At 69.7% G+C, this 57,671-nt stretch carries 47 protein-coding genes, 1 tRNA gene and 1 pseudogene (1 of these 49 running past the window's edge); 27 read left to right on the top strand and 22 right to left on the bottom strand.

Features of this window, described 5'->3' with window-relative positions:
* Positions 1-1,360, bottom strand: the 5' portion of a protein-coding gene (locus ACFQS2_RS02745; protein ID WP_377792668.1) for an alpha/beta hydrolase. The gene continues 320 nt to the left of window position 1, outside the view; 1,360 of the gene's 1,680 nt are visible here — the first part of the coding sequence; its start codon is at positions 1,358-1,360; the stop codon falls past the left edge of the window.
* A 185-nt stretch (positions 1,361-1,545) separates the two neighbouring features.
* Between ACFQS2_RS02745 and ACFQS2_RS02740 the strand changes: the two genes are divergently transcribed.
* Positions 1,546-2,487, top strand: a complete 942-nt coding sequence (locus ACFQS2_RS02740) for an NAD(P)-dependent oxidoreductase (RefSeq protein ID WP_377792667.1) — start codon at positions 1,546-1,548, stop codon at positions 2,485-2,487.
* Positions 2,488-2,499: 12 nt separating this feature from the next.
* Here the strand turns inward: ACFQS2_RS02740 and mtnN are convergent, their stop codons facing one another.
* Complete coding sequence (mtnN, locus tag ACFQS2_RS02735) at positions 2,500-3,231, bottom strand: 5'-methylthioadenosine/S-adenosylhomocysteine nucleosidase (protein WP_377792666.1); 732 nt, start codon at positions 3,229-3,231, stop codon at positions 2,500-2,502.
* Between the two features lie 124 nt (positions 3,232-3,355).
* Between mtnN and ACFQS2_RS02730 the strand changes: the two genes are divergently transcribed.
* Positions 3,356-4,255, top strand: coding sequence for an alpha/beta hydrolase fold domain-containing protein (locus ACFQS2_RS02730; RefSeq protein WP_377792665.1), 900 nt, complete (start codon positions 3,356-3,358; stop codon positions 4,253-4,255).
* Between the two features lie 150 nt (positions 4,256-4,405).
* Here the strand turns inward: ACFQS2_RS02730 and ACFQS2_RS02725 are convergent, their stop codons facing one another.
* Together ACFQS2_RS02725 and argS are read right to left on the bottom strand one after the other, a co-directional pair.
* Entirely contained in the window at positions 4,406-5,113 is a 708-nt protein-coding gene (locus ACFQS2_RS02725; RefSeq protein ID WP_377015927.1) for a lysoplasmalogenase family protein, read from the bottom strand.
* Positions 5,114-5,393: 280 nt separating this feature from the next.
* The gene (gene argS, locus ACFQS2_RS02720) at positions 5,394-7,178 is read right to left on the bottom strand and encodes an arginine--tRNA ligase (protein WP_377792664.1); all 1,785 of its coding nucleotides are present in this window, start codon (positions 7,176-7,178) and stop codon (positions 5,394-5,396) included.
* A 68-nt stretch (positions 7,179-7,246) separates the two neighbouring features.
* Between argS and ACFQS2_RS02715 the strand changes: the two genes are divergently transcribed.
* From ACFQS2_RS02715 to ACFQS2_RS02690, 6 genes are all read left to right on the top strand, one after another.
* Positions 7,247-7,666 carry a YccF domain-containing protein gene (locus tag ACFQS2_RS02715; protein WP_377015931.1) on the top strand — a complete coding sequence of 140 codons (420 nt, stop codon included), beginning with the start codon at positions 7,247-7,249 and terminating at the stop codon, positions 7,664-7,666.
* Between the two features lie 8 nt (positions 7,667-7,674).
* Positions 7,675-8,760, top strand: coding sequence for an alpha/beta hydrolase (locus ACFQS2_RS02710; RefSeq protein WP_377792663.1), 1,086 nt, complete (start codon positions 7,675-7,677; stop codon positions 8,758-8,760).
* Positions 8,757-10,337, top strand: a complete 1,581-nt coding sequence (locus tag ACFQS2_RS02705) for an alcohol acetyltransferase (RefSeq protein WP_377792662.1) — start codon at positions 8,757-8,759, stop codon at positions 10,335-10,337. Before ACFQS2_RS02710 ends, ACFQS2_RS02705 begins: the two co-directional genes overlap by 4 nt.
* A complete protein-coding gene (locus ACFQS2_RS02700) occupies positions 10,334-11,107 on the top strand; it encodes a DUF6320 domain-containing protein (RefSeq protein ID WP_377792661.1) in 774 nt (257 codons plus the stop codon). The genes ACFQS2_RS02705 and ACFQS2_RS02700 overlap by 4 nt, the downstream gene beginning before the upstream one ends.
* 164 nt (positions 11,108-11,271) lie before the next feature.
* Positions 11,272-13,128, top strand: a complete 1,857-nt coding sequence (locus tag ACFQS2_RS02695; protein ID WP_377015939.1) for a hypothetical protein — start codon at positions 11,272-11,274, stop codon at positions 13,126-13,128.
* 94 nt (positions 13,129-13,222) lie between these two features.
* Entirely contained in the window at positions 13,223-14,521 is a 1,299-nt protein-coding gene (locus tag ACFQS2_RS02690) for a uracil-xanthine permease family protein (RefSeq protein WP_377792660.1), read from the top strand.
* 52 nt (positions 14,522-14,573) lie between these two features.
* Here ACFQS2_RS02690 and ACFQS2_RS02685 read toward each other — a convergent pair whose 3' ends face one another.
* The 7 genes from ACFQS2_RS02685 to ACFQS2_RS02655 all read right to left on the bottom strand — a co-directional run bounded on the left by ACFQS2_RS02685 (position 14,574) and on the right by ACFQS2_RS02655 (position 21,621).
* Positions 14,574-14,963 (bottom strand): GNAT family N-acetyltransferase, encoded by a 390-nt coding sequence (locus ACFQS2_RS02685; RefSeq protein WP_377792817.1) that lies wholly within the window; start codon positions 14,961-14,963, stop codon positions 14,574-14,576.
* A 38-nt stretch (positions 14,964-15,001) separates the two neighbouring features.
* Positions 15,002-16,290, bottom strand: a protein-coding gene (locus ACFQS2_RS02680; RefSeq protein ID WP_377792659.1) for an IS3 family transposase whose coding sequence is annotated in 2 segments (ribosomal slippage) — positions 15,002-16,017 and positions 16,017-16,290 — 1,290 coding nt in all. Because the reading frame shifts where the segments join, the coding sequence is not laid out codon by codon here.
* Between the two features lie 208 nt (positions 16,291-16,498).
* A complete protein-coding gene (locus tag ACFQS2_RS02675) occupies positions 16,499-16,774 on the bottom strand; it encodes a cation transporter dimerization domain-containing protein (RefSeq protein WP_377792816.1) in 276 nt (91 codons plus the stop codon).
* Between the two features lie 13 nt (positions 16,775-16,787).
* Positions 16,788-17,953, bottom strand: a protein-coding gene (locus ACFQS2_RS02670; protein ID WP_377792658.1) for an IS3 family transposase whose coding sequence is annotated in 2 segments (ribosomal slippage) — positions 16,788-17,666 and positions 17,669-17,953 — 1,164 coding nt in all. Because the reading frame shifts where the segments join, the coding sequence is not laid out codon by codon here.
* A gap of 172 nt (positions 17,954-18,125) precedes the next feature.
* Positions 18,126-19,430 carry an ABC transporter substrate-binding protein gene (locus ACFQS2_RS02665; protein WP_377792657.1) on the bottom strand — a complete coding sequence of 435 codons (1,305 nt, stop codon included), beginning with the start codon at positions 19,428-19,430 and terminating at the stop codon, positions 18,126-18,128.
* A 25-nt stretch (positions 19,431-19,455) separates the two neighbouring features.
* Positions 19,456-20,478, bottom strand: coding sequence for a LacI family DNA-binding transcriptional regulator (locus ACFQS2_RS02660; protein ID WP_377792656.1), 1,023 nt, complete (start codon positions 20,476-20,478; stop codon positions 19,456-19,458).
* A gap of 168 nt (positions 20,479-20,646) precedes the next feature.
* The gene (locus tag ACFQS2_RS02655; protein WP_377792655.1) at positions 20,647-21,621 is read right to left on the bottom strand and encodes a LacI family DNA-binding transcriptional regulator; all 975 of its coding nucleotides are present in this window, start codon (positions 21,619-21,621) and stop codon (positions 20,647-20,649) included.
* Between the two features lie 233 nt (positions 21,622-21,854).
* Between ACFQS2_RS02655 and ACFQS2_RS02650 the strand changes: the two genes are divergently transcribed.
* From ACFQS2_RS02650 to ACFQS2_RS02635, 4 genes are all read left to right on the top strand, one after another.
* Positions 21,855-23,123 (top strand): ABC transporter substrate-binding protein, encoded by a 1,269-nt coding sequence (locus ACFQS2_RS02650; RefSeq protein WP_377792654.1) that lies wholly within the window; start codon positions 21,855-21,857, stop codon positions 23,121-23,123.
* The gene (locus ACFQS2_RS02645) at positions 23,120-24,028 is read left to right on the top strand and encodes a carbohydrate ABC transporter permease (protein WP_377792653.1); all 909 of its coding nucleotides are present in this window, start codon (positions 23,120-23,122) and stop codon (positions 24,026-24,028) included. Before ACFQS2_RS02650 ends, ACFQS2_RS02645 begins: the two co-directional genes overlap by 4 nt.
* Positions 24,029-24,038: 10 nt before the next feature.
* Positions 24,039-24,848: a carbohydrate ABC transporter permease gene (locus ACFQS2_RS02640; RefSeq protein ID WP_377792652.1), complete on the top strand. Its 810-nt coding sequence runs from the start codon at positions 24,039-24,041 to the stop codon at positions 24,846-24,848.
* A gap of 88 nt (positions 24,849-24,936) precedes the next feature.
* Entirely contained in the window at positions 24,937-26,346 is a 1,410-nt protein-coding gene (locus ACFQS2_RS02635; RefSeq protein WP_377792651.1) for a glycosyl hydrolase family 32, read from the top strand.
* 149 nt (positions 26,347-26,495) lie between these two features.
* Here ACFQS2_RS02635 and ACFQS2_RS02630 read toward each other — a convergent pair.
* The 3 genes and pseudogenes from ACFQS2_RS02630 to ACFQS2_RS02620 form a co-directional block, all read right to left on the bottom strand.
* Positions 26,496-28,059: pseudogene (locus tag ACFQS2_RS02630) on the bottom strand (IS1634 family transposase).
* 238 nt (positions 28,060-28,297) lie between these two features.
* Positions 28,298-29,308: a Gfo/Idh/MocA family protein gene (locus ACFQS2_RS02625; protein WP_377015951.1), complete on the bottom strand. Its 1,011-nt coding sequence runs from the start codon at positions 29,306-29,308 to the stop codon at positions 28,298-28,300.
* A 70-nt stretch (positions 29,309-29,378) separates the two neighbouring features.
* On the bottom strand, positions 29,379-30,353 hold the full coding sequence (locus ACFQS2_RS02620; RefSeq protein WP_377792650.1) for a Gfo/Idh/MocA family protein: 975 nt from the start codon (positions 30,351-30,353) through the stop codon (positions 29,379-29,381).
* A gap of 379 nt (positions 30,354-30,732) precedes the next feature.
* Here ACFQS2_RS02620 and ACFQS2_RS02615 point away from each other — a divergent pair, with 379 nt between their 5' ends.
* Positions 30,733-31,122: a hypothetical protein gene (locus ACFQS2_RS02615; protein WP_377792649.1), complete on the top strand. Its 390-nt coding sequence runs from the start codon at positions 30,733-30,735 to the stop codon at positions 31,120-31,122.
* Between the two features lie 151 nt (positions 31,123-31,273).
* Positions 31,274-32,983: an NAD-dependent epimerase/dehydratase family protein gene (locus ACFQS2_RS02610; RefSeq protein WP_377792648.1), complete on the top strand. Its 1,710-nt coding sequence runs from the start codon at positions 31,274-31,276 to the stop codon at positions 32,981-32,983.
* A 13-nt stretch (positions 32,984-32,996) separates the two neighbouring features.
* On the opposite strand, the gene ACFQS2_RS02605 is transcribed toward ACFQS2_RS02610, so the two are convergent.
* Positions 32,997-35,855, bottom strand: a complete 2,859-nt coding sequence (locus ACFQS2_RS02605) for an FAD-binding and (Fe-S)-binding domain-containing protein (protein ID WP_377792647.1) — start codon at positions 35,853-35,855, stop codon at positions 32,997-32,999.
* A gap of 363 nt (positions 35,856-36,218) precedes the next feature.
* Between ACFQS2_RS02605 and ACFQS2_RS02600 the strand changes: the two genes are divergently transcribed.
* From ACFQS2_RS02600 to ACFQS2_RS02590, 3 genes are all read left to right on the top strand, one after another.
* Positions 36,219-37,049, top strand: coding sequence for a DUF5926 family protein (locus tag ACFQS2_RS02600; RefSeq protein ID WP_377792646.1), 831 nt, complete (start codon positions 36,219-36,221; stop codon positions 37,047-37,049).
* The gene (locus ACFQS2_RS02595) at positions 37,046-38,800 is read left to right on the top strand and encodes a glycosyltransferase (RefSeq protein WP_377792645.1); all 1,755 of its coding nucleotides are present in this window, start codon (positions 37,046-37,048) and stop codon (positions 38,798-38,800) included. Before ACFQS2_RS02600 ends, ACFQS2_RS02595 begins: the two co-directional genes overlap by 4 nt.
* A 162-nt stretch (positions 38,801-38,962) precedes the next feature.
* Complete coding sequence (locus ACFQS2_RS02590) at positions 38,963-39,868, top strand: phosphotransferase (protein WP_377792644.1); 906 nt, start codon at positions 38,963-38,965, stop codon at positions 39,866-39,868.
* On the opposite strand, the gene ACFQS2_RS02585 is transcribed toward ACFQS2_RS02590, so the two are convergent.
* The gene (locus tag ACFQS2_RS02585) at positions 39,846-41,900 is read right to left on the bottom strand and encodes a hypothetical protein (RefSeq protein WP_377792643.1); all 2,055 of its coding nucleotides are present in this window, start codon (positions 41,898-41,900) and stop codon (positions 39,846-39,848) included. The two genes, ACFQS2_RS02590 and ACFQS2_RS02585, sit on opposite strands and share 23 nt — an antisense overlap.
* Before the next feature lie 267 nt (positions 41,901-42,167).
* On the opposite strand from ACFQS2_RS02585, the gene ACFQS2_RS02580 reads away from it, so the two are divergent.
* The 3 genes from ACFQS2_RS02580 (at position 42,168) to pheA (ending at position 44,191) form a co-directional block, all read left to right on the top strand.
* Positions 42,168-42,611 (top strand): GntR family transcriptional regulator, encoded by a 444-nt coding sequence (locus ACFQS2_RS02580; protein WP_377792642.1) that lies wholly within the window; start codon positions 42,168-42,170, stop codon positions 42,609-42,611.
* Positions 42,608-43,129 (top strand): GNAT family N-acetyltransferase, encoded by a 522-nt coding sequence (locus ACFQS2_RS02575; protein ID WP_377792641.1) that lies wholly within the window; start codon positions 42,608-42,610, stop codon positions 43,127-43,129. The genes ACFQS2_RS02580 and ACFQS2_RS02575 overlap by 4 nt, the downstream gene beginning before the upstream one ends.
* Positions 43,130-43,222: 93 nt before the next feature.
* Positions 43,223-44,191 (top strand): prephenate dehydratase, encoded by a 969-nt coding sequence (pheA, locus tag ACFQS2_RS02570; protein WP_377792640.1) that lies wholly within the window; start codon positions 43,223-43,225, stop codon positions 44,189-44,191.
* 14 nt (positions 44,192-44,205) lie between these two features.
* On the opposite strand, the gene ACFQS2_RS02565 is transcribed toward pheA, so the two are convergent.
* Together ACFQS2_RS02565 and ACFQS2_RS02560 are read right to left on the bottom strand one after the other, a co-directional pair.
* A complete protein-coding gene (locus ACFQS2_RS02565; protein ID WP_377792639.1) occupies positions 44,206-44,880 on the bottom strand; it encodes a response regulator in 675 nt (224 codons plus the stop codon).
* Positions 44,877-45,737: a sensor histidine kinase gene (locus tag ACFQS2_RS02560; protein ID WP_377792638.1), complete on the bottom strand. Its 861-nt coding sequence runs from the start codon at positions 45,735-45,737 to the stop codon at positions 44,877-44,879. The genes ACFQS2_RS02565 and ACFQS2_RS02560 overlap by 4 nt, the downstream gene beginning before the upstream one ends.
* 630 nt (positions 45,738-46,367) lie before the next feature.
* Here ACFQS2_RS02560 and ACFQS2_RS02555 point away from each other — a divergent pair.
* Complete coding sequence (locus ACFQS2_RS02555; protein WP_377792637.1) at positions 46,368-47,414, top strand: intradiol ring-cleavage dioxygenase; 1,047 nt, start codon at positions 46,368-46,370, stop codon at positions 47,412-47,414.
* Between the two features lie 113 nt (positions 47,415-47,527).
* On the top strand, positions 47,528-48,850 hold the full coding sequence (locus tag ACFQS2_RS02550; protein ID WP_377792636.1) for a DUF3500 domain-containing protein: 1,323 nt from the start codon (positions 47,528-47,530) through the stop codon (positions 48,848-48,850).
* A gap of 66 nt (positions 48,851-48,916) precedes the next feature.
* On the opposite strand, the gene ACFQS2_RS02545 is transcribed toward ACFQS2_RS02550, so the two are convergent.
* On the bottom strand, positions 48,917-50,137 hold the full coding sequence (locus ACFQS2_RS02545; protein WP_377792635.1) for a diacylglycerol/lipid kinase family protein: 1,221 nt from the start codon (positions 50,135-50,137) through the stop codon (positions 48,917-48,919).
* A 59-nt stretch (positions 50,138-50,196) separates the two neighbouring features.
* Here ACFQS2_RS02545 and serS point away from each other — a divergent pair, with 59 nt between their 5' ends.
* The 4 genes from serS to ACFQS2_RS02525 all read left to right on the top strand — a co-directional run bounded on the left by serS (position 50,197) and on the right by ACFQS2_RS02525 (position 54,616).
* The gene (gene serS / locus ACFQS2_RS02540) at positions 50,197-51,459 is read left to right on the top strand and encodes a serine--tRNA ligase (RefSeq protein WP_377792634.1); all 1,263 of its coding nucleotides are present in this window, start codon (positions 50,197-50,199) and stop codon (positions 51,457-51,459) included.
* A gap of 141 nt (positions 51,460-51,600) precedes the next feature.
* Positions 51,601-52,467, top strand: a complete 867-nt coding sequence (locus ACFQS2_RS02535) for an HAD family hydrolase (protein WP_377792633.1) — start codon at positions 51,601-51,603, stop codon at positions 52,465-52,467.
* Positions 52,468-52,563: 96 nt separating this feature from the next.
* On the top strand, positions 52,564-53,925 hold the full coding sequence (locus ACFQS2_RS02530; RefSeq protein WP_377792632.1) for a TrkH family potassium uptake protein: 1,362 nt from the start codon (positions 52,564-52,566) through the stop codon (positions 53,923-53,925).
* The gene (locus ACFQS2_RS02525; RefSeq protein WP_377015982.1) at positions 53,918-54,616 is read left to right on the top strand and encodes a potassium channel family protein; all 699 of its coding nucleotides are present in this window, start codon (positions 53,918-53,920) and stop codon (positions 54,614-54,616) included. The genes ACFQS2_RS02530 and ACFQS2_RS02525 overlap by 8 nt, the downstream gene beginning before the upstream one ends.
* A gap of 75 nt (positions 54,617-54,691) precedes the next feature.
* Here the strand turns inward: ACFQS2_RS02525 and ACFQS2_RS02520 are convergent, their stop codons facing one another.
* The 3 genes from ACFQS2_RS02520 to ACFQS2_RS02510 all read right to left on the bottom strand — a co-directional run bounded on the left by ACFQS2_RS02520 (position 54,692) and on the right by ACFQS2_RS02510 (position 57,147).
* Positions 54,692-55,639: an NAD(P)H-quinone oxidoreductase gene (locus ACFQS2_RS02520; RefSeq protein WP_377792631.1), complete on the bottom strand. Its 948-nt coding sequence runs from the start codon at positions 55,637-55,639 to the stop codon at positions 54,692-54,694.
* A gap of 2 nt (positions 55,640-55,641) precedes the next feature.
* Positions 55,642-56,619, bottom strand: a complete 978-nt coding sequence (locus ACFQS2_RS02515; RefSeq protein ID WP_377792630.1) for an MDR family oxidoreductase — start codon at positions 56,617-56,619, stop codon at positions 55,642-55,644.
* A gap of 150 nt (positions 56,620-56,769) precedes the next feature.
* The gene (locus tag ACFQS2_RS02510; RefSeq protein WP_377792815.1) at positions 56,770-57,147 is read right to left on the bottom strand and encodes a VOC family protein; all 378 of its coding nucleotides are present in this window, start codon (positions 57,145-57,147) and stop codon (positions 56,770-56,772) included.
* Between the two features lie 309 nt (positions 57,148-57,456).
* On the opposite strand from ACFQS2_RS02510, the gene ACFQS2_RS02505 reads away from it, so the two are divergent.
* Positions 57,457-57,547: transfer RNA gene (locus tag ACFQS2_RS02505), tRNA-Ser, on the top strand.
* The last annotated feature ends 124 nt before the right edge of the window (positions 57,548-57,671 follow it).

Below are 57,671 nucleotides of genomic sequence, written 5' to 3'. Positions count from 1 at the left end.
CGTAGACCACGCGCGGGCGCTGCCACGGCTCGTACAACCCGCCCCAGTAGTTGTGCTCGAGGTCGCGCGGGCGGGTGACCACGCGGATGCGCCGGCCGTTGTCCAGGATCGGGGCGATCGCCGGGGCACCCCGTCGGCCGCGCTCGGTGATCTCGCGGTAGATCGGCGTGAAGCTGGGTGTGCCCGTCCAGACTGCGCCGTCGACCTTGGCCAGCATGTCCTGAACATCGCGGAACGCCGCGTGGCCGCCGACGGAGCCCAGGGACTCCCCGGCCACGAACAGCCGCGGCCGGGACTCCTCGGGCATCTGATCCAGACGGCGGCGCACCGCATGGAACAGCAGGTGGCCGGCGCGCTGCGGGGAGCGCCCGTCGAGCAGATAGCTCAGCGCACTGGTGTAGACCGAGTACTGCAGGGAAGCGGTCGCACAGTTCCCGCCGGTGAGGAACTCGATGGCCGACAGCGACCACTCCTGCAGCCAGCCCGTACCGGTCCCGGTGAACAACACCAGCACGTCCCGGTCCCAGGCGCCGGTGCGGTCCAGCTCGGCGAGCACGGCGTCGACGGTCTGCTCGAGGGTGCGGGTCGAGGATTTCCCGGCGTAGACCCGGATCGGCTCCATGGCCTCCTGGCCGGTGGTCCGCGCGATGTAGTCCGCGCCCGCACCGGCCGAGACGATCTTGCGGCCCGGAGCCCCCAGGGACTGCCAGGACTCCAGCGAGTCCGGGCTGCCCGAGCGCAGGGGCGAGGTGGGACGGGGCACGTCGGGGGAGATCAGACGGTTCGCCGCCTCGGCGCTCTCGATCATCTGCTCGAGCAGCCGCCCGCGGACGATCCGTTCTGCGAGCACCGTGACGGTCGCGGCCGTCAGCATCAGGGAGACCGCGCCCACGGTCCGCGCGGGCAGGTAGGGCCGCAGCAGCGCCCGGTACAGGTGGGCGGTCGCGATCACGGCGCGCACCGTCACCAGGGTCCCGAACGAGGCGGAGAGCCCCCCGATCGTGCCGACGATGTGCGTGGCGAGGTTCTTGGGCTCCTGCTGGACCAGATGGCTGATCTCCCGCTGGCGGAGCACCCCGCGCACCCATGAATAGGCGGAGATGCCGATCAGGGCCGCGGCGCCCAGACCGCGGGCCCGACGCCGACGGTCCTCTGCGATCTCCACGTGCAGGCCGATCTCGGAGGCGGCCCGCAGCACCAGCCGCTCGGTCAGCACGCCGGTCGCGTAGCCGTAGATCTGGGAGAAGCCGATGTTGGCCGTCCACATCCACCAGGTCCGCGGCAGCAGGCTCGGGGAGGTGGAGATCCACCCGGTGATCGAGGCCCCGAGGAACCCGCCGGTCGACAGCGGGCGGCTCATCGCGGCCCGCCGCATCCGTCGGCCGGTCCTCCTGGTGGCCCCCCGCACGACGTCCGCGGCGCCACCGAGGACCGCCGAGAGGGCCGACACGGACGATGCGGAGCCAGATCCCATGGGGGCAGGGTATCGAACCCGGGCCGGGACGGCAGGGGCGCGACGGCCCGGGCACGCCGTAGCCTGTGGCCATGAAGATCCTGCTGCCAGACACCATCCCGCTGGACCCCACCTTGCCGGAGGGCTGGGAGTCCGCCGTCATCGACGCCCGCGCCGAGATCCCCGCCGAGCACCACGATGCCGACGTGCTCGTGGTCTGGGGCTCCTCCCGCAGGAACCTGAGCTCCGCCGCGGAGAACCTCGGGCAGCTGAAGCTGGTCCAGTCCCTCTCCGCGGGGGTGGACGGGATCCTCGCCGCGGGCTTCCCGGAGGACGTCGTCATCGCCTCCGGAGCAGGCCTGCACTCGCTGACGGTCAGCGAGCACGCCCTCGCGCTGCTGCTGAGCCTGCTGCGCCGTCTGCCCGAGGCCGCCGAGGCCCAGGCCCGCCACGAGTGGTCCCGGGAGCTGGGCGGGCTGCAGCCGCTGCACCCCGAAGGGCGCATCACCTCCCTGATCGGTGCGCGCGTGCTGATCTGGGGCTTCGGCCAGATCGGTCAGAACCTCGCCCCGACCCTCGCGGCGCTGGGCGCCGAGGTGCGCGGCGCCGCCCGCAGCGCGGGAACCCGGGCCGGTTTCGAGGTCATCGCCGACGAGGACGTGCTGGACGCGCTCCCGGAGGTCGACGTGCTCATCGACATCCTCCCGTCCACCGAGCAGACCGCCGGCGCCATCGGCCGCGAGGTCCTCGCGGCCCTGCCCGACCACGCCGTGCTGATCAACGTCGGTCGCGGCACCACGGTCGACCAGGCCGCGCTGCGCGAGGCGCTGGAGGCCGGAACCCTGGGCAGTGCCGGTCTCGACGTGACCGACCCGGAGCCGCTGCCGGCCGATGACCCGCTGTGGGACGCCCCGCGGCTGCTGATCACCCCGCACGGAGCGGGCGGCCGCCCGGTGGGAGCGGACGAGCGGATCCGCGACAACGTGCGCGCCCTCGTGGAAGGCACCGAGATCCAGCACGTCGCCTCGCGCTGAGCGCGCCGGCGCTCACTCGGCGAGGTCGCGCGCCAGCTCCGCCACGGCCCGGGCGGAGATCTCCGCGACCAGGTCGATCTCGAGATGGAACTGCTGGCCCGCGGCTGGGCCGCACAGGTCCGAGACGGCCCGCAGGGCGACGAACGGCACCCCCAGCTGGGACGCGGTGCGGGCGCTCGCGGTGGTCTCCATGTCGGCGCTCAGCGCCGCGGGGAACCGCTGGCGCATGGGCTCCGCCAGGGGAGCGGTGACGAAGGCGTCCCCGGTCAGCATCAGCCCGCGACGGACGCCCGGGTCGCCCGGATCCTTCCGGGCCGCCTGCTCTGCCGCGTCGACCCAGCCGGGCTCGGCGAGGAAGCGCTCGGGCCCACCGGGCAGCTGCCCCGGGGCGTAGCCGAACGCGGTGGCGTCGGCGATCGAGTACGTGAAGGACTCGCCCACGATCAGCGTGCCGACCTCGACGTCGGCCGCGAGCCCGCCGCAGGACCCCGCGGCGACCACGGCCCGAGGTCGGTGGGAGAGGATCCCCCAGGTCGCGGCGGCGGTCGCGGCCGCGACGCCGATGCCCGTGGTCACCACCACGGTGTCCAGACCCTCCAGCGTGCCGCGCACCGCAGCGACGCCCCCGGTGAACGGTGTCGGCAGCTCGCGGGGCCCGGCGAGGCGGGCCGTGACGGGGCTCGCCTCCTCCGGCATGGCCGTGAGCACCAGCAGCGGCCCGGTCGGATCACAGGAGGTCGTCATGACGGCAGGTTACCCGGCTGCCGGCCGGCACCCGCACCGGGGGCGGGAGCGGGGCTGCGGCCCGTTCGTTAGGCTGGCACCATCCGCAGCGAGGCGACCTCCGGGTCGCAGGTAGGAGGCAGTCATGGGTCGCGTCCGAGATGCAGTGGTGACAGGAGTCCGCGCGGTGCGTCGCATCCCGATCCCGTCGACGGTGTCCCATCAGGCGCTGCGGGAGGCCCGCCGCCCCCAGCCCCCGGCCCCGGTGCAGAAGGCCCACGCCGTCGAGAACGAGATGATCGGGCGCACGCGCACCGTGTGGCTCGACGGGCATCGCGCCGACAAGGGCATCATCGTCTTCCTCCACGGCGGCGGCTACGTCTCCGGTCCCTTCGTCAGCGACTGGGCGTGGCTCTCCCGCCAGGTCGACGACCACGGCTGCGCCGGGCTGATGGTCGACTACCGCAACGCCCCGGACCACCAGCACCCGGTCGCCCTCGATGACGCCGAGGCTGTGCTCACCGCTCTGGTCGCCGACGGTCGGCTCGCCGGGCAGCCGTGGGTGCTGGCCGGTCAGCACGCCGGCGGGGGACTGGCCTTCGCGATCGCCCGGCGTCTGCGCGAGCGCAGCGAGATCCCGGCACCGGCCGCGCTCGTGGCGATGTCCCCGTGGCTGGACCTCGAGCTGACCAACGCCGGCATCACCGAGACCGACCAGGTCGACCCCGTCCATGAGCGTCGCCTGCTGCGCGATGCCGCGCGACGCTATGCCGGCCGCACCCGGCTGGATGACCCGGATCTCTCACCGATCAACGCGAGCCTGGAGGGTCTCCCGCCGGTCCACCTCAGCGTGGGCATGCGCGACCTGTTCCTCTCCGACGTGCGCGTGGCCCGGCTGCAGCTGGAGGAGAACGGGCTGGACCTGTCCTACCGCGAGATCAGCGGTCGCCTGGGGCTGCAGCTGATCCCGCGCCGGGGTGAGGACATCGAACGTCTTCACCGTGAGCAGTCCGACCTCATCGGCAGGGCGCTCGGCTCCGCCTGAGCCCGCGCTCCGGTTCTGGGCAAGCATCCGGCCGTCCGCCGGTGCCGGCCGGCCCAAGCGCCGACCGTGCGCCGACGCCGGCCGGCCCAAGCGCCGGCCGGCCGCTCGAGGCGCTCGTGCACCTTGACGAGCTCGGCCCCTCGGGGCTGGTCAGCTCTCGACGATGACGAGAGCCGCACCCGCCTGGCGGGGGCTCCAGCGGCGCGTCGGCACCGCCTGGATGATGCCCGCGATCAGCAGGGCGTGGCCGACCATGTAGGTCGCCATCACCCACACCGCGCTGTAGGCGATCGCCGCGCCCGGCAGGAACCAGTCCATCGCCAGCAGCGAGCTGGAGAGCATGAACAACGTGCCTCCGGTCCAGGTCAGCCCGTTGCCACCGGCGGACAGGAAAGCCATCGTCACCAGGGCCAGCCCGTAGACGGCCACCACGGGCAGCATGGGGCCGGCGCCATCCGCGCACGCGACGAACAACCCGATCATGACGCCGCCGTAGGGGATCGCCAGGGCGATGCGCAGGGTGTCCTTGGTGCGATTCCACATCGGGGCCAGCGCCACGGCGTAGCAGACCAGGGCCAGCAGGAAGCAGCCCACCGAGATCTGCTGGACCGCCTGCGGCGCCAGCTGGCTGAGGCTGTCGCCCACCCAGGCGAACACCAGCCCGATCACCATCATCGTGGTGCTGCGCGTGCGATGCGGGATCGCTGTCAGCAGCACTGCGATCAGCAGCGGCGCGAGTATCGACTGCGTGCTGCGTCGCAGGAGCTCGGAGTCCGCGAGCAGGGCGAGGAGGTGCACCCCCGCGGTCAGGGCATACGCCACCCACAGCACGAGGTGGGCGGTTCGGATCGGCGGCACTGTTCCAGGTTAGAAACCCGGGAGGCTCCGGACCAGGAATATGACGAACGGTAGGGGCACGTTTAGGTAACGTCCTGACGCATTCGGGGCACAGGTCGACCGGGACGTCGTTTTCGGGCGGGGGACCCGCCCCGACCTGCACCGGAACCGGATGGAATTGCTGTCGGGTGTCCGGAAAGTATGTGCTCGTGGACGCGGTTTTCTCGCTCCGTGGATGCCGCGGTCACCGAAGCGCCGAGCCCCGCCCCGCTGCGCTCGGGAGCGGGAGGTGCGCCGCGGTTCACATCTGCTGGGGCGCGTTGACTCCGAGCGCTTCGAGGCCCTCGACGAGGACGCGCTCGGTCAGCTGCGCGAGCGCGAGCCGGCCGGCACGGATCTCGTCGTCGGGCTCCGGGAGGATGGGCGAGGCGTCGTAGAAGGACGTGAACGCCTGGGCGAGGGAGAAGAGGTACCCGCACAGCCGGTGCGGCTCGTACTCCGCGCCGACCTGGGCCAGGGTCTGCCCGAAGTCCAGCAGCTGCAGGGCCAGGGCCCGCTCGGCGTCGTTCTCGACGTGCGGCTTCGCGCCGCCGGTCACGCCCTGGGCCTCGGCCTTGCGGCTGATCGAGCGGATCCGCGCCACCGCGTACTGCAGGTACGGCGCCGTGTTGCCGGTCAGGGCGAGCATGCGGTCGAGGTCGAAGGTGTAGTCCGAATCGTGCGCCGTCGAGAGGTCCGCGTACTTGACCCCGCCGATGCCGATGTCATGGGCGATCCGGCCCCGCTCGTCCTCGGGGAGGTCCGGGCGCAGCTCGTCGATGACGGTGCGGGCGGTGGCCACGGCCTCCTCGAGCAGTGCCATCAGGCGCAGCGAGGAGCCGGAGCGGGTGCGCAGGATCTTCCCGTCGCTGCCGAGCACGGAGCCGATCTTGACGTGAGTCGCCTCGACGCTCTCGGGCAGCCAGCCGGCCTCGCGCGCGGCGGTGAAGACCATCTGGAAGTGCAGTTCCTGGGCGGAGCCGACGACGTAGGCGATACGGTCCGCACCCAGGTCGCGCACGCGGTGGCGGACCGCGGCGAGATCCGTGGTGGCGTAGCCGTAGCCGCCGTCGGACTTGCGGATGATCAGCGGCAGCGGCTGCTCGTCGCGGCCGGTGAAGCCGGCGGGGAACACGCACAGCGCGCCGTCGGAGATCCGGGCGATCCCGTCGTTCTCGAGGTCCTGGCAGACGGTCTCGAGCTGCGGGTTGTACGTGGACTCCCCGGCGAGGTGCTCGTCGCTCAGGGTCACGTCGAGCATGTCGTAGATGCGATGGAAGTACTGCTTGGACAGCTCGACCAGGTGCGTCCAGATCCGCAGGGACTCCTCGTCACCGGACTGCAGGGTGGCCACCCGGCGGCGGGCACGGGCGGCGAAGTTCTCCCCGTCGGCCGCAGCGGCCCCGGAGGCGCCGGTCGAGGTCTCCGCCTCGGCGGCGTCGAACTTGGCGCGGGCCGCCTGGTAGAAGGCGTTGGGGTCGGTGGTCAGCAGGCCGGCCTCGGCACTGTCCTCGCCGACGTCCAGCAGGTGCTCGATGAGCATGCCGAAGGGGGTGCCCCAGTCACCGATGTGGTTCTGGCGGACGACGGTGTGGCCCTGCTTCTCCAGCGTGCGGGCGATGCTGTCACCGACCACCGTGGTGCGCAGGTGACCGACGTGCATCTCCTTGGCGACGTTCGGCGCCGAGTAGTCGACCACGACCGTCTGCGGCTGCTCGGGAGAGGGGATGCCGAGCCGGTCGTCGGTGGCGAGCTCCGCGGCCTGCGCGCCGATCCACTCCGTGCGCAGGCGGATGTTCAGGAAGCCTGGCCCGGCGATCTCCGGGGTCTCGGCGATGTCCTCGAGGTCCACGGCGGCAAGGATCTCGGTCGCGATGTCGCGCGGCTTCTTCCCCAGGCGCTTGGCCAGGCCCATCGCGGCGTTGCACTGGAAGTCCGCGAACTGGGAGGGACGGATGATCGGGTCCGCGTCGGCGTACTCGGGCCCGAAGGCGGCAGCGAAGGCGGACTGGAAACGCTCGGTCAGCGCGATCTCGGGAGCAGGCATGCGACCAGGGTAGCGGCGGTGAGGTCATCCCCCTGGTCGCGATGAGGTCCGGTGCCTAGGCTGACGCCATGCGCACCCTCATCACCCTGATCCTGAACCTCATCTGGCTCCTGACCGCCGGCTGGTCCCTCTTCCTCGGCTACGTGCTGGCCGGGGTCCTCGCCTGCATCTTCATCGTCACCATCCCCTTCGGCCTGGCCTCGTTCCGCATCGCGGGCTTCGTCATCTGGCCGTTCGGACGTGAGGTGATCGACACCCGTCGCGGCGGCGCCGCGAGCGCGATCGGCAACGTGATCTGGTTCGTCATCGCCGGCTGGTGGCTGGCGATCGGCCACGTGCTGACCGCCGTCGCCCAGGCCATCACCATCATCGGCATCCCCCTGGCGTGGGCGAACATCAAGCTGATCCCGGTGACCTGCTTCCCCTTCGGCAAGGAGATCGTCGACTCGGAGTCGGCCCGGGCCGCCATGCTGCCCACCACTCGCTGACCGCCGCCGTGAATCCTCTGTTCCGGGCGGTGCTGCGCCTGTTCGCCGCGCCCCGTCTCGACATGCGCGAGGACTACCAGCGCGTGCGACGGATCCAGCGCCGGCTGGCCTCACTGCCCGGGCCGCGGTACCGCACCGCCTGGGAGACGCTCTCGGGCAGCCCTGCTGACACCGGCGGCAGCGGCGATCAGGTGCCGGTTCGGGTCTTCCCGCCGAAGGAGAAGCTGCACGAGGACGTGCTGCTGTTCTTCCACGGCGGCGGCTGGGTCACCGGGGACATCGAGAGCTACACCCCGGCGTGCGCCACCATGGCGGACCTCACCGGCTGCGTGGTGGCCTCCGTGGACTACCGGCTCGCCCCGGAGGACCCGTTCCCGGCGGGCCTGGAGGACTGCTACCGCCTGGCCCATCAGCTGCTGGAGGACCCTGGCCGGCTCGGGCTGGAGGACGCCGACCGGATCGTGCTGGTGGGGGATTCCGCCGGCGGCAACCTCGCCGCCGCCGTCTCGCTGCTGCTGCGAGAGAGGGGCCATCGTGGCGCGAAACGGCAGATCCTGCTGTATCCGGTGACGCACTGGGATCACGACCCCGAGACCTCGCCCTTCGCCTCGGTGCGCCGTCACGGTGAGGACTACCGGCTGACGAACACCGAGGTCCAGGACTACATGGAGCTCTACGTCCCCGATCCCGACCAGCGCCGCCACCGGCTCGTCTCGCCGCTGATGGCCGAGGACCTCAGCGGCCAGCCGGCCACACTGCTGATCACCGCCGAGCGGGACCTGCTGTGCGACGAGGGCGAGGCCTACGGGCGCGCCCTGCAGGAGGCCGGGAACACCGTGCGCCTCCACCGCGTGGACGGGGCCCTGCACGGCTTCATCACCCTGCCCCGCTTCTCCCGTTCCCTGCGCGAGGCCTATGAGGTGATCAACGACTTCCTGCGCGAGCATCCGGCCGACGGGGACGCGCCGGCCGGGGACGCGCCCGCCACCGGCTCCACCGACGGGGACGCGCCCGCCACCGGTTCCACCGACGCGAGCGCGACCGCGGACGGTCCTGCCGCGGCGGACCCCGTCGGCCCGGAGGACCCGCGGTGAGCCGCAAGGCGTGGGTGCGGCTGGACAACGCCTCGAACATCTTCCTCGCCGCCCGCAGCGAGATCGATCCCAAGGTGTTCCGCATGAGCGCCGAACTCGATCACGACGTGGACCCGCAGCTGCTGCAGGACGCGCTGGATCTGACCTACGACCGCTACCGGCTGTACCACGCGGTGCTGCGGCGCGGCGTGTTCTGGTACTACCTCCAGGACAGCGACCTGCGGCCGGTGGTCTCCACGGACGACCAGCCCACCTGCGCCCCCATATACCAGGCCGACCGGCGCACCCTGCTGTTCCGGGTGGTCCACCATCACCGGCGCATCGTCCTGGAGGTCTTCCATGCGCTCTCCGACGGCACCGGCGCCCTGTGGTTCCTCTCCGACCTGGTCGCGGCGTACGTCCGCCTGCGCCACCGCGCTCAGGAGCGCTCCGCCGACGAAGCAGCTGCGGCCGGGGGAGACTCCGTGGCAGGTGAACCCGCCGAGGGCGGTGGAAGCCCGGCTCCGGCCGACGCCGCCGCTGTCGGCCGGGGCGTTCCCGAGCCGGCGCAGGAGCTGACCACCGACTCGTTCGCGCACTACTTCCGCCGACGCCGGCGCCACTACGGCAGCAGGGGCGAGAGCCCGGTCTCCGGCACCGGGAGCGCGTCCAGCTCGCGGTCCGACGCCGGTTCCGGCAGCGCGCCCGGCTCCCGGTCCGCCTTCAGCCGGGCGGCGGCGCCGGCTGCGCTGACCGTCGCCGACATGGCACGGCGAGCACCCCGCGCGGCCTGGGAGCGAGGCCGCGCACGAGAACCGCGGAAGCGGGTCCACCGGGTCCGCGGCACCCGGACGCCGGACAACCGCACCCGCGCGGTCGAGCTGACCATGCCCGCCACACAGGTGCTCGAGCTCGCCCGCGCCGAGAACGTCTCGCTGACGGTGTACCTGACGGCAGTGTTCTTCGAATCCGTGCGCCGGGCCTCGGGCGGTCTCGGCAGGGCCCGCACCCTGGCGGCGTCGGTGCCGGTGAACCTGCGCCAGTTCTTCCCCTCCACCTCGGCGCGGAACTTCTTCGCCACCATCCGGGTCGAGCACACCTACGGCGAGGGGGCCGACGATCTCGGCGCGATCTGCCGGCAGCTGGAGGGCCAGTTCGCCGCGCAGGCCACTCCCGAGGCCCTGGAGGAGAAGCTGCGAGGCTTCATCCGGTTCGAACGCACGCCCGCACTGAGAGCCGTGCCGCGGCCGCTCAAGGACGCCATCCTGCGGGCGGTGAACTGGGGCAGCAATCGCGGTCTCACCGTCGCCGTCTCGAACCTAGGGCGCGTGAGCCTGCCCGAGCCGGCGGAGTCGGAGGTGCGACGGATGCTGTTCCACGTCTCGGCCGTCCGGCCGCAGTTCTGCGCCATGTCCCACGCCGGCCTGCTCACGCTCAGCTTCACCTCGCCCTTCGTCGAGAACGGCCACATCCGCGAGTTCGCCCGGCTGCTCACGAGCGCCGGGGTCGACGTGACCGTCGCCGCGGCGCGGGTGACCGAGGGCGAGCTCTCGGAGGCGCAGCAGAGCGGAGCCGACCTCGCGGAGGCCGCATCATGACGCGGTGCCCCGAATGCCGGATCCACATCGAGGGCGCATGGGACCGGTGCCCGCTGTGTGCGGCTCCCGCCGTCGCCGATGCACCCGTCGGCACCGGAGCGTCCGTCGGTGGCGGTGGCGGTGCCGGTGCCGGTGCCGGGGCCGTTGCCGGCGCCGACGCCGGTGGCGGTGCCGACGCCGTCACGCGCGCGCCGGACAGCCCGTTTCCCGCCGTGCCCCTGCGGTTCTCCCGCCGGCGTGTGCTCCGGGCGCTGTTCCTCACCTCGATCGCCGTCATCATCGCCTCGTTCCTCGCGCAGCTGCTGTTCAGCGCGGAGCTGGGCCGCATGGGAGTGCTGCGTTCGGTGTGGCTGGGCATCAGCGCCATGTGGCTCGTGGTGCTGACGGCGGTGCGCACCCGGCGCAATCTGGCCAAGAGCACCGTGTACTTCGTGGTGCTGGTCGCCCTGGTCTGCGTGTACTGGGACTACCTCGCCGGGTGGCACGGCTGGTCGGTGACCTTCGCGGTCCCGATCGTCTGCGCCTCCTCCATCCTCGCGCTGCTGATCACCGTCCGGCTGATGCGGATCGCCGTCGGCGAGCACATCGTCTACAGCGGCCTGACGGTGCTGCTGGGTCTGGCCCCGATCGGGTTCCTCGCCTTCGGGTGGGTGACCACCCCGCTGCCCTCGGCCATCTGCGGCGCGCTGAGCGTGGTCGCCCTGGTGCTGCTCCAGCTCGCCCGCGGGCCGGAGGTGCGCCACGAGCTCGCCAAGCGGCTGCACCTGTAGCGCGGTCGCAGCGCGTGCCCCGGGGAGCGGCGCCGGATATGTGTGCTTCGTGACCCGCGGCGCGCCGCGGACGGGTTCGGCCTCCGCGTCCCTAAGATCGAAAGGTCTGTGCGGGCCGGTCAGGGGGCCGCCCCAGCGCACCGGGAACCAGGAGAGCAGGTCAGATGAGCAGGAATCGACGGGGTGAGGAGAACCAGGACGCGGATTGGATCTTCGCGTCGGACGACCCCGGAACCCTGCCCACCGACCGGCTGCCCGACCGCGCGGAGTTCGACCGCTACGCGGCTCCGCTGCTCGCCCAGCGCCACGGCCGTCAGGCCCAGCCGCCGAGCGAGCACGAGACCGTGGACCTCAGCGATCTCGACGCCGAGCAGCTGCGCCGTGCGGGCGCCGAGCCCGACGCGAAGACCGGGGCCATCCCGGCGCTCGATGAGGAGGCCGAATCGGACGGCGTGACCGCGGACGCGGCGACCGGCCCGGCCACGGCCGGCCCGGAAGCGGCCGGTTCGGAGACGACGGGACAGAACGCCGCGGGCCGGGCAGGTGGAGCCGTCCCGGCAGGCAGTGCCGGGGCAGAACCCGCCACCGCTCCGCTGCGGCCTCCGCGCGATGTCTCCTACGCCCGCTCCGGCACCACGCCGAACGCCGAGCACGACGACGTCCCGCCCAACGGGTTCGTGCTGCCGAACCGCTTCAAGGATCTCGGCATCTTCGACGCGCTGCGGGACATACTCGCCCTGATCTGCATGGCCTCGTCCATGACCACGACCTTCACGGTCGCCCACAACTCGCTTGTGGAGGGCGTCGGCAAGGCCGCGATCGGGATCGGCCTGATCGCGCTGGTCGCCGTGCACCTGCTGCGCTGGATCCCGCAGGAACCACCGCTGGGGGCGGTTCGGATGGTGCGGGTGATCGGCCTGCTGCCCGCCTTGCTCGCCGCCGTCGGCGTCGTGCTCGCCGATCTGGTGCTCTCCCTGCCGGTGCTGTTCGCCTCCCTGCCCGAGGGCCCGCCCGTCGGCATCGGGATCGGGGTGCCGCTGCTGCTGCTCGGCGCCGTGATCGGTATCGAGCCCCGCGCCCACGAGGGCTACCTCCCCCAGGCCAGAGCCCGCCGCGCCGCCCGGATCCTGCTGGTCGCAGTGGGCCTGGCCGCCGCCGCGGCCCTGCTGCTCGCGCTGGTGATGATCATCGGCCGCATCGTCACCACCGGCTGGGCCTACTCCCTGATGACCTTCGCCGATGCCATGATCTCCGCGCTGCTGATGGGCATCGTGCTCGCCTCGGCGCTGCTGCGCGAACGCTCCTGGTTCGTGTTCTCCACCGCCGCAGCAGGCGGCCTGGTGATCGCCGCGCTCGCTGACAACACCCTCCAGCTGCAGTTCGCCGCGCCGCTCAGCGTCGCCACCGGCTTCGTGTACCTGCCGTTCCTGTTCACTGCGTTCGGGCTGATGATCTCCCGCTCGTTCGTGCGCACCATGCCGATCTCCTTCCAGCGCGCCGACTGGCTGGTCTACACCGTGCGAGCGTTCGAGTTCAGCGCGATCATGCACGTCGCCGCCGTCGCCTGGCACCTGATGGCCGCGATCGCCGCCACGGCGGGGCAGGGTCGCGGCGGGCCCGTGCTGCACCTGATCGACGCCGGCGTCTGCGTCTGCTTCGTCGCCGTCTCCCTGTTCGCCCGCACCGCCCTGCTGGCACGCCCGGCGGTCATCGCCCGCGCCAGCGGCGTGATCGCGGGCCTCGTCCTCGTCGTGGTCGGCTTCCTCGCCATCATCGTCAACTCCCTGGCGATGGGCGCCGGCGCGGGCCTGGTCACCGGCGGCACGGCCCTTGCCATCGGCATCGCCGCCGCGCTCATGCTCACCGTGCCCGCCCCGGTGCGCGACGAGTTCGGCGCGCCGGACATCGCCCAGATGTTCGCCGACTTCCGCAGCCGCGACACCGGAAGCACCTCGCTGCTCAGCCAGGTGCCGGACGTCGGCGAGGAGACGGCCCGCAAGAAGTCCTTCCCCGGTCACTGACCGCCGGCCGCACCCGGCCCCGATCCCCGTCGGCAGAGACCTGCCGGCCGCGCCCCTCGGCCGTCCGGCCGTCCATCCTCACCCCGGGAGAAGCATGTTCCGCTGGACCCTGCACGGCAACGGCCGCACCATCGCGCCCGACGCCATCGTCACCCCCGAGCAGCGCCTCGCCTGGCCGCTGACCATCGGCATCGGCGCCCAGCACGTGGTCGCCATGTTCGGTGCGACCTTCCTGGTGCCGCTGCTGACCGGGTTCCCGCCCTCGACCACGCTGCTGTTCAGCGGCATCGGCACGCTGCTGTTCCTGGTCATCACCCGCAACAAGGTGCCCAGCTACCTCGGCTCCTCCTTCGCCTTCATCGCGCCCATCACCGCCTCCACGGCAGCGGACTCCATGGGCGCCGCGCTGGGCGGGGTGATGATCACCGGCCTGCTGCTGGCCGCGCTGGGGCTGCTGGTCTCCCGGGTCGGATCCGGCTGGATCAGCACGCTGATGCCCCCGGTGGTGATGGGTTCCATCGTGGCCCTGATCGGCTTCAACCTCGCCCCAACGGCGTACGAGAACTTCCAGGAATCGGCCGTGACTGCGACCATCACCCTGTTCGCGGTGGTGCTGTGCACCGCCGTGTTCAAGGGTCTGCTGGGCCGGGTGTCCGTCCTGGTCGGTGTGCTCGTCGGCTACGGGGTCGCGGTGCTGCGCGGCGAGGTCGACTTCGCTCCGGTGCGCGAGGCGGCCTGGATCGGCCTGCCCGAGTTCCATCACCCCGAGTTCAACCTGGGCCTGCTGCCGATGTTCCTGCCGGTGGTGCTGGTGCTGCTGGCCGAGAACGTCGGCCATGTGACCAGCGTGGGCCTGATGACCCACCGCAACCTCGATCACATGGTGGGCCGCACGCTGGCCTCCGACGGGCTGGCCACCGCCCTCTCCGCCGGGTTCGGCGGCTCGCCCACGACCACCTACGGCGAGAACATCGGCGTCATGAGCGCCACCCGCGTGTACTCCACCGCCGCCTACTGGGTGGCGGGCATCGTCGCCATCGGGCTGTCGCTGTCGCCGAAGATCGGTGCCGCCATCTTCACCATTCCGCCGGGCGTGCTCGGCGGGGTCACCTTCGTGCTGTACGGGCTGATCGGCATCGTCGGCGTGCGCATGTGGGTCGACGGCAAGGTCGACTTCTCCCAGCCCAAGAACCAGTTCACCGCGGGCGTCGCGCTCGTGGTGGGCATCGCCAACGTCACCTGGGCCATCGAGGGCATTGAGCTGACCGGCATCGCCCTGGGCACCCTGGCCGCGCTGATCATCTACCACGCCATGAACCAGCTCGGCCGCGCGCGGGGAACCGACGCCGAGCACGTCGGCCCGCAGGTGGCTGAGGCCGGGCGGCGGGACTGAGTAGCACGGGCGCCGGGACTGAGCAGCAGGGGCGTAGACGGCTTCGGCTGGGTCATCCGACCTGTTCAGACGTGATCCAATAACGGCGCGTCACACGTCCGCCCGGTCCCTCGCGGAGATCCTCGAGCTGTCCGCCGCAACGCTCTATGAGCGCGGACGATGCAGCATTCGAGGCGTCGCAGGTGACCAGCACGTGGTCCACACCGTGAGCCGCCAGGCGGCCTACAGCAGCGCGCAGGATCTGCTGGCCGTAGCCCTTGCCTCGGAACTCCGGTCCCACGGCATACCCGACGTGTCCGCCGACCTCCAAGAGGGCCGCGTTGAGTCTGTAGCGGATGGAGACTCTGCCTATGGCGGTACCGGGTACTTCGGCGACCAGAAACTCCGCAGGGACTCGGCCTGGCTCCCAATCAGCGGCATCCCGCGCGTACTCAGCGAGGATGTCCTCCCACGCCCTGAATCGGCCCAGGTTCTCTGCCGCTACTTTGCGGGTTCGGGCTCTCGGGCGAGGGCCTCGTAGTGGAGCGTCTCGGACTCTACCGGGGTCAGCATCCCCAGGGAGCCGTGGAGGCGTCGGTTGTTGTACCAGTCGACCCAGCCGGCAGTCGCGAACTCGACGTCCGAGAGCGTCCGGAACGGGCCGTGGTGGAAGACGGTGGTGCGGATGCACTCGGTCTTGAACAGCCCATTGACCGTCTCCATGAGCGCGTTATCGAACGCATCGCCGGCGGTCCCGATCGAGGGAGCGATGCCCTCGAGGTCGAGGTGCTCGGTGTACCGGATCGACGTGTACTGCGATCCGGCATCGCTGTGCGCCACCAAAGAGCCTGGTGAGACCTGGTTTCCTTCGCGTTCCCGCTGCCACAGCGCGATCCGCAGTGGCGTCATGACGAGATCGGTGCGCATGCTCGAGGACGCGTGCCAGCCCACGATCCGCTGAGCGAACACGTCGACGACGAACGCGACGTACACGAACCCGGCCCAGGTGCGAACGTAAGTGAAATCGGTGACCCAGACCAGGTTCGGAGCCGGGGCCGTGAAGTCGCGATTGAGGAGGTCACCCGCCCGTTTCCCATTAGGGTTCGGGATGGTGGTGCGCAGCTTCGTCGCCCGCCGAATACCTTCGAGGCCGAGGGTGCGCATCGCCCGGTCCACCGCCCCACGGGAGGTGCCGGCCAGGCCTTCCTGACGGCGGAGCAGCGCGACCCACTTCCGCCGCCCGTAGAGCCCTTCAGGGGTCATCTGCCACCGCTGAGTGGTGGCGTTGAACGTCCAGGCCAGCTCACGGATCTTGTCCTCGACCAGAGCGTCTGTGACGGTGCGGGCCGCGATGCGGGGCGGTCTCTTCCAGCCCCGGTAGGTTCGTGCAGCGATCTCCAGGCCCTGCTGACGCAGGACGCGGAGGATCGACTCGACTGCATACCCTTCGGCTCTCATCTCGTCGATGAACGCGAGGATCAGCGGTTTCGGGGGTCGAGCTCCCCCGCGAAGAAAATTGAGGCCCGGCGAAGAATCGCGTTGTCCTCGCGCAGCCGCTTGTTCTCCGTCTTCAAGCGTTTGACCTCGGCTGATTCCTCGCTGGTCACGCCGGGCCGGGTGCCGTCGTCGACGTCTGCCTGGGCCAGCCAGCGCCGCACGGACTCCCGTGAGACGCCTTCCTGCCGGGCGACCGCAGTGACGGCGGCGGTCAGGGTGGGGTACTCCTGCTGGTGCTCTCGCACGAGCCGCACGCACCTCGCGCGCAGCTGGGGATCGATCTTCTTCGGCATGCTGTCCATCCTTCCGGACTCAAACAGCAGCGGCATCAAACCCGGGCCGATTCACCATCTGTTTCGTTCATGTCTTAGACCCTACCCGGGACATGTGCCAAAACCCGGAAGCGAACCTTCTGGAACAGGGCGTTCTTTACGGCGCGCAGTGTCGCTGTTGGGTATACCCAAATATCACAGTTTGCAGCCGGGGTGCTCTCACCTGCGTTCAGTCCTCGCGCGTGCCGGCGTGGGTGTGGCTGGTCGGGTTCGGAGCCTCGGGGGTCACGTGGATGGATGCGTGATCGAGGTGCGGTACGCCTCGGCGGAGGGTGTCGTGCACGGCCTCCGCGATGCGGTGGCCGTCGTTCACGGTGAGGGTCGAGTCGACGGTGATGTCGAGGTCGGCCTCGAGGCGGTGTCCGCTCCACCGGGCGCGTGCTCGACGTACCGCAATCACTCCGGGCACCTCAGCCGCGGTGGTCTGGGACTGATGCGCGAACAGGTGACAGCTGCGGTTAGGCCGCCAGGCTGACGGTCGGGTCCATGATGGTCTCGTACTCGATGGGGGTCAATCGGCCCAGACGAGCCTGTCGGCGACGACGGTGGTAGGTGCGTTCGATCCAGGTGATGATCGCGATGCGCAGCTCTTCTCGGGTCCGCCAACGCCTGCGGTTCAGGACGTTCCTCTGGAGCAGGGCGAAGAAGGACTCCATTGCGGCATTGTCCCCGGCAGCACCGACTTTCCCCATTGACCCGATGAGGTGATACCGGTTCAGTGCATGCACGAACTTCCGTGACCGGAACTGGCTCCCGCGGTCCGAGTGCACGATGCATCCGGCGGCATCGCTACGACGAGATACTGCGTTGTCCAGGGCGTTCACCGCGAGACGTGCCTTCATCCGGTCGCTGATCGAGTAGCCCACGATCCGGCCGGAGAACACGTCCTTGATCGCGCAGAGGTAGAGCTTCCCTTCATCGGTCCGGTGCTCGGTGATATCGGTCAGCCACAGTTCGTTGACGTCATCGGCCGTGAAATCTCGCTGCACGAGGTCGTCGTGGACCGGCGGGCCCGGCCGTTTCCCGTTCTTCCCCCGCTTCTTCCCGAACACGGACCACCACCGGTTGTCCCGGCAGATCCGCCACGCGGTCCTCTCACACATGCGCTGGCCAGCCGCTTCCGCTTCGCCGGTGAGGAACCGGTAACCGAACTCGGGATCGTCACGGTGGGCGTCGAACAGGGCGTTCGCCCGATACGCCTCGACCAGTTCCGACGGGGTGACCTGCTGTTTCCGCCAGCGATAGTAGGGCTGGCGGGAGAGCTTCAGGACCCGCAGGGACACCGCGACGGGGATCCCGTCAGCGGCGAGCTCGCTCACGAGCGGGTAGAGGATTTTCCCGGCAGATTCGCCTGTGAGAGATAGGCGGCCGCGCGACGCAGGACCTCGTTCTCTTGCTCCAGCAGCCGATTCCGACGACGCAAATCCCGCAGCTCGGAGGACTCCTCGCGGGTGGTCCCGGGACGGGCACCGTCCTCGACATCGGCCTGGCGCATCCAGTTCGTCAGGCAGGACTCCGAGATCCCGAAGTCCTTCGCGATCTGGGAGAGCTTCTGGCCAGGTTCACGGTTCCTCGCGACACGCACGACGTCGTCACGGAACTCCTGGGGGTATGGAGCGGGCATGGTGCACATCCTTCCCTGCGACGCGGCTCAGCGCTACAGATCATGTGACACCTACCCGCGCATCAGTCCCTCGGCAGCAGGTAGGGCCAGTAGGTCTCGCGGTGACCGGATGCGCGGACGGGGCCGGTCTTGGGTCGCGTCGCGGGGCGGGTGGCTAGCTGAGTGGACGCTGTCACTGCTGGGTGCCTTCGTCGTAGAAGGACTGCAGTGCATCGAGGTATTCCTGTGCGGTCTCGTTGCCGTTAGACATGGCCTGCATATGCTCCTGGATGAAGTCGAGGAAGCCGATGGCCGGGTAGTCCGGGTAGTACGACAAGGCGTTGCCGTCCATCAGTTCCACGAATCCTTCGGTGTATTCGCGGGTGCGCTCATCGGTGATCGCTGCGGGGTCGCCCGCGATGGGCAGCCCGCCGAGTTCGCCGATGAGGTTCTGGACCTCTTCGGATAGCGTGATGTCGATCCACTCGTAGGCGAGTTCCTTGTTCTTGGCGCGCTCTGGGACGCCCCAGAGGTGTCCGGAGGAGCCCATGACGAGGTTCGCGCCGGGGAATGTCATGTACCCCCAGTTGAAATCGGCCTCGGCCACAGCGCGGTGGAAGACACCGTGGTTCCACACGACCATTGCGGCGTTGCCGCTGAGGAAGTTGACGGTGGCTTGCTCGAAGTTCAGACCGGCGATGTCGGTGCCGACATATCCGCGCTCGATCCAGGCCTGGAACCGCTCCGTGCCCTCCGCCCAGGGGTTCGAGGAGAAGTCGACAGGGCCCTTCACGAACATGAAGTCGTCGATCTCGTCGCGGGTGGCGATCGCGGAGACCAGGGAGTACCAGATCCACATCTGGTTGAAGCCCTGGCTGGTGGCAGCGGAGCTCGCGATCGGGGTGACGCCCGCGGCCAGCAGAGTGTCCATCGCTGCTTCGAGGCCTTCGAGGTCGCTGATGTCAGGGGAGATGCCGTGCTGTTCGAAGAGGTCCTGGTTGTAGAACAGCGTGACGTACTCACCGATATTCGGGATGCCGAACCAGGAGCCCGAGCCGGCCATGCCGTCCTCGTATAGGGCGAAGGAGCTCATCGAGTCGCTGACCTTGGCGTCCCATCCACGCGCGGTCACCGTCTCGGTGAGGTCGGTGAGCAGCCCCTGCGCGGCGAGCTGGCCACCGTCGGCGTTCCCCTTGTTGAACTCGATGACATCGGGAACCTCGTTCCCGGACAGGGTGATCTTGGCGTTCTGGCGGACCGCATCGAAGCTGGTCTGCTGGAAGTCGACGGTGACGTCGGGGTGCTTCTCCTTGAAGATCTCGAGGGCGCGCTTCCAGCCCTGGCCCTGGGCGGAAGTGGGGTCCTCGTACTGGAGGACCTTGAGCGAGGTGCCGTCCCCTTCTGCGGAAGACCCGCAGGCAGTCAAGCCCATGGTCATCGCCGGGAGAGCAGCGGCGGCGCCGAGGGCACCGAGGGTCTGGCGTCGTGTGAACGTCATCGTTCTTACCTTTCGAAGGGGATTTTCAGCTGTGGTGGGAGTTGACGGAGTCGCGGTGGATGAGGGGACAGGGGACTTTGATGCGGCGCGGTGCTGAATGGGGGTTATCGATGAGGTGGACGAGTTGCCGCACTGCCTCGGAGCTCATGCGTTGATGAGGCAGCTCGACGGTGGTGAGTCGCGGGGTGAAGAACTCGGAGGTGTACTCGACGTTGTCGAATCCCACGATGCTGAGGTCCTCAGGAAGTGAGAGTCCGTGGCCTCGGGCCGCCTGTGCGGCTCCGAAGGCGGTGCGGTCCGAGAAGCAGAACAGCGCCGTGGGTCGTTCTGCCGCGGGACGGGTGAAGAGCCACTCGGCTGCCGCTTCACCTGCGGAGATAGACGGGTCCGATGCGTTGACGATCAGCGGATCGGTCTCGTGTCCGAGGTGCTCCCGCACGGCGTCGCAGAAGCCCTTCGCGCGTAGGCGCCGAGCGAGGTATCGGTCGTCATCGATGCCGATGTATCCGATGCGCGTGTGGCCGGCGGAGATCAGATGGGAGGTGGCCTCGTAGGAGCCTTGAACCTCGTCGGCGATGACTTCGGTGACAACGGGATTCGACCCGGTGCTGATGCAGTCGAGGAACACGAACGGTGTGGTGTCCGGGACCGTGGGAATGTTCCGTCGGCGGTAGTAGTCAGCAGCGAACACGATCCCGTCGACATCGCGCTGCAGCGCGGTCTCAATCGCACTCTCTTCCGCGTGAGAGGCGTCTGTGACGGGGATGGTAATGAGGATGTACCCGGCCTCAGCCGCCGCCGCCTGTGCCCCGCCCGTCAGTCCGGAGAGGAAAGGATCATCGGGCCCCGTATTGCAGATCAAGGCGATCGCATGGCTCTTGCTGAGCTTCAGACCGAGCGCATGAGGATTGGGTCGGTAGCCCATCCCGTTCGCCGTTGTGCGGATCTTCTCCGCAAGGGGCGGGTTCACCCGCCCCTGGTCCTTGTGGTTCAGGGCGAGTGAGACCGTTGATACCGAGATGCCAAGCTGGTCGGCGATATCCCGCATCCGTACCATCACGACTCCCCTCCCTCGTGTCTCGTCACTCGCTGTCAATCGATTGATCCTGGACGCTAGAGACGTCAAACGGTTGACGCAACAGTGCCGAGCTCTGCGTTGAGCATCAGACCAAGCCGCGAAGAGTCAGCCAGGACGATCTGCTCATCGCACGGCCCGTCACCGCAGGACGAGCTGGGTAGCGAGGCGTGATGTCTTCATGGGCGCCGAATCGTTTGCCATGCGTCGCAAAAGGGTCTGGGTTGCCTCACGTCCCAGAGCAGCGGCGTCCTGCGCGACCACACTGACCCCACCACAGACAACCTCAGCAAGCGGGAAATCATCGAAGGCAACGAAGGAGTCCAGCCCGACATTAAAGCCAGCATGAATCATGGCCAGTGTGGTCAAAGAATTTCCGGAGACCATGGCGGTTGGCGGATCCGGGAGCTTCGTGAGCCATGCCAGGTGGCGTCGGGTGCGCTCAACGTCAGGTCGGTGCTCATAGACCAGAGCGTGGTCGACTTTAATATGGCTTTTCTCTAAAGCCGCACGGTATCCGCGTAAGCGCTCGACCTGAGTAAACACCCGCGGGGAGTCTCCCATGTAGGCAACACGCTGATGACCCTGCTCCAGCAGTATCTCTACAGCCTCCTGCATACCGCGCGTGTTGTCCGATAAGACCACATCGGTCGGCTCACCCGGCACGGGGCGATCGACGCAGACCACGGCGGTACGTCCCATCCGGTGAAGAAGCCGAGGTCTTGGCGTCTGAGTCGGGGCAAGGATGATTCCATCGATCTGGCGTGCGGCGAGCGTTGCGAGAATGTTCGCCTCGCGTAGGGGATCACCCATGCTCGACGAGACGATCACGGTGGTGCCCTCGTCGACAGTGTGTTCCACCGCGAGAGTGACCTGGGCAGCGAACGGCTCGGAGATGTCCTCGACCACTACGGCGATTGACCGGGAAGTGGTTCGCCGCAGGTTTTGTGCAGCGGGATTCGGGCGATAAGAGAGTGCCTCGATGGCACCAAGTACGCGAGTTCGGGTGCTCTCAGCGACGTAGCTCTCGCGATTGATAACTCGCGAGACAGTCTTCGTGCTTACTCCCGCGTGACTGGCAACATCACTGACGGTGGCGGGCCGGATACGGGCCATGAGCGACCTCCTAGTTGTCGGGTCTCCGAGCGCATGAGACACCAAAATATGTCAACGATGTCATGCCGTCCGAACAGGCGCTTTGAACCCAATGATGCACTTGGAGGGGCCTAGATCGCCAGATGGCACCTAGGCGCAACCACCTTATAGCCACAGACTCGAGACAAGGATGTCATGCACGTAGCACGGGTGCTTCGTGAGGACGTCAACCGATCAATGAGGAGTGAGGAAGCATGCGACGACGCCGCTTCTTAGCCGCCGTCAGCGCCCTGGGGCTGGCTGGTACCGCTGCCGCATGCGGCAGTACAGATGCTGCTGTAACCGATGATCTGCAGTTCTTTAACGATGCGGCATCTTGGGAGCCCGGGTACCTGGCAGCGGGTGATGTATTGCGGGAGAGGGTGGGGTGGGGTCTATCGCCCCAGACGATCCCAAACGCATCCTCGTATGAGCAAGTGATTCGATCGCTGTTGCAGACGCAAGATCCTCCCGACCTCGTTAAATGGGGTAGCGGGTATCGGATGCGCGATCTCGCTCGCACAGGGTCTCTGGCAGAACTCAGCTCAGCTTGGGAGGCCTCTGTCGAAGCCGGGTGGCTCGATGATGGCATGAGACCAGATTTCACGTTTGACGGCGGCGTTTTTGGGATGCCACTCATTCAGGGCTACTACGTCATGTTCTATAACGTGAAGGTTTTTGAGGAGCTCGGCCTCGAGCCTCCAGCGACCTGGGATGAGTTCCTCAGCGTATGCCGAGCACTCAAAGCTGCAGAAGTTACTCCCATCGGAACGACTCAGATGAACATCTGGCCCGTGGCGAACTGGTTCAGCATGCTGGCTGCTGCCTATGACGCCGACTGGTACCGCGCGTTGTGCCAGAACGAGGCTTCGTTCTTGGACGACCAGGCGGTGGGCCTCATGGAACTGTGGCAGGAGATGATCCGGGATGGGTTGCACACGAGCGCGGACTCGGTGAGCGACAACTTCCCTTCGATGCTCGCCTCCGGGCGCATCGGCATGCAGCCCACGCCCGTTAGCTGGAGCACCCAGTCCATGGAGCTCGCCGGCATGGAGTCCGGGACCGGATTCGATGCGTTCCTCCTCCCGGCCGTACGGGCCTCGTCCCCTACCGTGGTCACAGAGGTCGCAGGACTCGTGGTTCCGGACCGCTCACGGCACCGCGTCGAGGCGACCGAAGCGCTGGCCTCCTGGCTTGCCCCGGAGGTTCAGGAGCCCTGGTCCGACTTCCTCAATGGGTCCAGCGCGAACCCGAAGGTCACTTGGTCTGACCCCGTGAGTCAGCGTCTTCAGAGCACTATCCGGGACCAGAGCCTCGACGTCGTCAATCGCTACTGGGAGAACTCGCCGCCGCCGCTCGTGGTGGGCGTCACCCAAGACCTCGGCGGATTCATGGCGGATCCCTCCGACCCCCGAGGCGTCCTCGAATCGCTCCAGCGCAAGGCTGAGTCCGAGTGGTCCTACTGGCAGGAGGCAACCCGATGAGCGTCCTGCCCGACCATCGTGACGTTCTGTCTGCCCAGCGCCGTCGCGACCGCGTCGTCCGCGGCCGGCCGCGCTTGCTGTTCCTCGCCCCGGCCGTGGCCCTCGTCGGGCTGCTCGCGCTACTCCCCTTCGCCCTCACCGTTGGACGTAGCTTCCTCGACGACGCCGTAGTGGATCCCTCCTTTGCCGGCCTCTCCAGCTACGCCCGCCTGGTCACCGACCCGGTGATCGTCCGCTCGAGCATCAACACTCTGTTTTGGCTGGTGGGCACGGTCTTGCTCCCCGTGGGGCTCGGGCTGGCGATCGCCGCCCTGACCAACTCCGTGTCGTGGGGCAAGTACGCCCGGCTCGCGATCGTCCTGCCCTACGCGCTCTCAGGAACCGCGGTCGCTGTGGTGTGGAATTTCGTCCTTCAGGACACCGGTGCCCTGAACTCTCTGCTGCGCGGGATCGGTCTCGACGCCCTCGCGCAGCCCTGGCTGCTGAACTGGCCCGGAAACACCATCGTCCTGATTATCGCCAACTCGTGGCAAGCCACCGGGGTTGCCGTGATCCTCTACCTGGTGGGCCTCCAGGGCATTCCCCGAGAGACCATCGAGGCCGCCGCGCTGGACGGCGTGGACGGGATCCGTCGGTTCTGGCTGGTCGTCGTACCGCAGCTGCGCACCTCGACCGCGGTCGTGATGGGTATCAGCCTCGCCAATGGCCTGAAGTCTTTCGACCTGATCTGGGTCCTCACCAACGGTGGGCCGGGGCGCGCCACCGAGACCCTTGCGGTGTCGATGTACTGGCAGAGCTTCGTCCTCCAGCGTCCCGGATCGGGGGCCGCTATAGCCGTGGTCCTGACGATCATCGTTGTCGCCGTCTCCGTCGCCTACCTGCGCAAGCAGCTTCGCGCGCACTGAGGAGCATCCTGTGAAAACCCTTCGATCCCTCGTCGTCGTCCTGCTCGCGCTGATCTGGTTCGTGCCCACCTACTTGATCGTCGTCAATGCCTTCACTCCCAACGACGCCTACACCGGCGACGTCCGCTGGCTGCCTGGCGGCGTTGCCATCTTCGAGAACATGGCCGCCGCTTGGGAGGCCGCACAGCTCGGCCCGTCGATGCTCAATAGCCTCGCGTACGCCGTGGCCGCCGGGGGCCTCGCCGTTCTCGTGGCGGCATTCGCCGGCTTCGCGCTCACAGCGATCCCCGGAGGTCGGCGCGTCTTCTGGTTCTGGCTGATCTACGCCGGAGCGCTATTCCCTGCACAGGCCTTCCTGAGACCGTTGTTCACCGGCTACGCCGAGACCGGCCTATATGACACGCGGGCGGGCCTGCTGCTGATCTATGTCGCCACCTGCATCCCCTTCTCCTTCTTCATCATGCGCAACCACATGCTCACCATCCCCCAGGAGGTCGCCGAGGCGGCGCAGCTGGACGGTGCGAACTGGTGGCGTGTGTTCACCCGGCTCTATCTGCCGCTAAGCAGGTCGGCCCTCGCCGCCGCGTTTATCTTCCAGTTCGTGTGGGTGTGGAATGAACTGCTGTTCGGCATCACCCTCAGCTACAGCGAGCAGATCCGCCCCGTTATGGCAGCTCTCGCTGGCCTGCAAAGCAACTACGGCACTGTTGGCCCGCCCGTCGTCCTCGCCGGAGCGCTGCTGGTCTCCCTGCCCACCGTCATCGTCTTCCTCGCCTTCCAGCGCGTGTTCGCCTCCAGCCTCGGCGGCACGCGGATCTAACTCGGAACCGGTACGCAAGCCGGAGCCGCATCGGAGCCACAGCTCCGCCCGATTACCCCTCCACTCGATCAAAGGACTGAAGCGCACCATGCCCAACATCCACTATCAGCACCCCGGCACCTGGTTCGGAGACTGCATGCCGTTCTTCCACGACGGCGCGTTCTACTTGTTCCATCAGCGTGACGGCCGGGACCCCGGCCCTCTCCCGGACTGCGAGCCCTTCGGCTGGGCCCTAGCCCGCACCACCGACTTCGTGGAGTACGAGGACCTCGGCGAGGCGATCGTCCGCGGCGGCGAGCACGACCAGGACCAGTTCATCTACGCCGGCTCCGTCTTCGAGGCCGACGGAACCTTCCACGCCATGTACACCGGCTTCAACCGCGACCACTTCGCCGCTGAAGGCAAGCCCTCCCAGGTTCTCATGATCGCCGAGAGCGACGACCTCGTCCACTGGCGCAAGACCGACAAATCCCTGGTCGCACCGCAAGAGGGGTACGACCCCGACGACTGGCGCGATCCCTGGGTCGTCTACGACGAGGACGCCGGTCAGTGGGTCATGATCCTCGGCACCCGCAAGGCTGGACCCAAGACCCAACTGAGCGGCTCCACGGTCTACTTCACCTCGACCGACCGCGAAACCTGGGAGTTCCAGGGCGACTTCTGGGCTCCAGGCCTGTTCACCATGCACGAGATGCCCGACGTGTTCCTCGAAGGCGACTGGTGGTACCACCTGGTCACCGAGTACAGCGACAAGTCCAAGACCATCTACCGCCGCTCCCGCTCCCTCTACGGGCCGTGGGAGGCGACCGAGGACGACGCCTTCGACGGCCGCCCATACTACGCGGCGCGCTCCGTGTCCGACGGCGAGAACCGCTACCTCGTCGGCTGGGTCGCCACCCGCTGGGACGACGACGACACCAGGACCTGGCAGTGGGGCGGCGCCCTCGTCGTCCACCAGGTCGTGGTGCGCGAGGACGGCACACTGGGTACGAAGATTCCCGATGCGGTACGCGAGCACCTCGCCGCATCCACCGCGACAGCAGTCGAGCCCTTCGCGCTCTCGCGGAGCGACGGCCTAACCCAGCGGGTCCTCGCCGAATCCGTCCCGCAGCCGTGCCTGCTCGAGACGACGCTAAAGGTTGCCCCGGGCACCCGGGAGGTCAACCTGCGCTTCGGCGAGGACACCACGACCGACGTCGGCTATCAATTCTCGATGGTCATCGACGAACATCGCCTCGAGTTCGACAAGCGCCCCAACTGGCCCTGGGGACAGCTCGACAACCGCGGCCTCGAGCGGCCACTGCCGGACCTCACCGACGGGCACGAGCATCGACTACAGCTGGTCCTCGACGAGGACATCGCAACGCTCTACGTGGACGACGTCGCCCTGAGTACGAGGTTTGCAAACCCTGCAGGATCGGCAGTGGTGCTCGACGTGATCGAAGGGGCAGCGGAGGTCGGAGCAACCTCCGTCACCACCAGTGCTACCCAGATCTGAGGACTTCACTCTCGTTTGAAATGCGATCCGATGCTGCCGGGCGGTGATGCAGCGGGACTGCGGCGCCACCCGGCAGCATTTCAATTGCGAGACTGCCACGTAGGGAGAAGACAGTCCGCGCGGTGCAATCCGACCTGACTTGCACAGGTTTAGTGACCCACGGGTTCCTGGGCATCGAGCGCATCGAGGATGTGGCGAGCGTCGTCGGTGAGGGGATCGACAGCGGTGTGGAGGTGTCCGCCGATGTTGACCTGGACCTCGAGAAGTGGCTTCAGGGTCCGGATGATCTTCCGGATGCTGTAGCCGGTCACGTCCTGGAGGTAGCGGGCGATCGCTAGCGCGGTGAACACGATCGTGAGGTGGGCTTCGATCGCGTCGCGCTGGTGGTGGAACATGGGCCTGGCCTGCAGGTCTGTCGTGCTCATTCGGAACGACTGCTCCACGTGCCAGAGGTCGTGGTAGCTGGAGAGAACCTCCGCCGCGGGCATGACGCCTGCCTTTGGTGACGTAACCCTTCAATCCTGCGAGGGACCGGGCCTTCTCGAGTGAGGCTTCGTCGAGGATGCGGCCGGCGGCGGTGGTCTTGACGAACCGGGTCCCCTTCACGCTCGCATCGCCGGCGATCACGGCGCGGGCCCGGTTCTCCTGCTGGGTCAGGGTGTATTCATCGTGCATGGCCCGCTTGCGGGAGTAGGCCCAGATCGCCCTCCAGTGCCCGGGATATTCCTCCGCGTCCCAGACCGGCTCCCGCCGGCACCACTTCGTCTCGGTTCGTGTGTTGCCGTGGCGCGGGGTGATGGTGTCTATCAGCTGCCCGTCGATGAACGCGTCTCCGTGCCAGTGGAAGTGATTGGCCAGGTCACCGGATGCTTTCTTCGGTCTCGAGCCGACGATGAACCGCAGTCCGGCCTCGTCGATCGCGTTCAGGTTCTCCATCGAGAGCATCCCGGCGTCGGCGACGACGACGATGTCGGCCAGTCCGTGTCGGGCCTGGAACTGTATGATCATCGGCACGATCGTCTTCGTCTCGGCCTTGTTTCCCTCGTAGCAGCCGATCTCGAGTGGGAACCCGGTCCGGTCGACGAGCAGTCCGACCACGATCTGCGGATCCACGCGGCGCTCCTTGCTGAACCCGACCTTGCGCAGCTCGTCCTCCTTTGGCGCCTCGAAGTAGAGCGTGGTGACGTCGTAGAGCACCAACGAGACATCACCGCTGGTCCAGACGTGGTCAAAGCACTTCTTCGCGATCATGTCGCGGTACTCCCGCTGCCCGCAGCGGCGCAGCGCGGCGTGGAAGGTGTTGCGGTGAACGGGATTGATCCCGACCTCGCGAAGGACTCGGCGGGAATCGCTCATCGAGGTCGGCTCGATAAGCCGAGCAGCGACGAGCTGGAAGAACGCTTCATCATTGACGACCTCGAAACCGAGCCGGTGCCACGCCGCCTCGAGGACCTCCACGAGGTATCGGCTGCGGCGGTCCTGCATAGTCAGGACACCCGCCCCAGGAGCAGTAGTGCTGGTCAGATCGAGATCGAGCGCTTCCTGCCCCACATGCAGGCGTTCGCGGCCCAGATGCATCAACGCTGCCAACTCAGCCTCAGAATGCGCGGACCCGAGGTGCTCGAGGACCCGGTTGCGACGACCGTCCTTGGCCACGACCTGGACCGCCGTCGCACCGGAGGCTGTCTTCACCTTCCTCAAGAACGGGGCCATCACCCGATCCTACCGCCACATTAGTGACCCATTCTCACAAACGAGAACGTGCTGACCAGCACTAATGAACTCAGGATGGCCGCTATCCGCGCTCACCTGTGCAAGTCAGGTAGGATCCCGGTCGCACGACCGCGCCGGGAATCGAGCCACTGTTGCGCCCACCTCGGTGCCTGGCCACAGCAGACCGGCCGGCCCCGACGAATCGGGACCGGCCGGCGCTGTTGAACGTCGCCGCGGTTCAGACCACCGGGACGTCGACCGCCTCGCCGGTGCGTGCACTCTCGTAGGCGGCGAGGATGATGCCGAGCACCGCGATGCCCTCGGCCTCGGTGTTCAGCGGGCGACGGCCCGTCTCGAGGCACTCGACGAAGTCGGCGATCTCGGCGGCGAAGGTGTTGACGGCCTCGTGCTCGAAGACCTGCTCCTCGTCCTCGCCGCGGATCTTGACCCGCAGCGTGGTGCCGTCCGAGCTCAGCGAGCCCTTCTCGCCGACGACGCTGAAGCGGTCGGTGCCCGGCGCGGCGTCGTAGGCCCAGGAGGTCACCAGCTGGCCCACGCTGCCGTTGTCGAAGCGCACCAGGATCTGCGCGGAGTCCTCGCCCTCCATGAACTTCAGGCGGTGGGTCGACATCATGGCGAAGGCCTTGACCGGCTTGGCGCCCGCGAAGTGCATCAGCAGGTAGGTGGGGTGGTAGCCGGTGTCGATGTACTCGCCGCCGCCGCTGGTGGCGGCCTTGGCGCGCCATCCCATCGTGGAGGGGTCGAAGTTGTTGAAGAACGAGTCGGTGGTGCGCACCTCGTACACGTCGCCGAGGGCGCCGGAGTCGATGACCTCCTTGGCCTTGGCCACGGCCGGCATGAACAGCTGGTTGTGCGCGCACATCAGCGTCACGCCCGCCTTCTCGACGGCGGCGCGCACCTCAGCGGCCTCGTCGGCGCTGAGGCACAGCGGCTTCTCGCACAGGATGTGCTTGCCGGCCTCGGCGGCGGCCACGATGGCCGCCTTGTGCAGGTGGTGGGGCAGGCAGATGTCGACGGCGTCGACCTCCGGGTCCTTCACCAGCTCGGTGAAGTCGGTGTAGGCGCGGGCGCCGGTCTCCTCGACGCGCTTGGCGAGGGTCTCGGGTACGGCGTCGGCGATCGCGGTGATCTTCACGCGCTCGGGGATCGTCGCGTAGCCGGCGATGTGGGCGTTGGCGATGCCGCCGGCTCCGATGAGGCCGATGCGGACGGGCAGGGAGATGGTCATGGTGTTCCTTGTCTGCAGAATATGGAGCCGCGCGGCATCCGGGGCCGCGCGGCGTGCGGGGTAGTGCGGCTCAGGCGCGGGCGTCGTCGTTCGCAGCGGCCACCAGTGCCGTCAGGGCACGTGCCCGGCGGAGGTTCTCCTCCATCGTGGCCTCGGTGCGGATCGACTCCACCCACTGGGCGAAGGGGATCGGGTCGTCGGCGGGCACATCGACCGTCGACCAGCCCTCACTGGAGCCCAGTCGCATCACGGCGTTGCCCTCGTCGTCGTTCTCGAAGCCGTACAGCACCGAGCCCTCGGTGCCGTGGACCTCGATGGTGAACGGGCTGGCCGGGGTGACGAACCCGGTCTCGATGACGCCGATGGCGCCGTCGGGGGTGGAGACGGTGACCGAGGAGTTGTCCTCGACCCCACGACCGGTCTGGTCGGTGTAGGTCGAGCGCACGGTGGAGATCTCCTCGCCCAGGATCAGCTGGGTGAGGTAGACGGGGTGGGCGCCGAGGTCGGAGAAGGCCCCGCCGAGCGCCTCGGAGGCGTCGTAGAACCGGGCCGGCAGCCAGTCGGCGGTGGAGCCGTTGTGGGCCAGGCGCACCCGCGAGTACGTCAGGCGCCCCAGGGTGCCCTCGTCGAGGATCGTGCGCAGGGCGAGGGTGTAGCCATGGGTGAGCCGCGGCAGGGACACGGTGACCCGCACCCCGGCCTCCTGGGCGGCGCTGATCAGCTGGTCGCAGCCCTCGACGGTGGGGGCCAGCAGCTTCTCGGTGAAGATGTGCTTGCCGGCGGCGATCACCTTGGTCATCAGCTCGACGTGGTCGCTGGTGGCGGCGGTGACGGTGACGCCGTCGAGGTCGTCGCGGGCCAGGAGAGCGTCCAGGTCCGTGGTGGCCTCGACGCCGAGCTTCCCAGCGAGCTCACGGCCGCGGTCGGCGTCGTCGTCCCAGACGGCGACGAGCTCGGTCTCGGGGTGATCGAGGGCGGCGCGGCCGTATTCCTCGGCGTGGACGTGCCATGCGCTGAGCACGGCGATCCGCAGGGGAGTGGTCATGTGGTTCTGCTCCTGGATGGGGAGGGTGCCCTGTCCGGCGCGGACGAGACAGCACGCGGGCATCCGCTCGACGCGTCCATGGCCCCGGGCGAGACGGTGATGTGGGCCGCTGGAGGGACCACTCTGTCGTATGACACGTTACTCACACCGATGGCGTAATTCAATGAGCTACCGGACCTGGCGGGCCCTACAGGTCTCGTCGTCCCTGGCCGATACGATGGACAGATCTCAGAAGTCCTTGTGCGCAGGAGTCACAGTGGCGGGTTCAGAGGCGACATCCGGATCTTCGGGGCTGAGCGCCCGGTGGCGGCGCGCGCTCGGCGCCGGCGCCGCGATCGCGCTGACGCTCTGCGGATGCGGCTCGGGCTCTGCCACCCCCGTGCCGATCGACCAGGCCCGCGCGATGAGCGAGGAGATGCTCCCTCCGCTGCAGGACGCACTGCTCACCGGCCCCGATGCGCAGTGGACCGATGGCCGGGAGCAGGCCACGACGGACGTACGGGGCACCTGCCGATGGACCCCCGGCGACGCCACTGCGGAGACCGCGATCCCGCAGGAGAAGTCGACGTGGATGGAGCGCCGCGACGCCGTCAACGACGTCCTGGAGGACCACGGCTTCGACGCCGTCTGGGAGCCGATGCAGAAGAACGGCACGTACGGCTTCTCCACCAGCCGCGAGGACGGTGCGGGCATCGCGCTGTATGCGACCAAGGGCGGCACCGTGATCCGGCTGTTCAACGTTCCCGTGGCTGACGGTGCCTGCGAGTAGATAGGTCCCCGGGCGCGGCGGGTCGGGGAACCGAGCGGTCAGAGCCGATCCCGGCGCTTCACCTGCGCACGCCGGATGCGTAGGTTGGGACCTCCAGCAGGACCCGCCCGCCCGTCACGCCGAGTGCGTGACGCTCACGAGGGAGAGATCCATGAGAGTCGCTGTCGTCGGTGCCACCGGGAACGTCGGAACGGCCGTGCTGGCCGCGCTGCAGCAGCGACCGGAGGTGACCTCCGTCCTCGGCATCGCCCGGCGCCTGCCCGACCAGGACCTGGCCCCCTACTCCTTTGCCGACTGGGCCTCGATCGACATCGCCGCCGCCGTCGACCCGGACCAGGCCGTCTCCGAGCTGACCGGCGCGTTCCGGGGCGCGGACGCCGTCATCCACCTCGCGTGGCTGATCCAGCCCAACACCCGCCGCGAGCTGCTGCGCCGCGTGAACGTGGACGGCACCGAGAACGTCGCCCGCGCCGCCGCCGAGGCCGGCGTGCCGAGGCTCGTGGTGGCCTCGTCCGTCGGCGCCTACTCGCCCTCGCCCGGCAACGAGGTGCGCGAGGAGACCTGGGGCACCGAGGGCATCCGCTCCTCCCACTACAGCGTCGACAAGGCCGCCCAGGAGCGCGTGCTCGACGAGTTCGAGCACGCCCACCCGGAGATCGCCGTGTCCCGGCTGCGCCCGGCGCTGATCTTCCAGTCCGACGCCGCCTCCCAGATCCAGCGCTACTTCCTGGGCACCTGGATGCCCATCCAGGCGCTGCGCGCGGGACGCCCGCCGGTGCTGCCGCTCCCGGCGGGGATGCGGATCCAGGCCGTCCACGCGGCCGACGTCGCCGCCGCCTACGCAGCTGCCGCGGTCACCGGGGCGCGCGGGGCCTTCAACATCTGCGCCGACGACCTGCTGGGCATGCAGGAGCTGGCCGACATCGTCGACCACGGCCGCTTCCTCCAGGTCCCCCACTCGGTGGTGCGCGCCGCGTTCACCGCCGGCCATCGCGCCCGGTTGCTCGCCGCCGACGAGGGCTGGTTCGACATGGGTATGAACGTGCCGGTCATGAGCAACGAACGAGCGAAGGCGGAACTGGGCTGGGCGCCCCACCACACCGCCGCCGAGGCGGTCGAGGAACTGCTGGAGGGGATGATCGCCGGCCACGGTGCCGGCTCGGTGCCGATGCGGCCGCGCGATGTCCGCCGCGCCCAGCTCCCCGTCGATCAGGTGCCGGCCGTGGCCGGTGCCGGGGCCCGGGCCGACGGACCGAGCGGCCGCGTGGGCGAGACGGCACCCGGGGGAGCGACCCGGCATCTGCCCGTCGAGCCCCGCCCGCAGATCTCCGAGAAGGTCACGCAGGACCTGCTGAATCTCTACCTCTCCGACCATCTCACCGGCGCCTCGGCCGGCGTGGAACGCATCGAGCGGATGGCGGCGGCGTTCGTGGACACTCCGGTGTTCGCGCCGCTGTCCAGCGTCGGCCAGGAGATCCGGGCGGAGCGGCAGTTCCTCGAGGAGCTCATCCACGATCTCGGCTTCCGGCAGCTGCCGCACCGGCAGGCCGTGGCCTGGCTCGGCGAGCGCGCCGGGCGGCTGAAGAACAACGGGCGCCTCGCCACGCGCTCACCGATGACGATGGTGCTGGAGACCGAACTGATGCGCAGCGCCGTGATCGGCAAACGGGGCGGCTGGCAGACCCTCCAGGACAATGCCGAGCTGCTGGGCCTGGACCCTGAGGTCTTCGCCCGGCTCGCCGAGAACGCGCTGCGGCAGGCCGAGATCCTCGACCAGGTCCACGCCTACGCGCGCCGCCGAGCCTTCCGCCGGGATCTGGAGACCCATACTCCCCAGGAGACGGACACCCCGCAGGACTGACGGAGCCCGGGGGTCACGCCGTCACGGCGGCCAGCAGCTCCAGGACGTGGCGGTACGCCTTGCCGGTCGCCGCCTGCATGCCCAGCTCGCAGGTGCGGTTGGCCGAGACGTACCAGTCCGTCTCCCGCCGGGCGACCTCGGCCGCCTCGGCGGCGGTGGCCGAGGCGGTCAGCTCCGGATGCAGCATGCCGCGGTCCCCCGCGTAGGCGCAGCACCCCCACTCCACCGGCACCACGACGTCCTCGGCGCAGGCCTCGGCGATCGCGACCAGATCGTCGCTCGCGCCCAGATGGGTGGTCGAGCACGTGGGATGCACGGTCACCGAGCGCGCCGGCTCGCGGATCTCGAGGCGGTCCAGCAGGTGGCGGCGCACGTAGGTGATCGCGTCGATGACCTCGATGCCGGTGCCTTCCACGGCCTCGACGATGCCCTCGGTGCAGCTCGCCGCATCGACGATCACCGGCAGCTCGCCGCCATCGGTGGCCTCGCGCAGGGCGTTGCGCACCCGCTCGCGCATCTGCTCCTTCGCCGCCGTCATGCCCTTGGAGGAGAACGGGGTGCCGCAGCACAGGGAGGCGGCGTCGTCCGGAACGGCGAACCGGACTCCCGCGCGCTGGGCGAGGAGGGTCAGCGACGCCGGGACGCCGGTCGTGCTCCCACTCCCGCTCCCGCAACCGCAGCCTCCGCCACACCTGCCGCGGGACTCCTCGGCCGCGCCGAACATGGTGTGCACGCAGGCCGGGAGGTAGACGGCACTGACGTCGGCCCCGGTGCGACCCCGGCCGCCGGCACGGCGCACCGACCCGCCACGGCGCGGCAGCTCGGGCCGGTACTCGGGCACCGTCTCCGCACCGAGCAGAGCTCGGCCGACGTCGGTCGCCGCCCGGGGCAGCGCCGTGGGCACCACGCCGGCCGCGGTCATCGCGGCCGAGGCCCCGCGGGTGACCGTGGCCCACCGTGAGGACGCGGCCTTCCAGGCCGTGGCCGCCGGGGTCTCCGCGGATTCCGCGCGCAGCCGCCGCACCAGGTCACCGGTGTTGATGTCGACCGGGCAGGCGGTCACGCACATCCCGTCGGCCGCGCAGGTCTGATCGCCCTGGTACTCGTAGGCCTCGCGGATCGCCGCCGCCGTGGCGAGGTCGTCGCGCTGCTCGGCGAGGTTCGCGTCCCGTCGCAGCACGATCCGCTGGCGCGGCGTGAGGGTGAGGTCCTTGCTGGGGCAGACCGGCTCGCAGTAGCCGCACTCCACACAGCGATCGGCTTCCTCCTCGATGCCGATGACGGGCTTGAGATCGCGCATGTGGGCCGAGGGGTCATCGGTGAGCAGGACACCCGGATTGAGGACCCCGGCGGGGTCGACGAGCTGCTTGATCTCCCGCATCACCCGGTACAGCTCCGGGCCGTACTGGCGCTCGACGAACGGGGCCATGACCCGGCCCGTGCCGTGCTCGGCCTTGAGGTTGCCGCCGTGATCGAGCACCAGCTCGGCCATGTCCTCCGTGAACGCCTCCAGTCGGTCCTGGGACTGGCCGAGCCGCTCGTTGAGCAGGAAGTGGATGTTGCCGTCCTTGGCGTGCCCGAAGATCACCGACTCGGTATAGCCGTGGCGTTCGAACAGGGACTGCAGGCCGCGGCAGGTCTCATCCAGCTCGGGAACCGGAACCACCACGTCCTCCAGCAGCGCGGTCGAGCCCTCCGGTCGGGCGCCGGCGATCGCGGCGTAGAGCCCCTTGCGGCTGGTCCACATCGCGGCCCGGCGGGAGGTGTCGGTGGTCATCTCCAGCGGCGTCGACAGCCCGAGGCCGCCGGCCAGCGCGGTCGCCTCGGAGGCCTTGTGCTCGAGCTCGTCCGGGTCGTCGCTGCGATGCTCGACCAGGAGTGCGGCATGGTCGGCGACGTCCAGTCCCCGGATCTCCTGGGGCGCCCCCGCGAGGTTCTGGGCGACGGTCAGGGAGCGGGCGTCCATCAGCTCCGCGGTCGCGAACCCGGCGCCGACCACCTCCGGCAGCGCCGCCGTGGCCGTCTGCAGCGACGGCAGCACCATGAGCCCGGTGGTGATGTGCTTCTGGATCGCGACCGTGCGGAACACCGCCGAGGAGACGAAGGCGAGGGTTCCCTCGGAGCCGACGACCAGGTGGGCGAGGACCTGGGCAGGCTCCTCGAAGTCCAGCAGGGCGTTGATGCCATAGCCCATCGTGTTCTTCAGGGCGAACCGCTCCTGGATGACCCGCGTGGCCTCGGCATCCTCGCGCACCCGACGGCTCAGGCGGACCAGGCCCTCGTGCAGCTCCGGCTCGTCCTCGCGCAGGCGGGCGTCGGCATCCGGGGCGGCGGTGTCGACCACGGTGCCGCTGGGCAGCACGAACCGCAGCGATTCGAGGGTGCGATAGGAGTTCTCGCTGATCCCCGCGGCCATCCCCGACGAATTGTTGGCGATCACCCCGCCGATCGTGCAGGCGATCTCCGAGGCCGGGTCCGGGCCCAGCCGGCGTCCGTGGCGGGCGAGGTGCGCGTTGACCTGCCGCAGCGTCGACCCGGGGCCGACGCGCACGCGCTCGCCGCCGTCGAGGACCTCCACGGACCGGAAGTTCCGGCGCACATCAGCCAGGACGGAGTCGGACTGCGCCTGCCCGGACAGACTGGTGCCGCCGGAGCGGAAGGTGACCGGCCGACGGGTCTGCGTGGCCTGCCGCAGCAGCGCGACGACCTGGGCCTCGTCGGCCGGAGAAGCGACGGCCTCGGGCAGCAGCAGGTAGTGCGAGGCGTCGTGGGCGAGCTTGTGGCGGGCGACGACATCGGTGTCGAGCGTGGGCGCGCCGTCGGCGTCGAGCGATGGTGCGCGGCCGGTGTCGCGCGATGGTGCGAGCGTCATCGCCTCACGGTATATCCGCGACCGCCGGAGCGGCAGTCACCATCTCGTCTGGCGCGAAAACCTGCTTGTGGCCCCGCCGCGCCGCGCAGGTGCCCGTTCGTGAGCTTCAGCGGGACACCAGGCGCAGGCCGGCGCGCGTGGCTGTCCATGAAGGGGACGCCATCCGAAGATGCCATGCCATATGCCAGGCCTCCTCGATGAGCGTCCCACGGATGGTCAGCACCTCACGCCGCCACGATGAGGACCGGGCGCGGACACGATGAGAACCCGATGCCGCCACGAGGGGAACAGGGGCGGGCCCGACTCCCGATCCGCACCCCGCACCTCCCCGAGAGCGTGCCCCGGGATCGGTAGACTCGCCCCATGAATTCCGCCGCGCACGATGACCTGGTCCGCCGTCCCTTCGAGGGGCTGCCGAACGAACGAGACCTGGTCGCCATGCGCCAGCTGATCCCGGCGGCGACCATGAGGGCGAAGACCACCGCCGAGTACGGCTCGGCCGACGTGGAACTGGCGACCATCCTGCCCATGGCCTGGCCCGCGGTGCGTCGCACGGACGGCACCGTCACCGTCGGCGTCCAGGCCGGCTACCCCGGCGGGGACCTCTCGCGCGGCATCGGCCAGGCCATCAAGCTCGCCCTCGCCCTCGAGCCCGGCAACCCGATCACCACCGTCACCCTCGACGACGAGGCGCCGCGTCTGCAGGAGATCCTCGACCTGGACGGTGACTTCGCCATCACCGTGCACGAGACCTTCGACTTCTGGCTCGATCCCAACGCCGAGCGCACCAGCGAGATCGATCAGTCCATCAAGCAGGCCAACGAGTCGATCATGCCCACCGCACCGATCGGCGGGCTGCCCCACGCGTACTGGGTCGACGCCGGACCCAAGGAGCACGTGCGCTGGGTGCTCGACGCCGATGAGGACCGCGTGATCGACGCTGTCACCCGCCTGCACGCCCGCCGCGAATCGGCTATCGGTGAGGGCACCAAGTACGTCGGCTCCTTCCGCGCAGAGGGCATGTCGATCCCGGTGTGGGACCTGCCCAAGGGGCACGGGGTCGAGCCCGTCGAGGAGATCGCTGCGGACTTCCGCGCTCGCTTCGAGGAGGCCCTGAACACCGACGAACTGCTGACGGCGCTCGAGCGCCGGGCCCGCGGCGGAATCGTGGCCCGGCAGGTGACGCTGCGATGAGCGCCGCGGGGCCGCTGACGGCGAACCGCCCCGAGCGGGTGGCCGTCGTGATCCCCGCCAAGAACGAGGCGGAGCGGATCGAGGCGACCATCGAGGCCGCCCGCGCCATCGTCGGGGTCGACCTGGTGGTGACCGTCGACGACGGCTCCACCGACGCCACCTCCGCCGTCGCCATGGGGGCCGACGCGCTGGTGGTGCGGCACAAGACCAACCGCGGCAAGGCGGCCGCCATGGCCACCGGTGCGCAGATGGTCGCCATCCGCGAGCATGCCGAACGCGCCGACGGCGGCGAGGATTTCTCCGAGGAGCTGCACGCCGAGCCGCGCGCTCCCGGCCACACCGGGCCGTTGCCCGTCATCGGAGCCGACGTCGCCCCGCGTGCCCTGCTGTTCCTGGACGCCGACATGGAGGGCTCCGCCACCGCGGCCCAGCCGCTGGTCGACGCGGTGCTCGGCGAGGGCGTCGACATGGCCGTCGCCCTGCTGCCCCCGCAGGACGGCGCGGCCGGCATGGGCATCGTCGTGCGCACCGCCCGCAACGGCATCCGTCGCGCTACCGGCTGGGAGGCCACTCAGCCGCTGTCCGGGACCCGCTGCATCACCCGCGAGACCTGGGAGGCCTGCCAGCCGCTCGCTCCGGGCTGGGGCGTGGAGACGTCGCTGACCATCGACGCGCTGTCCGCAGGATTCTGGGTCAAGGAGATCGAGGCGGACCTCCACCACCGCTCGACCGGCCGTGACCTGCGCGGTCAGCTGCATCGCGCCGCCCAGCTGCGGGACGTGCTGCGCGCCCTGGCCCGCAAGCGCCGCGGCGTGTTCGACGCCGACGAAGCCGGCGCGCCGTCCGAGGACGACCTCGACGGCGACGTCATCGCGCCCTCGCCGGCCGCTGCCACCGTCGCCGAGCGCGAGGAGCCGGACGGCCCCGCGCCGACGGCCGCCGAGGAGCCTGTCGACGCAGTGCCGACCTCCGCCCAGGAGTCTGCCGATGCCGCGCCGATCTCCGCCCAGGAGTCTGCCGATGCCGCGCCGACCTCCGCCCAGGACGGCGATGTCGACGAACCGTCCGCGGACCAGATCACGCCTGCGCGCACTGCCGACGGGCACACGGCCGACGCCTTCGCCGCCGGTCCGGGCGAGCCCGCACAGGCCGTGCCCGAGGCCGACGAGCCGGAGGCCGACGCCTGGGCCATCCCGCCGGATCCCGCGACCGCTGACGTACCGGCGGCTCCCGAGGCCCCGGCACCTACTGAGGATTCCGTGTCCACCGGGCAGCCGGCACCGGCCGAGGATTCCGTGTCCACCGAGCAGCCGGCGGTCACCGACGGGTCGGCGACGGGCGAGGTGCCCGCGAACGCCGAGCAGCGGGCACGAGGCCGCCGCGCGAGGCGCCGTCGGGACGATTACTCCGTGCTCCCGGTCGAGGGCGAGTTCTCCGACGCCGAGACCCGCGCACTCGGAGACGTCGACGTCGAGGCCCTGGGACGCAGGCTGCGCGCCCTGCCGGTGACCGGGCCCTTCGCCTCCGACGACGCCGTCTACCTCGCCGGGGTCGATCTCGACGCGCTCGCCGAGAAGCTGCACTCCGCACCGGTCGAGGGCGAATTCAGCCCGGAGCACGCGGTCATCATCGCCTCCCACCTCAGTGCCCCCGAACCGGAGCTGCCGCCCTCGATCCGGCCGCCGCTGAGCCCCGACGAGTACACCTCGCTCGTCGTCCACGCCGCCGTCGACGCCGAGAACGCCGACTGACCCAGTCACTCGCGAGCCGCGAGCCGCGATCGGGTCGAGACCGCTGCAGTTGCCGCTATGGGGACCCAATAACGGCACCTACAGCGGTCTCGACAGCAGAGATCGAGCCGAGGGGCGGAAAACCCCTCGCGGGAGGCCGGAGCGTCGGTAGTTTCGCGGCCGATGACCGCCTCCCGTGCCTCCGCATCCTCGCCTGTTCCGCTCCGCGCCGTACAGCGGGCCATCGCCGAGCAGTTCCCCCGGCTCGCCGACCTCGAGGTCCGGGCGCTGGAGACGGACGGGACCGACAACGCGATCGTCGCCGTCGGCCCCGAGATCATCGCGCGCATCCCGCGGCGGCCGGGCGACCCCGCCGAGCTCCACGCCCTGCTGCGACGCGAAGCGGCAGCACAAGCGGAGTTCGCGGAGATCAGCCCGGTGCCCGCGCCGCGCCCGCTCGGCATCGGGACGCCTGGTAGCGGCCTCGACCGGCCATGGTCCCTGCAGACGCGGGTCCCCGGGGCCGTCGCCACACCGAGCGTGCTCGCCGATTCGATGCGGTTCGCAGAGGACCTCGCAGACCTCGTGGCCGCACTCCGCGCTGCCGAGACCCGGGGCCGACGGTTCCAGGGACCGGGCCGCGGAGGATCGCTCACCGATCACGACGACTGGGTGCGCGAGTGCCTCGATCGCAGCGTCGGCCTGCTCGACGTGCCGCTGCTGCGCCAGGTCTGGTCCCAGCTGCGCACCACTGCGGAGACCGGCCGCGTGACCATGAGCCATCGGGACCTCATCCCCGGAAACCTTCTGGTCTCACGCGGCCGGCTGGCCGGGGTGATCGACACCGGTGGCTTCGCGGCAGCCGACAGCGCCCTGGATCTGATCGTGGGAATCCACCTGCTGGACCAGTCCGCTCGCGACGCGTTCCGGGAACGACTGGAGATCGACGATCTGGAATGGCGGCGCGCTCTCGCGTGGGCCTTCGAGCAGGCCATCGGCCTGGTCTGGTACTACCGGGAGACGGTGCCCGCGATGAGCTCCCTGGGCCGCAGCACGCTGGAACGCGTCATCGAGGAGTGGCAGCGGTGACGTCTCCGCCGACGGGTTCGTCCCGTTCCGACGGCAGCGTCGGATCCGGCAGCACCGCCGGGAGATAGGCGATCCAGATCCCCAGGATCGCGGCGACCAGGACAGGGCCGGTGTCGTTGACGGCGTACCCGAGCCAGGTGCCGGCCACCAGCGCCACGCGCACCGCATACGAGGCGGGGTGGAGCGTGTCGAGCTCGGCGAGGCGGCGCCAGCCGATCCGGCGCGGCATGAGGATCGCCACGGACGCGATCACGGCGAGGATCATCAGGATCGCGAGGGACCAGTACCCGGTGGTCATCCCGATGTTCTGTGCGAGTTTGCGTACGACCACGGAGAACAGCTCGCCGCTGATCAGCTCGTCGATGAACCGTCCCAGGTGGGTGCGCTCCTCCGCGGGCCGCAGCCAGTCCAGGAACGAGACTCCCAGCACCGCCACGACACTACCGGCGCCGAGCGCGAGCACGTGCCACAGCCGTGGCCGGATCCCGGAGACCAGCAGCGCCAGCAGTCCGAAGGTCGGGATCGTCGTCAGCATGGAGCCGAAGTCCGCGCCCATCGAGGGGGCCACGCACACCACCGCGACCACTGCGCCGACGGCGAGCGTCCACACCACCCGGGCCCGGGACGTGGCCACCACCGCGAACAGGCACAGCAGGGCCATCATCGCCGCGGCCAGCACCATCCCGAACAGGTGGTTCGAGAGCCCGTAGAAGCGGCCCCCGGAGATCGGCTGCGCCCCGAGCGGGGAGCCGAGCTGGAACCGCGACCCGGTCGCGGACTCCCCGAGGATCAGCAGCGCGACCAGGGCCGCAGAGACCCCGGCGGGTCCCAGCCGGTGGCGGCGCCAGGGGCCTGCCAGTGAGATCGCCGCCAGGATGGCGCTGCCGGCCCAGATCACTCCGGTCAGCGCGAGCGCGTCGTTCTCGGCCCGCCACCAGGGCACCGCCGAGGCGAACAGGGCCGCCGCGAGCGCCAAGGGGGTGATGGCCAGCAGGGCGCGGCCGACGGCGGCCACCCGCGGGCGTCGTGCGAATCCGGGGACGAGCACGAGCACCAGGCCGATCACACCGAGGGCGAACCACGAGCCGAGCGCCGGCATGGTCGCGGCATCGACCTCGGCCGCGGCCAGGGAGCGGTCCAGGGCGAGCTGCTGGGGGTCACCGTGGTCGATTCCGCGGAAGGGCTGACCGGGGATGTTCCCGTCGGGCTCCGCGCCGTAGGAGGCCAGGATCGTGGGCAGCACGTCGGTCAGCACCACCACGCCGTTCTGCTTGGTGGCCCCGCTGGTCAGCGCCTGGCCGGGGAAGGCCGAATCGAGGGCGACCTGCAGGCCGACGGTCCGGGAGGCGACCGCGCCGGTCTTCTCCATCTCGTCGGGGTCCGGCGGATCGGTCGCAGCGACCGAGACCAGCAGGGTGCGGGGGAGGGCCTCGCCGTCGCAGCCGCCGGCGGCTTCGAGGACGCGGCCGACGGTCTCATCCAGCGCGGCCAGGTCCTGCGCGCGGTCCGGATTGTCATGGTCGGGCACCGACCCGGCGTCGACCTGGACGATCGCATCGCCCGCGAGGGCGTCGGCGACGGCGGTGGTCTCCTGCGCAGACAGCTCGCCGGTGGCCTCGCGATCGCCGGCGTCGACCTCGACGGTCTCGACCGGCAGCTGCTGCCACTGGTCGGTGGGCGGGGTCGGGATGCCGGCAGTGCGCGGTGCCTTCTCCGCGAGGCCCCGGTAGCCGGTGTGCAGAGTCTCCAAGCCCTGGCGCTCGGTGGAGACCACCGTGGACGAGGTCGTGTTCATCGCACCGGCACCGGAGCGGTCCGCCAAGCACTGCAGGTTCGGGGTCGCCTCGGCGGAGATGTCCTCCCAGCCCAGCCCCGCGGTGGTGATGACCAGCCGCACCGGATCCTCGGGTCCGTCGGCCTGCGCCGGCGGCGTCGTGCCCAGCAGCAGGGCGCCGAACAGCGCGGCCAGCACCGCGCCCGGCAGGACGCGCAGGCGACGAGCGGGCAGGGAGAGAACCGGGAGGTGAGGCACGACAACGATGCTACGGGGCACCGGCCGCCCGGAAGCCCGACCCATACAGGGCCTCCACGGATCTCTCACCGCGCCCGCGTCGTCCGTGTTCGCGAAGGGGACGTCTCTCGCAGGTGGACCGCTATATGCAGGGCGGCTTCGGCTGGCGTCCCCTTCGTGGCCTTGGCAGGGCGGCCTCGGGTGGCGTTTCGAGGCCCAGGGCGGCGTTGCGCGACGGGCGGGCGTCGCTGAGCTGGAGAAGCGCCGACGAGCCATATCGTGGTCACCATGACGAACCCGACCCCGCCGTACGAACAGGTCCGCCGCGAGATCATCGACCAGGTCCGCAGCGGTGAGCTGACGCCGGGGGACCGGCTGCCCGCGATCCGCGCCTATGCCGGCGAGCTCGGTCTGGCCCCGGGCACGGTGGCACGCGCCTACAAGCTGCTCGAAGAGGGCGAGATCATCGTGACCAGACGCGGAGCAGGCACCACCGTCGCGCCCGGCGCGGTGTCCGCGAGCGAGGCGTACGCCGCGGCCGTGGCGCGTGAGGGCGGGGGAGAGGCGGATCCGGCGCTGGTGGCGCTGTTCCGCGGCGTCGTCTCCGATGCCCGGGAGGCTGGCCACACCGACATGGCGATCCTGGCGGCGGTGCGTGAAGCGCTGGGCGGGCAGGGCGAGGAGCCCGCCGAGCAGACCGAGTACGTCGAGCCGGCCGAACAGGGTTCGTGAGCATCCGGCTCGAACCGCTGGGACCGCAGCACGCTCCGGCGATTCTCGAGGGCCAGGACGAGGCCATCGCCCGCGAGATCTCGGGATGCCGGTGGGACGCCGAGTCGCTCTCGACGTTCCTGGCCCGCTGCGCCCGGTGGCGCGAGGACGGGCCGATCCGTGAGTACGCGGCACTGGCCACCGAGTCGGGCCGATCCGCCGACGGAACCTCGGCGCTGATCGGCGGCGCGGGTCTGAACACGAGGGCGCCCGGGCTCACGCGGAACCAGGCCACCATGACGTACTGGCTCCTCGCCGCTCACCGGGGCCAGGGAGGCGGCCACGCAGTGGCCTCGGCGGTGGTCGAGGTCGCCCGCGCCGACCCCAGGATCCACCAACTCGTCCTGCTGATCGCCCCGGCCAATGCGGCCTCGCTCGCCGTGGCCCGCCACCTCGGGGCGACGGCGACCGGTCACCACGAATCCCACCCGGCCGACGCGACGCGCACCGTGGAGCGGTGGATGATCGAGCTGCGCTGACCGCTCCCCGTTGCTGCCCCGTCACCCCGATGTGTCCGGGGAACCGGACGCACTGACCCGCACCGGCCGCGCAGCGCATTACCCTTGGCTCTCATGCGGTACGGCTTCCTCGGTCCCGAGACCACGTTCACCCACCAGGCACTCCTGCAGGCCCTCGCCGAGGCGCCCGAGGAGTTCGCCGGCGACGCCGAGATCGTGCCGTTCGCCTCCGTCGCGACCGCCACCACCGACCTCATCGGTGGGGACATCGACGCGCTCATGGCGCCGATCGAGAACTCCGTGGAGGGCGGGGTCTCAGGCACCCTCGACGTGCTCGCCGCCACCGACTCGATCACCATCGTCGCCGAGCAGATCGTCCAGATCACCTTCGTGCTCGCCGCCCGCGAGACCACCACGCTGAGCGACCTCGACGTCGTCGCCTCCCACCCGCACGCGCAGGCGCAGGTCCAGGGCTGGCTGCGCGAGAACGTCCCCGAAGCCGACATCGCCGCCGCCTCTTCGACAGCCGCCGCCGCCCAGGACCTGGCCGCGCTGAGCGCCGAGGACGCCCGGGGCCGCGCCGCCGTGTGCTCGCCACTGGCAGCGAAGCACTTCGGCCTGGAGATCCTCGCCGAGGGCATCGAGGACTACGAGGGTGCCCAGACGCGCTTCGTGCTCGTCACCCGCGAGGGCAGGATCCCGGCACGCACCGGCGCCGACAAGACGTCGCTGGTTCTGCACCTGCCGCACAACCGCTCCGGCGCGCTGCTGGAGACGCTGGAGATGTTCAGCGCCAACGGCGTGAACCTCTCCCGCATCGAGTCGCGCCCCATCGGCGACTTCCTGGGCCGGTACTCCTTCTCGATCGACGTGGAGGGGCACATCGAGGACCGCCGCGTCGCCGCCGCGCTGCGTGCCTTGCACCGGATCTGTCCGGTCGTCCACTACCTGGGCTCCTACCCGCGGGTCGACGGGGTGCGCCCCGACGCGCCCGCCGAATTCGCCGACGAGGCCTATGACGAGGCCCGCGACTGGGTCGAGAAGCTGACCGGCATGGTCACGCCGCCGCACGCGGGAAGCTGATCGCTCGGGCGACGTCAGTCCCCGGGTGCGATCATCCCGGACTCATAGGCCAGGATCACCAACTGCGCGCGGTCGTGGGAACCGGTCTTGGTCATGATGCGGTTCACGTGAGTCTTCGCGGTGTGCGGTGAGATGAACAGTTGCTCGGCGATCTCGAGGTTGGACAGTCCGCGCGCCACGAGCAGCAGCACCTCGAGCTCGCGCTCGGTCAGTGTCCTGAGCGTCGCGGTGGCCCGCGGGTCGACCTTGCCTGGGCGCGCCTCGGGCAACACATATCGCTGGATGAGGCCGCGGGTCGCGGCGGGGGACAGGAGCGATTCGCCGGCGTGCACCGCAAGGAGCGCGCGGACGATGTCCTCCGGCTCCGACCCCTTGCCGAGGAATCCGCTCGCACCCGCTCGGAGCGCCTGGACCACGTACTCGTCGTCTTCGAAGGTGGTAAGGATCAGAACCTTCGTCGCGCTCAGGGCAGGATCGGCGCAGAGACGGGCGGTGGCCTCGATTCCGTCGAGATTCGGCATGCGGATGTCCATGAGCACGACGTCCGGACGCATCGCGCGAGCGAGCGAGACCGTCTCGCACCCGTCGCCGGCCTCGCCGACGACCGTGATCTCCGGATGGCCGTCGAGAATTCCGACGACGGCCTGCCGGATCAGCTTCTGATCATCGGCGACGAGTACAGAGGTCACCTCGCCCCTCCGTCCGTCGGCTGCAACGGCAACTCTACGACCAGTCGATGGGCCCCGTCCGAGCGGCTCGTCGTGACCGTTCCCTGCGCGACGCTCACGCGCTCACGAAGGCCGATGAGTCCCAGGCCGGTGCCTGAGTGCGGAGTCGTTCGAGATGCTGAATCTGCCGTGTCGTCAGCCGGGTTCTCGATCTCGATGTGCACCTGCCGACGGCCTGCCGAGACGTGAAGGCTCGCACGATTCCCACTGCCGTGTTTATGGGCGTTCACCAGGCCCTCCTGGATCACGCGGTAGGCCACCGTACCGGTGAGGCCGGTGATGGCCGCGAGATCGCCTCCGATGTCGGTCTCGATCTCGAGTCCACTGTCCTCGAGGCGCCGGACCAGGGCCTCGAGCGCGTCGAGCCCGTGTTGCGCGGGAACAGCGTCGGTATCCGCGTCGTCACGCAGGTGCCGGAGCAGTTCGCCGATGTCTCCGAGGGCGCCTCGGGCCGCCTCGCGAATCGTGCTCAGAGCGGACTCGGCCCTGTCCGGCTGGGTGGTGAGATACCCGGACGCCGCCCCCGCCTGCAGATTGATCAGCGAGATCTGGTGCGCCACCGTGTCATGCAGATCGCGGGCGATCCGCAGCCGCTCCTCCGAGACGCGCCGGCGGGCCTCTGCCTCACGTGAGCGCTCGGCGCGCGCGGCGCGATCCTCGGCCTGAACGAGGAACGCCTGGCGCGACCGGGCGCTGTCGCCGAGCGCCGCCGCGATCGCGAAGGCCGCCCCGATCTGGAAGACCCGCCCGTCGAGCGACTCCCATCCCGTCACGGAGAAGGCGAGTGCGGTGACCAGCCCCGCGGCGGCGGCGATCACGATCAGTACGACCCGTCGCGGCACATGGTCGGCGAACGCGAAGGCGTACGCGGCGATGGTCGTCGCGATCCCTACCCCCAGGGACGGGACACCGAGCAGCACCGCGAGGACGAACCCCGCGAGAACCAGGCCGAGCACCGGTCCCGGCCATCGCCTGCGCAGCAGCATCAGCGCCGCGGGCACGATCAGCAGGACGAGTGTGACCAATGGGGGAGCGATCCGGAACTCGGGCGGGCCACCGGGACCTGGGCCGAGACCCGGGGGCCCCTCCGTCGGCCCGAAGATCTCCGGACCCGGGAAGAGAGCGCCACCGAGCAGGCCACCACCGAGCAGGACCACCGCTGCGGCGACCACGTCGCTGAGCGGTCCCGACGACCACGACCGGCGATTCGGCGCTTCCTGTCGCTCGTGTGCTCCGTCAACGACGTCGGTATCTGTATCGGCTCCGGAAGCGACTGACGTACGTGTGTGGCCCATGAGCACCAGTTTGCCGCTCGGTCCCCGTCAGCGGCGTCACCTCAGCACGGCAGTGCAGAAGTACTGCGCACGCGGTACGCGGTGTCTGCGCCCGGGGGACGCGCCGGGCAGGTGCCGGCCGGAAGACTCGGGGCAGCCGACGAAGGAGATCACATGGCATACCGCGTTCCCGAACCCACGCCCACCACTGACGGCCCGGCCTACGAAGGCCGGCTGCTCGATCGGCCCGAGGAGGAGATCGTCGACCAGGGTGCACGCTTCGATCTAGGCACCCTCATGAGCCGCCGGGTGCTTCTCGGTGCGGGCATCACCAGCGTCGGCACCGCTGCGATGGCGGCGTGCTCGACCCCCTCGGCGACGTCAGAGGGCACATCCGCCGAACAGACGTCCGAGGAGATCCCGGATGAGACCGCCGGTCCCTATCCGGCGGACGGCTCCAACGGCCCTGATGCCCTGGCCGAATCGGGTATCGAGCGCAGCGACCTGCGCTCGAGCATCGGTGCCGACGAGCCGGTCGACGGCGTCCCCCTGGAGTTCTCGTTCACCCTCTTCGACATGGCCGAAGACGATGCCCCGTTCACCGGTGCGGCCGTGTACGCCTGGCACTGCGATGCCCTGGGCCGGTACTCCCTGTATTCCGAGGGAGTCGAGGAGGAGACCTGGCTGCGCGGCGTGCAGGTCGCCGACGACGAGGGAACGGTCACCTTCACGTCCATCATGCCGGGCTGCTACACCGGGCGCTGGACCCATATTCACTTTGAGGTGTACCCGGACCTGGAGTCCATCTCCGATCCTTCGAACGCCATCTCGACCTCACAGATGGCGTTCCCCGAGGACTCGCTGGCCGGCGTCTACGAGCTGGCCGTCTACGAGGGCTCGGCGGAGAACCTCTCCCAGATCACCCTCGAATCGGACAACGTGTTCGGGGACGACAGTGCCGAACTGCAGATGGCGACCATCAGTGGTGACCTGGAGTCCGGGTACACCGCCTCGCTCGGGGTGCACATCGACACCACGACCGAGCCGTCCGGTGGGGCGATGCCCGGAGCGGGCGGAGGGCCCGGCGGTGGGGGCGGACCCTCCGATGGCGGTGGTGCGCCGGGCGGCGAGGGCGGGCCCTCCGATGGCGGCGGTGGTGCGCCCGGCGGGACCCCGCCCGCCGGAAACCCAGAAGGAGGCACGCCGGACGACGAGGACTGACCCGCCCAAGACCACAGCCGCACGTCGCAGCGCTGCGTTCCGCCGACGACCGAACCTCTGCGAGCCAGTCCACTCTGACCCTCACACCGATTCTCAACCTCAAGGAGTCCCACATGTCCACGCCACACGATCCCTCCGTGCTCTCATCCCCCCGTGCCCGGCGCCTTCTGCGCCAGGGCACCCTGAAGGCCGCCGCGCTCCTGGTCATCGGCAGCCTGGCCCTGTCCGGCTGCGCCCTGGGAGCCGGGGAGGCCGACACCGCGGAGGCATCCGCGCAGACGACCACCGTCGAGACCGCGGACGGGAGCATGGCCACGTCGAGCGACGCGGCCACGACCGCCGAGACCATCGCCGAGACCACCGCTGCCGCGGAGACCTTCATGGCCACGCTCTCGGACGAGCAGCTCGAGACCCTCAGCTACGACTACGACGACGAGACGAAGTCGACCTCGTGGTCGAACTTCCCGGTGACCTTCGTCGACCGGGCCGGGCTCAACCTCGCCGATCTCACCGACGAGCAGCAGGACGCCGCGCTCGAGGTGCTCCAGGGACTGCTCAGCGAGGACGCGTACGAGACCGTCACCGGCATCATGGACGGTGACCAGTACCTGCTGGACAACAGCTCCTCCACCGAGGACTCGCTGGGCCAGTACTACATCGCCTTCTTCGGCGATCCCTCCGACACCGAGGCGTGGTCGGTCCAGTTCGGCGGTCATCACCTGGGTCTGAACGCCGACCTGAACGGTGCGGAGAACGCGATCACCTTCGCGCCGACCCACCTGGGGGTGCAGCCGGCGGTGTACACGAATGAGGACGGCCAGGAGGTCGAACCGTTCGATGGGATCTACACCTCGGCCTTCACGTTCTACGACAGCCTCACCGAGGAGCAACTCGAGGCCCTCTACCAGGGCGATGACGTCGCCGGGATGGCATGCGCCCCGGGAAGCACCTGTGACTTCCCGACCGGTACAGGACTGCTCGGCGCGGATCTCACCGGGGAGCAGAAGGATCTTCTGATCGACGTGATCGCGAACTGGGCGGCGATGGCTGACGAGGAGACGAACGCGGCCGTGCTCTCCGAGATCGAGGCCACCCTGGACGAGACGTACATCAACTGGTCGGGAGCGACCGAGTACGACATGTCGACCGGCGACGGCATCTACTTCCAGATCTCCGGTCCGGACGTCTACATCGAGTTCGCCGCCCAGCAGGGCTCGGCCGGGGCGGACGTTGACGGGGTCACCACCTCCGGGTGGGGCCACGTGCACACGATCTACCGTGATCCGAGCGATGATTACGCCGGTTCCGTGACCCAGGAGGAGGCCGACGGAGGCATGGGCGGAGCTCCGGGCGGCGAAGTCCCGGACGGCGTCGCTCCCGGTGGCGGAGCTCCCGGGGACGGACCTTCCGACGCTGGGACGGCTGAGGATTCCTGACCTGCGCGGTCGGCTGTCCTCGTCGCGGCCGGGGAGGTCGCGGGCATCAGCCCTGATCCGATGCACTCACTCCCGCGTCGGGTCAGGGCTGACCGGCACGCGCAGCAGCAGCGCGCCGGGGTCGATGCGGCCGATGAGGTGGCTCGCCTCCACGTCGGTGTCACCGTCGAGCTGGACCGGCTGCGCCTTGGTCGTCGCCACCCGCACCTCGGTGGCCGAGTAGCGATCCATCGAGGCCAGGCGCGGCCGGGGGGAGAGCTTGGGATTGACGACCTGGGTGAGGACCTGGCTGAACCCGGCTGCGCCCTTCCAGCCGGCCACGACGATCTCGAGCCTGCCGTTGTCGACGGTCGCGTCGGGCATCAGCACGAAGCCGCCGGGGAGCTTGCCGACATTGCCCAGCAGCACGGTTCGGGCCTTGTGCGCATGCCGCGTGCCGTCGGGGAAGTCGACCACCACGTCGATGGAGCGGCCCAGGATGGTGCGCACCCCGCCGAAGACATAGGCGAGCCAGCCCAGGCGCTTCTTCATCGAGTCATCGGTGTGACCGATCATCTCGGCGTCGGCCCCGAATCCGGCGATGACCAGGAAGATCTGCTCGGCGGCTGCCGCGGCTTCGGTCACGCTGCCACCGGTGCGCAGCCAGCCCACGTCGATCCGACGGTCATGGCCGGTCAGGGCCGCGGTCATGGCCGCGGCCGGGTCGTCCAGCGGCACGTCCACGTTGCGGGCCAGCAGGTTGCCGGTACCGGCCGGGATGATGCCCATGCGGGTGTCCGTGTCGGCGAGGACCGAGGCCACCATGCGCACCGTGCCGTCCCCTCCCGCGGCGACCACCAGATCGGCGCCCTCGGTGCGGGCCTGGCGGGCCTGGCCCCGGCCCGGATCCTCCACGGTCGTCTCGTAGAAGGCGACCTCGGCGCCCTCGAGGTTCTCCACCACCTCGCGCACGCGCGTGCGGAACGCCTCCGCATCCGAGAACTTCGAGGGGTTCACGACGACCGCGACCTTCCGCAGCCGGTCCGCCGGGGCGTGGTCCCCGGCGCCCTCGTCGTCGGAGGCCCCAGCGCGATCCGCCTCGGTACCGGCCGCCGACCCGTCGGCCCGTCTCCGACCTCGCGCCCCCCGCGCCACCCGGCCGCCAGGCTGCTCCTCGGCCGCGGCGCGCAGGGCGGCGATCTCGCGACGGTGCCGGCCGAGATGCCGCAGTACGACGACCAGCAGCACGACCGCCACGACCATGATGACGACCGAGGCGATGCTGAGCGCGAGGAGAGTGTGGTCCATGCGCTCAGGGTACTGACGCCGGCGCACGACTACCACGTCGCCGCAGGTACCCTGGTGCAATGATCGATCTGCGGCTGCTGCGCGAGAACCCCGATGCCGTCCGCGACGCCCAGAGGGCGCGCCGGCGCGACACGGCCACCGTCGATGCCGTGCTCGAGGCGGATTCCCGCTGGCGCGAGACCACCGCCGCGTACGAGTCCGCCCGCGCCGAGCAGAAGGCCTTCGGCAAGAAGGTCGCCCAGGCCCAGGGCGAGGAGAAGCAGCAGCTGCTGGCCGAGGCCAAGCAGCTCTCCACCGACGTCAAGCGCCTCGAGGCGGAGACCGCCGAGGCCATCGCCGCGCGGGATAAGGCGCTGCGCGAGATCCCGAACCTCGCCGAGGGCGCCCCCGAAGGACTCGAGGAGGACTTCGAGCTGCGCGAGACCGTCGGCGAGGTTCCCACCTTCGAGCACCCGGTCAAGGACCACCTGGAGATCGGCGAGGGTCTGAAGGCGATCGACATGGTCCGCGGCGCGAAGGTCTCCGGGGCCCGCTTCTACTTCCTCACCGGCGTCGGCGCCCAGCTGGAGCTGGCGATCCTGAACTCCGCGATCGACCAGGCCACCAAGGCCGGATTCACTCCGATGATCACCCCGACCCTGGTGCTGCCGGAGTCGATGGAGGGCACCGGCTTCCTCGGCGAGCACGCCGACGAGGTCTACCACCTGGACAAGGACGACGATCTCTACCTCGTCGGCACCAGCGAGGTGGCCCTGGCCAGCTACCACAAGGACGAGATCCTGGACCTCTCGGACGGTCCGCTGCGCTACGCCGGGTGGAGCGCCTGCTACCGCCGCGAGGCCGGCAGCTACGGCAAGGACACCCGCGGCATCATCCGCGTCCACCAGTTCCACAAGGTCGAGATGTTCTCCTACTGCCGCATCGAGGACTCCTACGAGGAGCACGAACGGCTGCTGGAGTGGGAGCGGGAGATGATGGCGCGGATCGACGTGCCCTACCGGATCATCGACACCGCCGCCGGCGACCTGGGCACCTCCGCGGCCCGCAAGTACGACTGCGAAGCGTGGATGCCCAGCCAGGAGGCCTACCGCGAGCTGACCTCGACCTCGAACACCACCCAGTTCCAGGCACGGCGACTGAACATCCGCGAGCGCACGGAGGACGGGCTGCGCCCCGTCGCCACGCTCAACGGCACTCTGGGCACCACTCGCTTCATCGCAGCGATCCTCGAGAACCACCAGCAGGCCGACGGATCCGTCGTCGTCCCGGAGGGCCTGCGGCCCTACCTCGGCGGCCGCGAGATCTTCGAGGTCCCCGCCTGAGACCGTCCCTGCCCGAGACCACCGAGATGCCTGAACTGAGACGCTGAGATGACCGCGAAGAACACATGGCGCCGAATGCTCGGCAGTCTGCGACACCGGCGGTTCACCCGGACGTCAGATGCTGCTGGGACACTGCCCCACATGGACGCCACCACCGTGACCACCGACCGGGACACCACCCGGGAGCGCCTGGCCGAGCACCTGAAGGATCTCGCCGGCAAGCGCCTGCTGATCGGCCTCGACGTCGACGGCACCCTCGTCGACCACGACGGCACCATGTCCCCGCCCATGCGCCAGGCGCTGCAGCAGGCCGCCGACGAGCAGATCGTCGTCATCGCCACCGGCCGCTCCATCGGCGCGACCCTCCCGATCGTGGAGGCCGCCGGCGTCACCCGCGGCTACGCGGTCTGCTCCAACGGCGCAGTCACCCTCGAGATGGATCCGGAGGCCGACGGGGGCCACCGCGTGATCGACACCCGCACCTTCCAGCCCGGCCATGCGCTGCGCACGCTGCGCGAGGTCGCCCCTGATGCACATTACGCGGTCGAGAAGGCCGACGGGACCTTCCACTCCACCGCCGGATTCCAGGACGCCAGCTTCGGCGTCGAGGCCATCGAGAGCCCGCTGGACGACCTCATGGAGCTGGAGGCCGTGCGCGTGGTCGTGCACGTGCCCGACCTGACCCCGCAGGAGTTCAGCAAGGTCATCGCCGAATCCGGCGTCCACGGCGTGGAGTACTCGATCGGGTGGACGGCGTGGCTGGACATGGCCGCCCCGGGCGTCTCCAAGGCCAGCGCCCTGGAGGATGTCCGTTCCCGGCTCGGCGTCGAGCAGGCTCACACGGTGGCCGTCGGGGACGGCTTCAACGACACCGAGATGCTGACCTGGGCCCGCGTGGGCATCGCCATGGGCCAGGCCCCGCAGGGCGTGAAGGACACGGCCGACACCGTCACCGAATCGGTCTACGACGACGGCACCGTGCTGGTCCTGGAGTCATTGCGAGCCTGAAGATGTCCTGGGCAGATGGTTCCGGTTTCGTCTCGGCCCCACATCGTCCACGACCCCGTGTCGGCGCGTGCGCGGAACAGGCGTAGCATTCCGCGCGTGCTGTTGACCAGAACCGCACGGACCCCGGTTGCGGACCGGCGCCCGCGCCCCGCTCGCACCGTCCTGCTGGCATTCGCCGGCGCCGGGATCTCCGGGACCCTCCTGCTGCTGCATCCGGCCGCGACCACGGGCCCCGGTGGTGCCACGGTGATGGAGGGTCTGTTCACCGCGGTCTCCGCGCTGTGCGTGACCGGCCTGATCGTGGTGGACACTCCGGTCTACTGGAGCGGCTTCGGGCAGGGAGTGATCCTCGCGCTGATCCAGATCGGCGGCTTCGGCGTGATGACCTTCGCCTCCGTGATCGGCATCGCGGTGATCCGCAAGCTCTCCCTGCGTTCGAAGCTCACCGCGGCCTCCGAGGTCAAGAGCTTCGGCATCGAGGACGTCCGCTCGCTCGTGATGAGCGTCGTACGGCTCTCCCTGCTCATCGAGGCGGTCGCCTCCCTCATCCTGACCCTGCGCTTCGCCCTCGCCTATGACGAGACCTGGGGACGTGCCCTGTGGCTCGGAATCTTCCACGGCGTCTCCGCCTTCAACAACGCCGGGTTCGCCCTGTTCAGCGACAGCCTCATGCCGTTCGCCGGGGACCCGGTGATCCTGCTGACCGCGAGCACGGCCACCATCCTGGGCGGGATGGGGTTCCCGGTCCTGATGCAGCTCGGCAAGCAGCTGGGCACCCCCCGCCTGTGGACGATGAACACCCGCATCGTCGTCGCCGCGACGCCGCTGCTGCTGGTGCTGGGCACGCTGTACATCACGGCGCTGGAATGGGCGAACCCCGAGACCCTCGGAGGGATGCCCCCGCACCTGCGGGTGCTCAACGGCTTCGCGATGTCGGCCCAGACCCGCACCGCCGGGTTCAACAGCATCGACACCAGCGCCATGGACCCGGCCACCTGGCTGGGCGTCGACATGCTCATGTTCATCGGCGGTGGCCCGGCGGGCACCGCCGGCGGCATCAAGGTCACCACCTTCGCCGTCGTGTTCTTCCTGATGCTGGGTGAGCTGAGGGGCGCCGGCGCCGTGACGGTGTTCGGCAAACGGCTCTCCCGCGCGGTCCACCGCCAGGCGATCACGGTGATCGTGCTGGCGCTGGGACTGGTCGCGGCCGCCACCATCGTGCTCATGGTGCTCACCGACTTCACCCTCGACGAGATCCTGTTCGAGGTGTTCTCCGCCTTCGGCACGGTGGGGCTGTCCACCGGCATCACCGCCGACCTGCCCCGGTCGGCTCAGCTCGTGCTCGTCGCGCTGATGTTCATCGGCCGGCTGGGCCCCATCACCGCTGCCTCCGCGCTCGCTCTGAGGCCGCGGCAGCTCCTCTACGACCTCCCCAAGGAAAGGCCGATCATTGGCTAGGCACAGACTCTTCGGCGGAACCGATCCGGCCCGCGTCGCCTCGGAGAATGCGGTGGCCGTCATCGGCCTCGGCCGCTTCGGGCAGTCCCTCGCGGTCGAGCTCATGGAGGACGGCGCCGAGGTCCTCGGGATCGAGGCCCACGAACACATCGTCCAGTCCCTCAACGGGCAGCTGACCCACGTCGTCGCCGCCGACGCCACCAACGAGCAGGTGCTGCGGCAGCTCTCGGTCAACGAGTTCGATCGGGTGGTCGTGGCCATCGGCAGCGACATCCAGGCCAGCATCCTGGTCACCTCGCTGCTGCTGCGCTTCTCCATCCCGCACATCTGGGCGAAGGCCGTCAGCGATGCGCACGGGCTCATCCTCGAACAGCTCGGCATCCCGCACGTGGTCTATCCCGAGAAGGACATGGGGCGCCGCGTGGCCCACATCGTGCGCGGCAGCATGCAGGACTTCATCGAGATCGACGCGGACTTCGCGATGGTCAAGACCGAGGTGCACCCCTCCTTCGCAGGCTCCCGGCTCGGGGACTGCCACATCCGACGCAAGTACGGGGTGACGGTGACCAGCGTGAAGCATGCGGGCGAGCAGTGGCAGCCCACGACGGCGGACACCGTGCTCAAGCTCGGCGACACCATCCTGGTCACCGGCCCCACCCGGCAGGCGGAGAAGTTCAGCCGGATCGGCTGAGGTCGGCGCAGGTCGACGCTGGCCGACGGGGGCGGACCTGGCCTGACGCTGGCCGGCCGCTCGTCCTCGGAGGAGTCAGGCGTTCCGAGCCGCGACCTGGAGTATCACCTTGCCCAGATGGCCGCCCTCGCGGAGCACGTTCTGTGCCGCCGCGGCCTCTTCCAGCTCGAAAGTGGCGTGGATCGGGATGTTCACGGTGCCGTCGGCCAGCATCGGCCACACCAGCTCCCGGGTGCGCTGGAGGATCTCGCGCTTGGACTCCGTCGGCCGTGAGCGCAGAGTGGTGCCGATGACGCGGGCCCGCTTGCCCATGAGCATCCCCACCGGCAGCTCGCCGCTGGCGCCGCCGAGGGTGCCGATGATGATCAGCCGGCCGTGCTCGCGCAGCATGGTCACGTTGTCGGCGAGTGCCGGACCGCCCACGATGTCGAGGATGACGTCGGCCCCGCCGGCCTCCCGCACCGCGTCGGGCACGTCCGTGGTGTGCCGGTTCCAGGCGTGATCGGCGCCGAGCTCTCGGACCTGCGTGATCGCCTCGTCGGAGCCGACCGTGGTCATCACCCGTGCCCCGAGCTGGCGGGCGATCTGGATCGCCACGGTGCCGATGCCACCGGTGCCGCCGTGGATCAGCACCGTCTGCCCGTCGGCCAGGCCGCCCTCGAGCACGAGGTTGGAGACGACGGTCGCGCACACCTCGACCACGCCCGCTGCGTCGGTCAGTTCCATGTTTTCGGGAGCGGGCAGCAGCTGGCCCTCGGGGACCGCGACCACCTCGGCGTAGCCGCCGCCGGCCAGCAGCGCCACCACGGCCTCGCCGGTGTCGCGGCGGTGGCCGGAGACCTCGAGGCCGGGCAGCTCGGAGGCGCCGGGCGGTGGCGGGTACTTCCCGGCGGTCTGGGCGACGTCGGCGCGGTTCACGCCGGCGGCGACCACGTCGATGAGCACCTCGCCGGGGGCGGCCACGGGTTCGGGGAGCTCGGCGAGCTCGAGCCGGTGGTCCTCGGTGATCGTCATCGCGCGCATGCTCACAGCTCCGTATCCACGACGGTGCGCCCGCGGACCTCGCCGGCGAGGATCCGCTGGGCGTACGGGATGGTCTCGGACAGGCCGATGCTCGTGGTCATCGAGTCGAGGATCTCCGGATCCAGTTCCTCCGCCAGGGCGTCCCACGCCCGCTCACGCATCGCGCGCGGCGCGTCGACGGAGTTCACGCCCGCGAGGGTGACGCCCCGCAGGATGAAGGGCAGCACGCTGGCGGGCAGGTCCGGCCCCTGGGCGAGTCCGTAGGCCGCGACGGTGCCGCCCCAGGCGGTCTGCGCCAGGACGTTGGCCAGCGTCGTGCTGCCGACCGCGTCGATCGCGCCCGCCCAGCGCTGCGACTGCACGGGCCGGCCGGGTTCCTCGCTGAGCTCGCGCCGGTCGACGACGTCGGCCGCCCCGAGCTCGCGCAGGTACTCGCCGTTCTCCGCGCCGCGCCCGGTCGAGGCGACCACGCGGTACCCGCGAGCGGCGAGCAGGGCGATCGCGACGGATCCGGCGCCGCCGGAGGCGCCCGTGACCAGGATGTCCCCGTGGTCGGGAGAGATCCCGGTGTCCTCCAGGCGCAGCACGGAGAGCATGGCCGTGAACCCGGCGGTGCCGATCGCGGCGGCGCGTTCGGCGGAGAGGTCCGCGGGCAGCCGCACCAGCGCGTCGGGACGCACCCTCGCGCGGGTCGCGAAGCCGCCGTGGCGGGACTCGCCGATGCCATCACCGTTGAGGATCACGAGGTCCCCGGCGGAGTACTCCTCGACTTCGGAAGCGGTCACCCGGCCCACGATGTCGATGCCGGGGATCAGCGGGAAGGTGCGGGCGATGCCCTTGCCGGCGATCGCCATCCCGTCCTTGTAGTTGTAACTGGAGAACAGCACGTCGAGCTCGACGGGGCCCTCGAGCAGCGACTCGTCGGCCTCCTCGTCCAGCCGGGCGTCGGCGCCCTCGGCCTCGATCAGTACGGCACGCATGGCGCGTTCCTCTCCCTCGGCGACAGGTCCCCTCAGCCTATTCGCGATCGCGGGCGTGTGGATCGGGGCAGCCCGACGTCCCGCCGGTGGTCCCTGCTCCCTGGAGATGCGGGGCCCCGGTTCTGCCTCGAGGGACTCGGCGCCGCCACGTCAGGTGCTCGGGGGGTGCTCCGCGATGCAGAAGAGGTTCCCGTCGGGATCAGCAAGGGTCGTCCACTGGACGTGAGGGAACTCGTCGAGAACATGCCATCGGACGGTGGCACCGAGCGTGACAGCCCGCGCCACCTCGGTATCTCGCCGCCCCCACGGCACTGTCAGATCGAGGTGCGCGGTCTGTCGCTCCGGGCGAGCACCATTCATCGGCTGGAGGAATAGACCGAAGCCGTTCTCTCCCGCAGGAGCGATGTACACGCTCTCGCCACCCGGATGAGACTCGCCCCCGGTGATCTGCGACCAGAAGTTGGCAAGCCGATGAGGGTCCGATGCTTCGAAGTTGTATGCGCCCAGCGTTATCGATGGATATGTCATAACCCTGATCGTCTCAGGGCGCGAGGACATCTCCTGTCCGCAGACCGTGCCCGACACAGCCATCCGGTCGGCACCGGCGAGCGGGCACCGGACTGCGGTGGCGCGTCGTGTCGCTCTCGAACCGTGGAATGCAGGCCCGCGGCCATGTTGCCGTCGTCGTCCGTTCCGACTGTGTGGGGGAGGGGCCGTCAGTCGCGTATCCTCGTCTGCGCCGCCCCTGAAGGGTCAATCACGCAGATCGTGTCCAGCTCGCCTCCCGTCGTGGGATGTCGGCGCACGGTTCCGGCTCTGACCGCGAGGGCGCGGCCGGGAGGGTTGTCAGAGCGGCCGAATGAGATGGTCTTGAAAACCATTGTGCGGTAACCCCGTACCGCGGGTTCGAATCCCGCACCCTCCGCCATGTGATGTCGCAGGACATCGGCATGGCCCGAACCCACGCAACGTGGGTTCGGGCCTTTGTCATCTCTGCTGTGGTTGGTAGTCGCGGGTGGGGTCGATGATGAGCTCTCTGAGGACTTCTCCGG

The sequence above is a fragment of the Brachybacterium sp. GCM10030267 genome, assembly GCF_042666875.1.
GTDB lineage: Bacteria > Actinomycetota > Actinomycetes > Actinomycetales > Dermabacteraceae > Brachybacterium.
The sequence above is the reverse complement of the archived record's forward strand: the minus strand, read 5'-3'. Positions and strand labels throughout refer to the sequence as shown.

Excerpts from the sequence above, each read along its gene's own strand:
- ACFQS2_RS02740 (WP_377792667.1), top strand. The coding sequence starts at position 1,546 with ATGAAGATCCTGCTGCCAGACACCATCCCGCTGGACCCCACCTTGCCG.
- mtnN (WP_377792666.1), bottom strand. The coding sequence starts at position 3,231 with ATGACGACCTCCTGTGATCCGACCGGGCCGCTGCTGGTGCTCACGGCC.
- ACFQS2_RS02730 (WP_377792665.1), top strand. The coding sequence starts at position 3,356 with ATGGGTCGCGTCCGAGATGCAGTGGTGACAGGAGTCCGCGCGGTGCGT.
- argS (WP_377792664.1), bottom strand. The coding sequence starts at position 7,178 with ATGCCTGCTCCCGAGATCGCGCTGACCGAGCGTTTCCAGTCCGCCTTC.
- ACFQS2_RS02715 (WP_377015931.1), top strand. The coding sequence starts at position 7,247 with ATGCGCACCCTCATCACCCTGATCCTGAACCTCATCTGGCTCCTGACC.
- ACFQS2_RS02700 (WP_377792661.1), top strand. The coding sequence starts at position 10,334 with ATGACGCGGTGCCCCGAATGCCGGATCCACATCGAGGGCGCATGGGAC.
- ACFQS2_RS02695 (WP_377015939.1), top strand. The coding sequence starts at position 11,272 with ATGAGCAGGAATCGACGGGGTGAGGAGAACCAGGACGCGGATTGGATC.
- ACFQS2_RS02690 (WP_377792660.1), top strand. The coding sequence starts at position 13,223 with ATGTTCCGCTGGACCCTGCACGGCAACGGCCGCACCATCGCGCCCGAC.
- ACFQS2_RS02665 (WP_377792657.1), bottom strand. The coding sequence starts at position 19,430 with ATGACGTTCACACGACGCCAGACCCTCGGTGCCCTCGGCGCCGCCGCT.
- ACFQS2_RS02660 (WP_377792656.1), bottom strand. The coding sequence starts at position 20,478 with ATGCGGGATATCGCCGACCAGCTTGGCATCTCGGTATCAACGGTCTCA.
- ACFQS2_RS02655 (WP_377792655.1), bottom strand. The coding sequence starts at position 21,621 with ATGGCCCGTATCCGGCCCGCCACCGTCAGTGATGTTGCCAGTCACGCG.
- ACFQS2_RS02650 (WP_377792654.1), top strand. The coding sequence starts at position 21,855 with ATGCGACGACGCCGCTTCTTAGCCGCCGTCAGCGCCCTGGGGCTGGCT.
- ACFQS2_RS02645 (WP_377792653.1), top strand. The coding sequence starts at position 23,120 with ATGAGCGTCCTGCCCGACCATCGTGACGTTCTGTCTGCCCAGCGCCGT.
- ACFQS2_RS02635 (WP_377792651.1), top strand. The coding sequence starts at position 24,937 with ATGCCCAACATCCACTATCAGCACCCCGGCACCTGGTTCGGAGACTGC.
- ACFQS2_RS02625 (WP_377015951.1), bottom strand. The coding sequence starts at position 29,308 with ATGACCATCTCCCTGCCCGTCCGCATCGGCCTCATCGGAGCCGGCGGC.
- ACFQS2_RS02620 (WP_377792650.1), bottom strand. The coding sequence starts at position 30,353 with ATGACCACTCCCCTGCGGATCGCCGTGCTCAGCGCATGGCACGTCCAC.
- ACFQS2_RS02610 (WP_377792648.1), top strand. The coding sequence starts at position 31,274 with ATGAGAGTCGCTGTCGTCGGTGCCACCGGGAACGTCGGAACGGCCGTG.
- ACFQS2_RS02605 (WP_377792647.1), bottom strand. The coding sequence starts at position 35,855 with ATGACGCTCGCACCATCGCGCGACACCGGCCGCGCACCATCGCTCGAC.
- ACFQS2_RS02600 (WP_377792646.1), top strand. The coding sequence starts at position 36,219 with ATGAATTCCGCCGCGCACGATGACCTGGTCCGCCGTCCCTTCGAGGGG.
- ACFQS2_RS02595 (WP_377792645.1), top strand. The coding sequence starts at position 37,046 with ATGAGCGCCGCGGGGCCGCTGACGGCGAACCGCCCCGAGCGGGTGGCC.
- ACFQS2_RS02590 (WP_377792644.1), top strand. The coding sequence starts at position 38,963 with ATGACCGCCTCCCGTGCCTCCGCATCCTCGCCTGTTCCGCTCCGCGCC.
- ACFQS2_RS02580 (WP_377792642.1), top strand. The coding sequence starts at position 42,168 with ATGACGAACCCGACCCCGCCGTACGAACAGGTCCGCCGCGAGATCATC.
- pheA (WP_377792640.1), top strand. The coding sequence starts at position 43,223 with ATGCGGTACGGCTTCCTCGGTCCCGAGACCACGTTCACCCACCAGGCA.
- ACFQS2_RS02555 (WP_377792637.1), top strand. The coding sequence starts at position 46,368 with ATGGCATACCGCGTTCCCGAACCCACGCCCACCACTGACGGCCCGGCC.
- ACFQS2_RS02550 (WP_377792636.1), top strand. The coding sequence starts at position 47,528 with ATGTCCACGCCACACGATCCCTCCGTGCTCTCATCCCCCCGTGCCCGG.
- ACFQS2_RS02545 (WP_377792635.1), bottom strand. The coding sequence starts at position 50,137 with ATGGACCACACTCTCCTCGCGCTCAGCATCGCCTCGGTCGTCATCATG.
- serS (WP_377792634.1), top strand. The coding sequence starts at position 50,197 with ATGATCGATCTGCGGCTGCTGCGCGAGAACCCCGATGCCGTCCGCGAC.
- ACFQS2_RS02535 (WP_377792633.1), top strand. The coding sequence starts at position 51,601 with ATGGACGCCACCACCGTGACCACCGACCGGGACACCACCCGGGAGCGC.
- ACFQS2_RS02520 (WP_377792631.1), bottom strand. The coding sequence starts at position 55,639 with ATGCGCGCGATGACGATCACCGAGGACCACCGGCTCGAGCTCGCCGAG.
- ACFQS2_RS02515 (WP_377792630.1), bottom strand. The coding sequence starts at position 56,619 with ATGCGTGCCGTACTGATCGAGGCCGAGGGCGCCGACGCCCGGCTGGAC.
- ACFQS2_RS02510 (WP_377792815.1), bottom strand. The coding sequence starts at position 57,147 with ATGACATATCCATCGATAACGCTGGGCGCATACAACTTCGAAGCATCG.